The sequence below is a fragment of the Escherichia sp. 93.0816 genome (assembly GCF_013368855.2).
Classification (GTDB): Bacteria; Pseudomonadota; Gammaproteobacteria; order Enterobacterales; family Enterobacteriaceae; genus Escherichia; species Escherichia ruysiae.
In genome coordinates this window covers 57,672-113,400 of sequence record NZ_JABWNC020000001.1, presented here as the reverse complement: position 1 = coordinate 113,400, position 55,729 = coordinate 57,672, and the positions used below count along the sequence as shown (strand labels likewise).

60 protein-coding genes, 2 tRNA genes and 3 pseudogenes (2 of these 65 only partly in view) are annotated in these 55,729 nt (G+C 50.9%); 28 read left to right on the top strand and 37 right to left on the bottom strand.

Annotated features, from left to right (window positions below; genetic code table 11):
* The 3 genes in view from csgE to csgG are tightly spaced (at most 26 nt apart) and all read left to right on the top strand, a layout consistent with a single transcriptional unit that may run on beyond the window.
* Positions 1–200 carry the 3' portion of a curli production assembly/transport protein CsgE gene (gene csgE / locus HEM79_RS00540; protein ID WP_000833234.1) on the top strand. It extends 190 nt beyond the left edge of the window, so only the last 200 of its 390 coding nucleotides appear in the window; its start codon lies off the left edge, out of view; its stop codon occupies positions 198–200.
* Between the two features lie 24 nt (positions 201–224).
* The gene (gene csgF, locus HEM79_RS00535; RefSeq protein ID WP_001264079.1) at positions 225–641 is read left to right on the top strand and encodes a curli production assembly/transport protein CsgF; all 417 of its coding nucleotides are present in this window, start codon (positions 225–227) and stop codon (positions 639–641) included.
* 26 nt (positions 642–667) lie between these two features.
* On the top strand, positions 668–1,501 hold the full coding sequence (csgG, locus tag HEM79_RS00530) for a curli production assembly/transport protein CsgG (RefSeq protein ID WP_001189336.1): 834 nt from the start codon (positions 668–670) through the stop codon (positions 1,499–1,501).
* Between the two features lie 62 nt (positions 1,502–1,563).
* On the opposite strand, the gene HEM79_RS00525 is transcribed toward csgG, so the two are convergent.
* The 4 genes from HEM79_RS00525 to ghrA all read right to left on the bottom strand — a co-directional run bounded on the left by HEM79_RS00525 (position 1,564) and on the right by ghrA (position 4,465).
* Positions 1,564–2,055: a DUF1097 domain-containing protein gene (locus tag HEM79_RS00525; RefSeq protein ID WP_032147879.1), complete on the bottom strand. Its 492-nt coding sequence runs from the start codon at positions 2,053–2,055 to the stop codon at positions 1,564–1,566.
* A gap of 101 nt (positions 2,056–2,156) precedes the next feature.
* Positions 2,157–2,711, bottom strand: coding sequence for a molecular chaperone YcdY (gene ycdY / locus HEM79_RS00520; protein WP_001001896.1), 555 nt, complete (start codon positions 2,709–2,711; stop codon positions 2,157–2,159).
* A 23-nt stretch (positions 2,712–2,734) separates the two neighbouring features.
* Complete coding sequence (locus HEM79_RS00515) at positions 2,735–3,472, bottom strand: phosphatase (RefSeq protein ID WP_000283652.1); 738 nt, start codon at positions 3,470–3,472, stop codon at positions 2,735–2,737.
* Positions 3,473–3,526: 54 nt separating this feature from the next.
* The gene (ghrA, locus tag HEM79_RS00510) at positions 3,527–4,465 is read right to left on the bottom strand and encodes a glyoxylate/hydroxypyruvate reductase GhrA (RefSeq protein WP_176241250.1); all 939 of its coding nucleotides are present in this window, start codon (positions 4,463–4,465) and stop codon (positions 3,527–3,529) included.
* A 233-nt stretch (positions 4,466–4,698) separates the two neighbouring features.
* On the opposite strand from ghrA, the gene HEM79_RS00505 reads away from it, so the two are divergent.
* Positions 4,699–4,786 (top strand) — tRNA-Ser (locus HEM79_RS00505).
* Positions 4,787–5,070: 284 nt separating this feature from the next.
* On the opposite strand, the gene phoH is transcribed toward HEM79_RS00505, so the two are convergent.
* The 6 genes from phoH to HEM79_RS00475 form a co-directional block, all read right to left on the bottom strand.
* Entirely contained in the window at positions 5,071–5,859 is a 789-nt protein-coding gene (phoH, locus tag HEM79_RS00500; protein WP_000533536.1) for a phosphate starvation-inducible protein PhoH, read from the bottom strand.
* Between the two features lie 740 nt (positions 5,860–6,599).
* A complete protein-coding gene (efeB, locus tag HEM79_RS00495; protein ID WP_176241251.1) occupies positions 6,600–7,871 on the bottom strand; it encodes an iron uptake transporter deferrochelatase/peroxidase subunit in 1,272 nt (423 codons plus the stop codon).
* 5 nt (positions 7,872–7,876) lie between these two features.
* Positions 7,877–9,004, bottom strand: coding sequence for an iron uptake system protein EfeO (efeO, locus tag HEM79_RS00490; RefSeq protein ID WP_176241252.1), 1,128 nt, complete (start codon positions 9,002–9,004; stop codon positions 7,877–7,879).
* Positions 9,005–9,061: 57 nt separating this feature from the next.
* Positions 9,062–9,892, bottom strand: a complete 831-nt coding sequence (gene efeU, locus HEM79_RS00485) for an iron uptake transporter permease EfeU (RefSeq protein WP_000497943.1) — start codon at positions 9,890–9,892, stop codon at positions 9,062–9,064.
* Positions 9,893–10,111: 219 nt separating this feature from the next.
* The gene (putP, locus tag HEM79_RS00480) at positions 10,112–11,620 is read right to left on the bottom strand and encodes a sodium/proline symporter PutP (protein ID WP_001018481.1); all 1,509 of its coding nucleotides are present in this window, start codon (positions 11,618–11,620) and stop codon (positions 10,112–10,114) included.
* 157 nt (positions 11,621–11,777) lie between these two features.
* Positions 11,778–11,984 carry a hypothetical protein gene (locus tag HEM79_RS00475; protein WP_183082697.1) on the bottom strand — a complete coding sequence of 69 codons (207 nt, stop codon included), beginning with the start codon at positions 11,982–11,984 and terminating at the stop codon, positions 11,778–11,780.
* A 57-nt stretch (positions 11,985–12,041) separates the two neighbouring features.
* Here HEM79_RS00475 and putA point away from each other — a divergent pair, with 57 nt between their 5' ends.
* Positions 12,042–16,004, top strand: coding sequence for a trifunctional transcriptional regulator/proline dehydrogenase/L-glutamate gamma-semialdehyde dehydrogenase (putA, locus tag HEM79_RS00470; RefSeq protein ID WP_176241253.1), 3,963 nt, complete (start codon positions 12,042–12,044; stop codon positions 16,002–16,004).
* Positions 16,005–16,043: 39 nt separating this feature from the next.
* On the opposite strand, the gene rutR is transcribed toward putA, so the two are convergent.
* Positions 16,044–16,682, bottom strand: a complete 639-nt coding sequence (gene rutR, locus HEM79_RS00465; protein WP_010344430.1) for an HTH-type transcriptional regulator RutR — start codon at positions 16,680–16,682, stop codon at positions 16,044–16,046.
* A 221-nt stretch (positions 16,683–16,903) separates the two neighbouring features.
* A complete protein-coding gene (locus tag HEM79_RS00460) occupies positions 16,904–17,077 on the bottom strand; it encodes a con-10 family general stress protein (protein WP_001273661.1) in 174 nt (57 codons plus the stop codon).
* A 361-nt stretch (positions 17,078–17,438) separates the two neighbouring features.
* On the opposite strand from HEM79_RS00460, the gene wrbA reads away from it, so the two are divergent.
* Both wrbA and HEM79_RS00450 read left to right on the top strand, forming a co-directional pair.
* The gene (gene wrbA, locus HEM79_RS00455) at positions 17,439–18,035 is read left to right on the top strand and encodes an NAD(P)H:quinone oxidoreductase (RefSeq protein WP_001151442.1); all 597 of its coding nucleotides are present in this window, start codon (positions 17,439–17,441) and stop codon (positions 18,033–18,035) included.
* A gap of 20 nt (positions 18,036–18,055) precedes the next feature.
* Positions 18,056–18,283, top strand: coding sequence for a YccJ family protein (locus HEM79_RS00450; RefSeq protein WP_001143120.1), 228 nt, complete (start codon positions 18,056–18,058; stop codon positions 18,281–18,283).
* Positions 18,284–18,320: 37 nt separating this feature from the next.
* On the opposite strand, the gene agp is transcribed toward HEM79_RS00450, so the two are convergent.
* Both agp and HEM79_RS00440 read right to left on the bottom strand, forming a co-directional pair.
* Complete coding sequence (gene agp / locus HEM79_RS00445; RefSeq protein WP_176241254.1) at positions 18,321–19,562, bottom strand: bifunctional glucose-1-phosphatase/inositol phosphatase; 1,242 nt, start codon at positions 19,560–19,562, stop codon at positions 18,321–18,323.
* A 157-nt stretch (positions 19,563–19,719) separates the two neighbouring features.
* Entirely contained in the window at positions 19,720–21,153 is a 1,434-nt protein-coding gene (locus tag HEM79_RS00440; RefSeq protein ID WP_176241255.1) for a gluconate:proton symporter, read from the bottom strand.
* A gap of 272 nt (positions 21,154–21,425) precedes the next feature.
* Here HEM79_RS00440 and HEM79_RS00435 point away from each other — a divergent pair, with 272 nt between their 5' ends.
* The 5 genes from HEM79_RS00435 (at position 21,426) to cbpM (ending at position 25,436) form a co-directional block, all read left to right on the top strand.
* A complete protein-coding gene (locus tag HEM79_RS00435) occupies positions 21,426–22,340 on the top strand; it encodes a LysR family transcriptional regulator (protein ID WP_176241256.1) in 915 nt (304 codons plus the stop codon).
* A gap of 50 nt (positions 22,341–22,390) precedes the next feature.
* The gene (locus tag HEM79_RS00430; RefSeq protein ID WP_176241257.1) at positions 22,391–23,644 is read left to right on the top strand and encodes a D-amino acid dehydrogenase; all 1,254 of its coding nucleotides are present in this window, start codon (positions 22,391–22,393) and stop codon (positions 23,642–23,644) included.
* Positions 23,641–23,997 carry a RidA family protein gene (locus HEM79_RS00425; RefSeq protein WP_024192222.1) on the top strand — a complete coding sequence of 119 codons (357 nt, stop codon included), beginning with the start codon at positions 23,641–23,643 and terminating at the stop codon, positions 23,995–23,997. Before HEM79_RS00430 ends, HEM79_RS00425 begins: the two co-directional genes overlap by 4 nt.
* 213 nt (positions 23,998–24,210) lie before the next feature.
* On the top strand, positions 24,211–25,131 hold the full coding sequence (gene cbpA, locus HEM79_RS00420) for a curved DNA-binding protein (protein WP_176241258.1): 921 nt from the start codon (positions 24,211–24,213) through the stop codon (positions 25,129–25,131).
* The gene (gene cbpM / locus HEM79_RS00415) at positions 25,131–25,436 is read left to right on the top strand and encodes a chaperone modulator CbpM (protein ID WP_105284912.1); all 306 of its coding nucleotides are present in this window, start codon (positions 25,131–25,133) and stop codon (positions 25,434–25,436) included. The genes cbpA and cbpM overlap by 1 nt, the downstream gene beginning before the upstream one ends.
* A 40-nt stretch (positions 25,437–25,476) precedes the next feature.
* On the opposite strand, the pseudogene torD reads toward cbpM, so the two are convergent.
* Positions 25,477–25,899 (bottom strand): annotated as a pseudogene (gene torD / locus HEM79_RS00410) (molecular chaperone TorD); the annotation flags it as partial.
* On the opposite strand from torD, the pseudogene HEM79_RS00405 reads away from it, so the two are divergent.
* A pseudogene (locus HEM79_RS00405) lies at positions 25,895–26,107 on the top strand (ATP-binding protein); the annotation flags it as partial. The pseudogenes torD and HEM79_RS00405 sit on opposite strands and share 5 nt — an antisense overlap.
* 105 nt (positions 26,108–26,212) lie before the next feature.
* A complete protein-coding gene (locus tag HEM79_RS00400) occupies positions 26,213–27,286 on the top strand; it encodes a 4Fe-4S binding protein (protein ID WP_176241259.1) in 1,074 nt (357 codons plus the stop codon).
* 48 nt (positions 27,287–27,334) lie between these two features.
* Here HEM79_RS00400 and HEM79_RS00395 read toward each other — a convergent pair whose 3' ends face one another.
* The 4 genes and pseudogenes from HEM79_RS00395 to cspG form a co-directional block, all read right to left on the bottom strand.
* On the bottom strand, positions 27,335–27,508 hold the full coding sequence (locus HEM79_RS00395) for a GnsA/GnsB family addiction module toxin (protein ID WP_001019202.1): 174 nt from the start codon (positions 27,506–27,508) through the stop codon (positions 27,335–27,337).
* A pseudogene (locus tag HEM79_RS22490) lies at positions 27,498–27,725 on the bottom strand (protein YmcE). Before HEM79_RS22490 ends, HEM79_RS00395 begins: the two are co-directional and overlap by 11 nt.
* Positions 27,700–27,888, bottom strand: a complete 189-nt coding sequence (gene ymcF / locus HEM79_RS00380) for a cold shock small protein YmcF (RefSeq protein WP_071524879.1) — start codon at positions 27,886–27,888, stop codon at positions 27,700–27,702. The pseudogene HEM79_RS22490 and the gene ymcF overlap by 26 nt, the downstream one beginning before the upstream one ends.
* A gap of 10 nt (positions 27,889–27,898) precedes the next feature.
* Positions 27,899–28,111, bottom strand: a complete 213-nt coding sequence (gene cspG / locus HEM79_RS00375; protein WP_000066493.1) for a cold shock protein CspG — start codon at positions 28,109–28,111, stop codon at positions 27,899–27,901.
* Positions 28,112–28,396: 285 nt separating this feature from the next.
* On the opposite strand from cspG, the gene cspH reads away from it, so the two are divergent.
* A complete protein-coding gene (gene cspH, locus HEM79_RS00370; protein WP_000087759.1) occupies positions 28,397–28,609 on the top strand; it encodes a cold shock-like protein CspH in 213 nt (70 codons plus the stop codon).
* Here cspH and HEM79_RS00365 read toward each other — a convergent pair.
* The 10 genes from HEM79_RS00365 to hyaA form a co-directional block, all read right to left on the bottom strand.
* Positions 28,597–29,907, bottom strand: a complete 1,311-nt coding sequence (locus HEM79_RS00365; RefSeq protein ID WP_176241300.1) for an AppA family phytase/histidine-type acid phosphatase — start codon at positions 29,905–29,907, stop codon at positions 28,597–28,599. The genes cspH and HEM79_RS00365 overlap by 13 nt on opposite strands.
* Before the next feature lie 87 nt (positions 29,908–29,994).
* Positions 29,995–30,087, bottom strand: a complete 93-nt coding sequence (gene cbdX, locus HEM79_RS00360) for a cytochrome bd-II oxidase subunit CbdX (protein WP_000270308.1) — start codon at positions 30,085–30,087, stop codon at positions 29,995–29,997.
* Positions 30,088–30,100: 13 nt separating this feature from the next.
* Positions 30,101–31,237, bottom strand: coding sequence for a cytochrome d ubiquinol oxidase subunit II (gene appB / locus HEM79_RS00355; RefSeq protein ID WP_000460782.1), 1,137 nt, complete (start codon positions 31,235–31,237; stop codon positions 30,101–30,103).
* An 11-nt stretch (positions 31,238–31,248) separates the two neighbouring features.
* Positions 31,249–32,793, bottom strand: a complete 1,545-nt coding sequence (appC, locus tag HEM79_RS00350; RefSeq protein WP_021550569.1) for a cytochrome bd-II oxidase subunit 1 — start codon at positions 32,791–32,793, stop codon at positions 31,249–31,251.
* A 134-nt stretch (positions 32,794–32,927) separates the two neighbouring features.
* On the bottom strand, positions 32,928–33,785 hold the full coding sequence (locus HEM79_RS00345; RefSeq protein WP_176241260.1) for a hydrogenase expression/formation protein: 858 nt from the start codon (positions 33,783–33,785) through the stop codon (positions 32,928–32,930).
* Entirely contained in the window at positions 33,782–34,180 is a 399-nt protein-coding gene (hyaE, locus tag HEM79_RS00340; protein WP_176241261.1) for a hydrogenase-1 operon protein HyaE, read from the bottom strand. Before hyaE ends, HEM79_RS00345 begins: the two co-directional genes overlap by 4 nt.
* Positions 34,177–34,764, bottom strand: a complete 588-nt coding sequence (gene hyaD / locus HEM79_RS00335; protein ID WP_176241262.1) for a hydrogenase 1 maturation protease — start codon at positions 34,762–34,764, stop codon at positions 34,177–34,179. Before hyaD ends, hyaE begins: the two co-directional genes overlap by 4 nt.
* Positions 34,761–35,471, bottom strand: a complete 711-nt coding sequence (gene hyaC / locus HEM79_RS00330; RefSeq protein ID WP_001156753.1) for a Ni/Fe-hydrogenase b-type cytochrome subunit — start codon at positions 35,469–35,471, stop codon at positions 34,761–34,763. The genes hyaD and hyaC overlap by 4 nt, the downstream gene beginning before the upstream one ends.
* 18 nt (positions 35,472–35,489) lie before the next feature.
* A complete protein-coding gene (hyaB, locus tag HEM79_RS00325) occupies positions 35,490–37,283 on the bottom strand; it encodes a Ni/Fe-hydrogenase large subunit (RefSeq protein WP_176241263.1) in 1,794 nt (597 codons plus the stop codon).
* Positions 37,280–38,398: a hydrogenase 1 small subunit gene (gene hyaA, locus HEM79_RS00320; protein WP_176241264.1), complete on the bottom strand. Its 1,119-nt coding sequence runs from the start codon at positions 38,396–38,398 to the stop codon at positions 37,280–37,282. Before hyaA ends, hyaB begins: the two co-directional genes overlap by 4 nt.
* Before the next feature lie 405 nt (positions 38,399–38,803).
* Here hyaA and HEM79_RS00315 point away from each other — a divergent pair.
* From HEM79_RS00315 to tusE, 3 genes are all read left to right on the top strand, one after another.
* A tRNA-Ser gene (locus tag HEM79_RS00315) sits at positions 38,804–38,891 on the top strand.
* 207 nt (positions 38,892–39,098) lie between these two features.
* Positions 39,099–39,758 (top strand): FtsH protease modulator YccA, encoded by a 660-nt coding sequence (yccA, locus tag HEM79_RS00310; protein WP_000375136.1) that lies wholly within the window; start codon positions 39,099–39,101, stop codon positions 39,756–39,758.
* 91 nt (positions 39,759–39,849) lie between these two features.
* Entirely contained in the window at positions 39,850–40,179 is a 330-nt protein-coding gene (gene tusE, locus HEM79_RS00305) for a sulfurtransferase TusE (RefSeq protein WP_000904443.1), read from the top strand.
* Here the strand turns inward: tusE and yccX are convergent.
* A complete protein-coding gene (gene yccX, locus HEM79_RS00300; protein WP_000048236.1) occupies positions 40,176–40,454 on the bottom strand; it encodes an acylphosphatase in 279 nt (92 codons plus the stop codon). The two genes, tusE and yccX, sit on opposite strands and share 4 nt — an antisense overlap.
* A gap of 93 nt (positions 40,455–40,547) precedes the next feature.
* On the opposite strand from yccX, the gene rlmI reads away from it, so the two are divergent.
* Both rlmI and hspQ read left to right on the top strand, forming a co-directional pair.
* Entirely contained in the window at positions 40,548–41,738 is a 1,191-nt protein-coding gene (gene rlmI, locus HEM79_RS00295) for a 23S rRNA (cytosine(1962)-C(5))-methyltransferase RlmI (RefSeq protein WP_176241265.1), read from the top strand.
* Between the two features lie 57 nt (positions 41,739–41,795).
* Entirely contained in the window at positions 41,796–42,113 is a 318-nt protein-coding gene (hspQ, locus tag HEM79_RS00290; RefSeq protein WP_001295356.1) for a heat shock protein HspQ, read from the top strand.
* A 44-nt stretch (positions 42,114–42,157) separates the two neighbouring features.
* On the opposite strand, the gene HEM79_RS00285 is transcribed toward hspQ, so the two are convergent.
* Positions 42,158–42,571 carry a CoA-binding protein gene (locus HEM79_RS00285; RefSeq protein WP_010348869.1) on the bottom strand — a complete coding sequence of 138 codons (414 nt, stop codon included), beginning with the start codon at positions 42,569–42,571 and terminating at the stop codon, positions 42,158–42,160.
* 172 nt (positions 42,572–42,743) lie between these two features.
* Here HEM79_RS00285 and HEM79_RS00280 point away from each other — a divergent pair, with 172 nt between their 5' ends.
* Complete coding sequence (locus HEM79_RS00280) at positions 42,744–43,406, top strand: DUF2057 family protein (RefSeq protein WP_000847775.1); 663 nt, start codon at positions 42,744–42,746, stop codon at positions 43,404–43,406.
* A 95-nt stretch (positions 43,407–43,501) separates the two neighbouring features.
* Complete coding sequence (gene mgsA, locus HEM79_RS00275) at positions 43,502–43,960, top strand: methylglyoxal synthase (RefSeq protein WP_000424179.1); 459 nt, start codon at positions 43,502–43,504, stop codon at positions 43,958–43,960.
* Positions 43,961–43,990: 30 nt separating this feature from the next.
* On the opposite strand, the gene helD is transcribed toward mgsA, so the two are convergent.
* Entirely contained in the window at positions 43,991–46,045 is a 2,055-nt protein-coding gene (helD, locus tag HEM79_RS00270) for a DNA helicase IV (RefSeq protein ID WP_176241301.1), read from the bottom strand.
* A gap of 122 nt (positions 46,046–46,167) precedes the next feature.
* Here helD and HEM79_RS00265 point away from each other — a divergent pair, with 122 nt between their 5' ends.
* Together HEM79_RS00265 and yccS are read left to right on the top strand one after the other, a co-directional pair.
* The gene (locus tag HEM79_RS00265; protein WP_001261238.1) at positions 46,168–46,614 is read left to right on the top strand and encodes a YccF domain-containing protein; all 447 of its coding nucleotides are present in this window, start codon (positions 46,168–46,170) and stop codon (positions 46,612–46,614) included.
* A gap of 9 nt (positions 46,615–46,623) precedes the next feature.
* Positions 46,624–48,786, top strand: coding sequence for a YccS family putative transporter (gene yccS / locus HEM79_RS00260; RefSeq protein WP_000875031.1), 2,163 nt, complete (start codon positions 46,624–46,626; stop codon positions 48,784–48,786).
* Here the strand turns inward: yccS and sxy are convergent.
* Positions 48,749–49,378: a CRP-S regulon transcriptional coactivator Sxy gene (sxy, locus tag HEM79_RS00255; RefSeq protein ID WP_000839140.1), complete on the bottom strand. Its 630-nt coding sequence runs from the start codon at positions 49,376–49,378 to the stop codon at positions 48,749–48,751. The genes yccS and sxy overlap by 38 nt on opposite strands.
* A 217-nt stretch (positions 49,379–49,595) precedes the next feature.
* Here sxy and sulA point away from each other — a divergent pair, with 217 nt between their 5' ends.
* Positions 49,596–50,105 (top strand): SOS-induced cell division inhibitor SulA, encoded by a 510-nt coding sequence (gene sulA / locus HEM79_RS00250; RefSeq protein WP_176241266.1) that lies wholly within the window; start codon positions 49,596–49,598, stop codon positions 50,103–50,105.
* Positions 50,106–50,460: 355 nt separating this feature from the next.
* Positions 50,461–51,513: a porin OmpA gene (gene ompA / locus HEM79_RS00245; protein WP_016158018.1), complete on the top strand. Its 1,053-nt coding sequence runs from the start codon at positions 50,461–50,463 to the stop codon at positions 51,511–51,513.
* A gap of 75 nt (positions 51,514–51,588) precedes the next feature.
* On the opposite strand, the gene matP is transcribed toward ompA, so the two are convergent.
* Complete coding sequence (gene matP / locus HEM79_RS00240; protein ID WP_000877169.1) at positions 51,589–52,041, bottom strand: macrodomain Ter protein MatP; 453 nt, start codon at positions 52,039–52,041, stop codon at positions 51,589–51,591.
* A gap of 185 nt (positions 52,042–52,226) precedes the next feature.
* On the opposite strand from matP, the gene HEM79_RS00235 reads away from it, so the two are divergent.
* Together HEM79_RS00235 and fabA are read left to right on the top strand one after the other, a co-directional pair.
* A complete protein-coding gene (locus tag HEM79_RS00235; protein ID WP_000156539.1) occupies positions 52,227–53,987 on the top strand; it encodes an AAA family ATPase in 1,761 nt (586 codons plus the stop codon).
* Between the two features lie 68 nt (positions 53,988–54,055).
* Positions 54,056–54,574, top strand: a complete 519-nt coding sequence (gene fabA / locus HEM79_RS00230) for a bifunctional 3-hydroxydecanoyl-ACP dehydratase/trans-2-decenoyl-ACP isomerase (RefSeq protein ID WP_000227927.1) — start codon at positions 54,056–54,058, stop codon at positions 54,572–54,574.
* A gap of 68 nt (positions 54,575–54,642) precedes the next feature.
* On the opposite strand, the gene rmf is transcribed toward fabA, so the two are convergent.
* The 3 genes from rmf to pqiB form a co-directional block, all read right to left on the bottom strand.
* Positions 54,643–54,810 carry a ribosome modulation factor gene (rmf, locus tag HEM79_RS00225; protein ID WP_000828648.1) on the bottom strand — a complete coding sequence of 56 codons (168 nt, stop codon included), beginning with the start codon at positions 54,808–54,810 and terminating at the stop codon, positions 54,643–54,645.
* Positions 54,811–55,065: 255 nt separating this feature from the next.
* The gene (gene pqiC, locus HEM79_RS00220) at positions 55,066–55,629 is read right to left on the bottom strand and encodes a membrane integrity-associated transporter subunit PqiC (RefSeq protein WP_000759125.1); all 564 of its coding nucleotides are present in this window, start codon (positions 55,627–55,629) and stop codon (positions 55,066–55,068) included.
* On the bottom strand, positions 55,626–55,729 hold the end of the coding sequence (gene pqiB / locus HEM79_RS00215) for an intermembrane transport protein PqiB (protein WP_000445527.1). Its footprint extends 1,537 nt past the window's final position; 104 of the gene's 1,641 nt are visible here — the last part of the coding sequence; its start codon lies off the right edge, out of view; its stop codon occupies positions 55,626–55,628. Before pqiB ends, pqiC begins: the two co-directional genes overlap by 4 nt.

Below are 55,729 nucleotides of genomic sequence, written 5' to 3'. Positions count from 1 at the left end.
GACCCAGTGCACGATGGGGAAGCTGGATCACAATAACGGTGAATCAGGACGTTATTTTCCAGACATTTTTATTCCCATTGAAAAGAGACTTCGAGAAAACTGTTGTCTTTGCACTGATTCAAACTGAAGAAGCACTAAATCGTCGCCAGATAAATCAGGCGTTATTGAGTACGGGCGATTTGGCGCATGATGAATTTTAAATAAAAATTTGTTCGGAGGCTGCAATGCGTGTCAAACATGCAGTAGTTCTACTCATGCTTATTTCACCATTAAGTTGGGCAGGAAATATGACTTTCCAGTTCCGCAATCCAAACTTTGGTGGTAACCCGAATAACGGCGCTTTTTTATTAAATAGTGCCCAGGCGCAGAACTCGTATAAAGATCCGAGCTATGACGATGACTTTGGTATTGAAACGCCATCGGCGTTAGATAACTTTACTCAAGCCATCCAGTCCCAAATTTTAGGTGGGTTGCTGACAAATATTAATACGGGTCAGCCAGGAAGAATGGTGACCAATGAATATATTGTTGATATTGCCAACCGCGATGGTCAATTGCAGTTGAATGTGACGGATCGCAAGACAGGACAAACCTCGACCATCCAGGTTTCGGGTTTACAAAATAACTCAACCGATTTTTAAGCCCCAGCTTCATAAGGAAAATAATCATGCAGCGCTTATTTGTTTTGGTTGCCGTCATGTTGCTGAGCGGATGCTTAACCGCCCCACCTAAAGAAGCCGCCAGACCGACATTAATGCCTCGTGCCCAGAGCTACAAAGATTTGACCCACCTGCCAGCGCCAACGGGTAAGATCTTTGTTTCGGTATACAACATTCAGGACGAAACCGGGCAATTTAAACCCTACCCGGCGAGTAACTTCTCCACTGCTGTTCCGCAAAGCGCCACCGCGATGCTGGTCACGGCATTGAAAGATTCTCGCTGGTTTATACCGCTGGAACGTCAGGGCTTACAAAACCTGCTCAACGAACGCAAGATTATTCGTGCGGCACAGGAAAACGGCACTGTCGCGGTAAACAACCGAATCCCGCTTCAATCGTTGACCGCAGCCAATATCATGGTTGAAGGCTCTATTATTGGTTATGAAAGCAACGTCAAATCGGGCGGTGTTGGGGCGAGATATTTTGGTATTGGTGCAGATACGCAATACCAACTTGATCAGATTGCCGTGAACCTGCGCGTCGTCAATGTGAGTACCGGTGAGATCCTCTCTTCGGTGAACACCAGTAAGACGATCCTTTCCTATGAAGTCCAGGCGGGTGTCTTCCGCTTTATTGACTACCAGCGGTTACTGGAAGGGGAAGTGGGTTATACCTCTAACGAACCGGTTATGCTCTGTCTAATGTCCGCCATCGAAACAGGCGTTATCTTCCTGATTAACGACGGCATCGACCGTGGCTTGTGGGATTTGCAGAATAAATCAGAGCGGCAGAATGACATTCTGGTGAAATACCGTCACTTATCAGTACCACCGGAATCCTGATACATAAAAAAGCCGGAGTTTATTCCGGCCCTTTACGATTCAATCTAAAGCGTGAGTGCTCCTCACGCTTTATTTTTGACTTGTTGCTCACGGTGAGCGGACTTAGCACTGCGCGCCGCCAGCCAAAGACCGCTGTTTTTCATTGCGTAACCAAACACCAGCCCAAGCGCCAGCGAAGGTAGTACCAGCTTCCAGTTCCCTTGCCCGGCAAACGTCGCACATGCGCCAATAAACGTCCCCGGAACAAACGACAACAATACCTGTTTCGCCTGAATGCACATCAGAAAAGCGACAATACCGGTTATGACATAACCGAGAATTTCCAGATGTGGTGCCAGAGCACTGCCGTAAATAATAACCATCGCCCACACCACGCCGCTAAGCAGTGTTGCAGCGGAAATAGCCAGCCCTTTTAGCCCACCTTGCGGACAGGCAAAGTAGGCCGTGCAGCCCAGGAAACCTGCCCAGCTAAGTAAGCCAAGGGAAACAGCCACCCAGCCCCAGATACCGGAGAGAATGCCTGTTGTGATTGCAATAGAGAGAAGTATGTTCATGCCGCGCATAATAGCAGAAAACGCGACTATGAATGAGATCGAGCACACATTTTATGCAACGGCTATATATAGATTGCAGTAATGAGTGACTCAGGTCACATTTATTCCTCTGATTCTTCCTCAAGTTCATCCCACATTGCGCTGATTGCATCGCGGGTCAGCGGTGCCATGGTGCGCCAGAAAGGTGTAGTCGCATGAGCCTCTACTTTTCCGAGAAATGCGCCGCACCAGGGCAACAGATACTCGCTAAACAGTGTTTCCAGAGCTTCGCTTTCATCCTCTGTTGACTGATCTTCCAGCCAGGAAGCGGCCAGCAGCAAAGTACCAATGTGATCGGCTGGCGTATCCGCTAACGGCATCCCGCGTTCAGAAAGGAAAGTACGGACTTCCGCTTCTGTGGCTCCCTCAACCCAGGTGCTGCGATAAGGTGAAACTGCGCATTCATCACCGACGAATAATGCATTGTAATCGGCAGAAACTTGCGCCATATCACAGCTTTTCTGCAAACGCGCCAGCAATTCATCCTGTTCCAGCGGCCAGTTCGCCGCCAGTTTCCCTTCACGAATTAAGGTAAACAGCGGAACCAGTAAAGGATCCTGCGGTTGACGGTAATAGAGCGAACCCAGCACACGACACAGGATAGAAAACTCGTTCATTAATTTATTTCCGTTAATAGCAATTAAAGATCAGCAAATTCCGCAATCGGCGCCATACCGCGAGATTCAAGGAAATTCAGCAAACGGCGTGGCGAAACATTCAATATTCTCTCTTCCGGAAAATCCACTGCGTCGAGGATCTTACGGCATTCTTCAAAATCGCCCATGGTAAAAGCGGTATGAGAATCCGATCCTAACGCGACCCAACCTCCGGCATCGCGCACCGCAGCGGCAACCGCACGGCAGTTATCTTCACTGCCCTTACGCGAATGTAAGAATGAGGAGTTATTGATTTCCAGCGCCACCTGATACTTAGCAGCAGCTTCAGCAACAGCTTTAAAATCAATTGGATATCGTGGATTTCCGGGATGGCTAACCACGTGCACATGCCCACTCGCCATCGCGGCAATCATGGCCTGAGTATTCGTAGCTTCATCATGCGGCGCAAAAACCGGTTCATGAAAACCAGCAATAATCAGATCCAGCGAGTCAAACATTTTGCCGCTGCAGTCAATTTCACCATCAATATTTTTGATATTGGCTTCGATGCCACGCAGGATCCCCACCCCATCGACGACTCGTGGCCAGATACGCATATTAATAAAGTGCCAGTGATGCGGTGCATCTTCCATATCAGGGCCATGATCGGTGATCGCAAAAAGTTTAATGCCTTTCTGTTTGGCCTGGGCAATGTAATCACTTAATGTGCTATATGCATGTGTACTGGCAACGGTATGCATATGAAGGTCGACGGGATACATAACTCTCTCCTGTATTCAATTCCCGCCAAGGATAGCAGGAATCCGTATGGTTTATTAGTAGCCTCGTACACGGTCGACTTGTCCGCTGACCGTCTTCCCTTTTTCGAGTTGTGTAATGGCGTGTGCAATGTACTCCACTGCTTCAACGGATCGGGTAATGGCTGCGACATGTGGTGTTATTGTCACGCGTGGATGTTGCCAGAGCGGGCTTTCCGGCGGTAAAGGTTCACGATTAAAAACATCCAGCATCGCCGCTTTAACTTTACCGCTATCCAGCGCCGCGAGCAGGTCATCTTCCACCACATGAACGCCACGCGCCAGGTTGAGGAGATATGCGCCATCCGGTAATTTTTCTAATAATTGTTGATTAATGATGCCGACGGTTTCAGGCGTATTCGGTAATAAATTAATTAATACACGGCATTGGCTCAAAAATTTGCCTAACTCTTCAGTTCCGGCAAAACTTTGTACGCCGGGCCAGCTTTTATGGCTACGGCTCCAGCAACGCAGTGGAAAACGCCAGGTCTGCAAGCTCTGTGCGACTTTACTGCCCAATACACCGGCCCCCAGGATGCCGATAGTAAAATCTTCCCGTTGATACTCAGGCAGAGGTTGCCAAAGCGAAGTATTTTGCTGCGCTCGATAATCGTCAAAACGTCTGAACCAATGGAGCACCTGACTGACAGCATATTCCTGCATTTGCTCGCCCATACCCGTATCTTCCAGGCGAAAAAGTGGAATAGACGGTTTCAGCATTTCAGGGTATGTCTGTAATTTACTCAAAATCGAATCAACGCCGGCACCTAATGCGAACACGGCCTTAAGATCACGACCTGCCAGCATTTCAACAGGTGGGTGCCAGACCAAAACATAATCCGCAGGATGATTATCACCGGTTTTCCATGCTCTGACTCTGGCCTGAGGAATAGCTTTACCCAGCGCATCAATCCACCAGGCGGTATCGAACACAGGATGATAAAAAATGATATCCATACTGACTCCCGAAAGCGGTTTTGCGGAATTTACCCGCGCTTATCATTATGATCTACAAAGCTCCTCAGCATAACAAATCCACTGCTGGTGGTAAAAAAAGCAAACTTTGCTTATTAAAGTTGCAGATTGATTGAAGTTTGAATAAACGCGCTATTTTTTTAAAAAGTTTGTTGACCTCAGGCCGTGATTTCCCTAAATTAGCGCCCGTTCCAGCAAGACAGGAACGACAATTTGGTGAGGTGTCCGAGTGGCTGAAGGAGCACGCCTGGAAAGTGTGTATACGGCAACGTATCGGGGGTTCGAATCCCCCCCTCACCGCCATCTCTTAAGAAGAGCTCGTACGAAAGTACGGGCTTTTTTTTCGCATATTGCACAACACCGGGGGATGAGAAACCCCGACCGGGGTTCGACAACTGGCGACAGCCAGTTGGACAGTCCGCGAACGCAGTGAGTGGACTGCCCGCAGGGCGAGCGAAGCGAGTCAATCCCCCCCCTCACCGCCATATTTTGAGAAGAGCTCGTATGAAAGTGGACTGCACCTTACTCAGCTGAGTGTCCAACTTTTGGGGTGCACTCCACGACAGAGCTCTGTACCATTAAAAATCTCAACTATAGGCATGTAGTGTACGTTGGCAAAGTGCCGAACGTACGCAATCCTCTTTACCGAATCGGACAATCCCGACCATTTCATCTTCTTCGAAACGTTCCAGCGCGTCACTTAATCCGGAGCGCACACCGCGAGGTAAATCGCACTGTGTAATATCTCCGTTAACAATAACCGTCACGTTCTCCCCGAGGCGGGTTAAAAACATTTTCATTTGCGCGGCAGTCACATTCTGCGCCTCATCAAGGATGACGACTGCATTTTCAAAGGTACGTCCACGCATATAGGCGAACGGCGCGATTTCGACCTTCCCTATCTCCGGTCGCAGGCAGTACTGCATAAAGGAAGCGCCCAACCGCCGGACCAGCACGTCGTAGACCGGACGAAAATAAGGAGCAAACTTTTCTGCGATATCTCCAGGTAAGAAGCCGAGATCTTCATCGGCTTGCAGAACCGGACGGGTGACGATAATCCTGTCTACATCCTTATGTATCAGGGCTTCTGCCGCTTTTGCCGCACTGATCCAGGTTTTACCACACCCGGCTTCGCCCGTGGCGAATATCAGTTGCTTACTCTCAATAGCCTTCAGATAGTGCAATTGCGCTTCATTTCGCGCGAGGATTGGCGAGGTATCACGACTGTCGCGAGCCATGCCAATGGCTTCTACGCCGCTCATCTGCACAAGCGAGGTGACCGATTCTTCTTCACGCTGTTTATGGCTGCGCGAATCCCGTCTCAGCACACGTTTTGCCTCGCGACGAGCTTTGATCACTGCTTTTTGTCTTCCCATGGAGAGCACCTTGAGTTGTTTGTATTCATCACACGCGCCGTTGGCAGCGCGATTATGCGCACGAACATCAGAGGGTTGGCTTCCTTGTAAGCCATAGTTTGCTTTTGGAGATAACACCGAAAACGGCTACGCGCACCGTTAAAGGCGTCGGTAACACGAATAAAGAAAGGAAGTGGGTAAAAATACAGAGTGACGAGGTGACTACCGGAGGAGAAATCTCCGCGAGTGGTGAAACGTTGCTTAACAAAACATTGTCCAGTACAGGACGTTACCATCCGCGATCTCCATAGTGACTGACTATCACTGCCGGGAACTACCGCTGTTACTTAATAAGTACAACAGTTTTTGCCTTTATTGCAACAATAAGTTTACTTATATTTAACCATAAACCACCATTTTGATGACATTAGTTTCTACTGGAAAGATGACAGAGTGATGACAGTGATGGAAAAAGCTGTGTGCTTTCAGCAGGATTCGCGGTGCTGGTAAAATGTGCCTTGTGCTTACCGGATGCGGCGTGAACGCCTTATCCTGCCTACCGATCCGCCACCGATTGTAGGCCTGATAAGATGCGCCAGCATCGCATCAGGCACCAGCGCACGAATGCCGAATGCGGCTAAACGCCTTATCCGCCTACCGATCCGCCACCGATTGTAGGCATGATAAGACGCGCAAGCGTCGCATCAGGCATCAGCGCACGAACGTCGGATGCGGCGTAAACGCCTATCCGCCTAAAAACATTAAACCCGCAATAATGCACTTCCGAGATAATCGTTCGCGTCCTTCACCCCTGGCAATGTAAAGAAATAACCGCCACCGATAGGTTTGACGTATTCCTCCAGCGCCTCGCCATTCAGTCTTTTTTGTACTGTCAGAAAGCCCTTTTCCAGATCGTGTTGGTAGCAAACGAACAGTAGCCCCATATCCAGTTGCCCGGAGTTGGTGACGCCCAGTGAATAACTGTAGCCACGGCGCAACATCAGGCTGGACTCACTCTCTGGCGTGCGTGGATTCGCCAGCCGGATATGGCTATCCAGCGCAATCACCTTCCCTTCAGGATCGCTGGCGTAATCGGGCACATCATGCTCGTGCTGCATTCCCAGCGGAGCACCGGTTTGCTTATCACGACCAAAAATCGTCTGCTGTTCTTTCAGTGGCGTTCTGTCCCAAAACTCCACCCGAAACTGAATCAACCGCACCGCCTGGTAGCTACCACCGATAGCCCAGGCAGGTTCCTGCTGATCTGCCGTGACCCACACCACTTTTTGCATCAACTTCGCATTATGGCTGTCGGGATTAGCAGTGCCGTCTTTAAAGCCCAGCAAATTAATCGGCGTCTCTTTGCCTTTACTACGCGCCGCATGATCGGAAATAAACCCTTCCCGCTTCCAGCGCACGCTGAGCAAATCTGGCGTGTGTTTAATAATATCGCGCAGCGCATGGATCACCGTGTCCTGGGTATTGGCGCAAATCTGTAGCAACACATCTCCATGACATAACGCTGCATCAAGCGAGTCGTTGGGGAAACGCGTCATCTTCTGCAACTTTTTCGGCATCTGTGGCGCAAGACCAAACCGTTCATCAAACAACGAGTGACCAACTGACAACGTGATGGTGAGATTATCAGGCGCAATGTAGCCGCCGAGAATGCCGGAATCGAGTGGCGGCAGGCGCGGATTTGGCGTTTCTGGTGCCGTTCCGCCCTGAGTCAGAAAAGCAAAACGCTGAGTCAACAAGCGAAACAATCGTTCAAGTTCAGCTTTATTGCTGGCAAGCACATCAAACGCCACCAGCATCATTGCGGCCTGCTGTGGCGTCACAATCCCCGCCTGATGTTCGCCATAAAACGGCTGTTTCTCATTGCGCGCATCCGGTGAAAGCGTACCCGGCGCACTTTGCGTTTTTTGTGCATGAGCGACCGGGCAACTCCCCGCCAGCGCCAGCGCGCCAATCCCTTTCAGTAAACGTCGGCGTGACGGTTCATTCACGCCGTTTTCATCTTCATACTGCATAACGCTTAGTCCAGCCCCAGCACACCGCGAAGTTGCGCCAGATCTTCCGCCAGCGCGGTAATCGGGCCTTTTAGCGCATTACGGTCAGCATCGGTCAGCTTGTCGTAAGTTTCAAAACCGTCTTTGGTACGGTATTTCGCCAGAATGGTATCGACCTTTTTGAAGTTGGTATCGACTTTTGCCAGCAGTTCCGGGTTAGCTTTTTGCAATTGTGGACGCAGCAGATCGACAATTTTCTGCGAGCCTTCAACGTTGGCCTGGAAGTCCCACAGATCGGTGTGGCTGTAACGATCTTCTTCACCGCTGATTTTGCTGGCTGCCACTTCCTCAATCAGTCCCGCTGCTCCGCCGACCACTTTTGAAGGTGGGAAAGCCAGTTCACTGATGCGCTTTTGCAAATCAACCACATCGGTATAAAGCTGGTCAGCGTACTGATCCATTCCTTTGGTGGTGTTGTCGCCAAACAAGGCTTTTTCCAGACGGTGGAAACCGGTGAATTTTGGGTCGGCGGCTTTTTGCTCGTAATCATCCTCACGGGCGTCAATGCTGCCATCCAGATCGGAGAACAGTTCAGCGATCGGTTCAATGCGCTCATAGTGCTGGCGCGTCGGCGCATACAGTGCTTTCGCTTTTTCGATATCGCCCGCTTTAATGGCGTCGGTAAAGGCTTTAGTGTCGGTCACCAGCTGCGTAGTTTCCGCCATGACATACGTCTTATATGCGGTAATTGCACCGCCGAGGCTTAACAGTGCATCACTTTGCGCCGCATCCGCCGTCGCCTCGCCTTTGACGATCAACTTCCCTTTCGGGTTAGTCAGCAGACCGCAGGTCATATCGTATTCACCAGGCTGTAAATTCGCCGTCATTTTTTGGCTAAAACCAGGGGCGATATTTTCCCGCTCTTCCACCACCATCACGCCTTTGAGGATCTCCCACTCCAGCGCCTTCTGACTGTGGTTCTGAATGATAAACTGCGTTTTCCCGGCGTTAACCGTAATAGTCATTGGTTCGCACTGCTTATCCGTCACGGTCACTTTGACCTGCGGAACATCAGCGGCATTTGCCATAAAAGCAGAAGAGAACAGCGCAGCCACGCTTAATTGCAGTGCGCTACGGCGGAAGTTAATGGTCATGACGAGACTATCCCTTTAAAGTATGTTGTAACTAAGCAAGAGTTTGCGTCGTATTTGTTACGCGGAGCGAGACGCTGTCGTTCCTGCACGTGGCGGCAGAGCAAACGCCACCAGCGCCGGGATGAGATAAATAAACCAGACGGCGACTTCGCTGACGCTCGGCGCTTCCTGATAACCAAAAATACCTTCCATCAGCGTGCCGAACAGCGAGTGAGTTGAGAGCACCGCGCTCATATCGAAGGCAATTTCCTGAAAGTGGTTCCACAATCCGGCTTCATGAAATGCGCGAATGGCACCTGCTGCCAGCCCTGCGGCGACGAAGAGAATAAACAGGCTGGTCCATTTGAAAAATGCGCCAAGATTGAGGCGAATACCGCCCCAGTAGAGCAGGAAACCAAGCACCACGGCAGTAGCAAGACCGAGCATTGCACCCAGCGGCGGCCAAATCCCGACATCTTGTTGAAATGCCGCCAGCAGGAAAAAGACCGACTCCAGCCCTTCCCGTGCAACGGCAAAAAAGACCATCATCACCAGCGCCCAGCCGTGATGATTCCCGCGCTGCAATGCGCTGTCGACCGCCTGCTCCAGTTGCACTTTGACGTTGCGCGACACCTTGCGCATCCAGAAAACCATCCAGGTGAGGATCACCACGGCGATCACTGCCACGATACCTTCAAACAGCTCCTGCTCTTTTTGCGGAAATTCGCCGGTGGTCTCATTAATGAAGATACCCAAACCCAGGCACAACGCAGCGGCAAGCAACACACCAATCCACATGACACCAATCCATCGGCCTCGCTGGGTACGCTTAAGATAGCTGGCAATCAAACTGACAATCAGCGCGGCTTCAAGTCCTTCGCGCAACATAATGAGAAACGGAACAAACATGCCACCCACCCTTAAACGTTTTTCTGAGTCAATCTATGCAAAGAAAAGTAAATCGCAGTGATAGCGATTATCATTACGGTGAAGAAAAACACAAGCGGAATGTAGTGATAATGATGAGGAAATGTAAAAATATTTTGAGAGAAAACACAGAGGGCAATCACTGATTGCCCTCTGTCTGCTTCCCATTATGACGTGGAATTTTCGGTAAAACGCCTTCCCTTAACCTTCCTGCAACCGTGACGGCGGCGCCGAATGATAGTGCGCATCTGCTTCGGCAAAGCGTTTTTGCATCGCCGCTGACGGCGCTTTACCCAGCAAACTAAACACCACAATCCCAATGCTGCCGAAGATAAAGCCCGGAATAATTTCGTACAGACCCAGCCAGCCGAACTGTTTCCAGACGATAACCGTCAGCGCACCGATGATCATCCCCGCCAGCGCGCCGTTGCGCGTCATGCGTGACCACATCACCGAGAACAGCACCACCGGACCAAACGCCGCGCCAAAGCCTGCCCACGCGTAGCTCACCAGCCCCAGCACGCGGTTTTCCGGGTTCGCTGCCAACGCAATGGCCACCAGCGCCACCACCAGCACCATAACACGCCCTACCCACACCAGTTCTTTCTGGCTGGCATGTTTACGCAGAAATGCTTTGTACAGATCTTCGGTAATCGCACTGGAACATACCAGCAACTGACAGCTTAACGTTGACATCACCGCAGCCAGAATCGCCGACAGCAGGATCCCGGCAATCCACGGGTTAAACAGAATTTGCGCCAGTTCGATAAACACGCGTTCAGCGTTCTGGTTTACCGCACCTGCTACCGCAGGATGATCATTAAAGTAAGCAATCCCAAAGAAGCCGACAGCCACCGCCCCAGCGAGGCAGAGGATCATCCAGGTCATACTGATACGACGCGCATGGACGATGCTGTGGTGAGAATCCGCCGCCATAAAACGCGCCAGAATATGCGGCTGCCCGAAGTAACCCAGCCCCCAGCCCATCAGCGAGATAATGGCGACAAAGTTCAACCCTTTGAGCATATCAACGTTTTCAATGCTCTTTTGTTTGATCACTTCCAGCGAATCGCCAAAACCACCGACGCTGATAATGACAATAACCGGCGTCAGGATCAGGGCAAAAATCATCAGGCTGGCCTGTACGGTATCGGTCCAGCTCACCGCGAGGAAGCCGCCAATAAAGGTATAAAGGATGGTCGCCGCTGCACCTGCCCACAGAGCCGTTTCGTAGCTCATGCCAAAGGTGCTTTCAAACAGACGCGCGCCTGCCACAATGCCCGAAGCGCAATAAATGGTGAAGAACAGCAAAATAACCAGCGCGGAGATAATACGCAAAATACGGCTTTTATCTTCAAAGCGCCCGGTGAAATAATCCGGCAGGGTTAAGGCGTTATTGTTGTATTCGGTATGCACACGCAACCGCCCGGCCACCAGTTTCCAGTTAATCCATGCGCCTAATGTCAGGCCAATAGCGATCCAGCTTTCGGAAATCCCGGAAAGAAACACTGCGCCTGGCAGTCCCATTAACAGCCAGCCGCTCATATCCGACGCACCCGCCGATAACGCCGTCACAAACGGCCCAAGGCTGCGACCACCCAGAATATAGTCGTCAAAGTTTTTAGTTGATCGCCAGGCGATAAACCCAATCAATATCATGCCAAAGATATAGACACAAAATGTCACCAACATCGGTGTGCTAATAGCCATCTAAAGTCTCCAAAAAATTATTATCGGCAATGTCGAAACTTGCCGTTATATCTGCCACCGGAACGGGGTAACAGAGTTTATGTTTACCAGGGCGACCGTATCCTGCCGGAAGCGGTGGTTATTCACAATCGATTTAACACATCATTTACATTAAATTTTAGTGCCCAGCGATACTATTTTTCATCAGGTTGCATTCCCTCACATTTTTTGCGGTTGCACCTTTCAAAAATGTTAACTGCCGCAGAGAAAAAGTCTGCGTTAATTTTTTATTCCCTGTCATATCGATTTCTTTTATTAACATTTCATTCATTTTTAAGCTTGCTACGTAAGTCACATTTAACATGGTTGCACAAAGTTGCAACATAATGGATATTTCACAATAACGTTAAGTTGCACCTTTCAGAACAACAGGAGTAATGGCATGGGAACCACCACCATGGGGGTTAAGCTGGACGACTCGACGCGTGAGCGTATTAAGTCAGCCGCGACACGTATCGATCGCACGCCACACTGGTTAATTAAGCAGGCGATTTTTTCTTATCTTGAACAACTGGAGAACAGCGATACCCTGCCGGAGCTGCCTGCGCTGCTTTCTGGCGCTGCCAATGAGAGCGATGAAGCACCGACTCCGGCAGAGGAACCACACCAGCCATTCCTCGACTTTGCCGAGCAAATTTTGCCGCAGTCAGTTTCCCGTGCTGCCATCACCGCTGCCTATCGCCGCCCGGAAACCGAAGCGGTTTCTATGCTGCTGGAACAAGCTCGTCTGCCGCAGCCGATTGCGGAACAGGCGCACAAACTGGCATATCAACTGGCCGATAAACTGCGTAATCAAAAAAACGCCAGTGGTCGCGCAGGCATGGTTCAGGGATTATTGCAGGAGTTTTCGCTGTCATCGCAGGAAGGCGTGGCGCTGATGTGTCTGGCGGAAGCGTTGTTGCGTATTCCCGACAAAGCCACCCGTGATGCGTTAATTCGCGACAAAATCAGCAATGGTAACTGGCAGTCACACATTGGTCGTAGCCCGTCTTTGTTTGTTAATGCCGCCACCTGGGGGCTGCTGTTTACCGGCAAACTGGTTTCTACCCATAACGAAGCCAGCCTCTCCCGTTCGCTAAATCGCATTATCGGTAAGAGCGGTGAACCGCTGATCCGCAAAGGTGTAGATATGGCGATGCGCCTGATGGGCGAACAGTTTGTCACTGGTGAGACCATCGCGGAAGCGTTAGCTAATGCCCGCAAGCTGGAAGAGAAAGGTTTCCGTTACTCTTACGATATGCTCGGCGAAGCCGCGCTGACCGCCGCAGATGCGCAGGCGTATATGGTGTCCTATCAGCAGGCGATTCACGCCATTGGTAAAGCATCCAACGGTCGTGGCATCTATGAAGGGCCGGGCATTTCAATCAAGCTGTCGGCGCTGCATCCGCGTTACAGCCGCGCCCAGTATGACCGGGTAATGGACGAGCTTTACCCACGTCTGAAATCATTAACCCTGCTGGCGCGTCAGTACGATATTGGTATCAACATTGACGCCGAAGAGGCCGATCGTCTGGAGATCTCCCTCGATTTGCTGGAAAAACTCTGTTTCGAGCCTGAACTGGCAGGCTGGAACGGCATCGGTTTTGTTATTCAGGCTTATCAAAAACGCTGCCCGCTGGTAATTGATTACCTGATTGATCTCGCTACCCGCAGCCGTCGCCGTCTGATGATTCGCCTGGTGAAAGGCGCGTACTGGGACAGCGAAATCAAGCGTGCGCAGATGGACGGCCTTGAAGGTTATCCGGTTTATACCCGCAAGGTGTATACCGACGTTTCTTATCTCGCCTGTGCTAAAAAGCTGCTGGCGGTGCCGAATTTAATTTATCCGCAGTTCGCGACGCACAACGCCCATACGCTGGCGGCGATTTATCAACTGGCAGGGCAGAACTATTATCCTGGTCAGTACGAGTTCCAGTGCCTGCACGGCATGGGCGAGCCACTGTATGAGCAGGTCACCGGGAAAGTTGCCGACGGCAAACTTAACCGCCCGTGTCGTATTTACGCGCCGGTCGGTACGCATGAAACGCTGCTGGCGTATCTGGTGCGTCGCCTGCTGGAAAACGGTGCCAACACATCGTTTGTTAACCGTATTGCCGATACCTCTTTGCCGCTGGATGAACTGGTTGCCGATCCGGTCACTGCTGTAGAAAAATTGGCGCAACAGGAAGGGCAAACAGGATTACCGCATCCGAAAATTCCGCTACCGCGCGATCTTTACGGTCAGGGGCGCGACAACTCGGCGGGGTTAGATCTTGCCAACGAACACCGTCTGGCATCGCTCTCCTCTGCCCTGCTCAACAGCGCACTGCAAAAATGGCAAGCCTTGCCAATGCTGGAACAGCCGGTAGCTGCAGGTGAGATGTCACCCGTTATTAACCCTGCGGAACCGAAAGATATTGTGGGCTATGTGCGTGAAGCCTCGCCGCGTGAAGTGGAACAGGCACTGGAAAATGCGGTTAATAATGCGCCAATCTGGTTTGCCACTCCTCCGGCTGAACGCGCGGCGATTTTGCATCGAGCTGCCGTGCTGATGGAAAGCCAGATGCAGCAACTGATTGGTATTCTGGTGCGTGAAGCCGGGAAAACCTTCAGTAACGCCATCGCCGAAGTGCGCGAAGCTGTCGATTTTCTCCACTACTACGCCGGACAGGTGCGGGACGATTTCGCTAACGAAACTCATCGTCCATTAGGGCCAGTGGTGTGTATTAGCCCGTGGAACTTCCCGCTGGCGATTTTCACCGGGCAGATCGCCGCCGCACTGGCGGCAGGTAACAGCGTACTGGCAAAACCGGCAGAACAAACGCCGCTGATTGCCGCGCAAGGCATCTCTATTTTACTGGAAGCCGGTGTACCGCCGGGCGTGGTGCAGTTGCTACCAGGACAGGGTGAAACCGTGGGCGCACAACTGACGGGTGATGATCGCGTGCGCGGGGTGATGTTTACCGGTTCAACCGAAGTCGCCACGTTACTGCAACGCAATATCGCCAGCCGCCTGGACGCTCAGGGTCGTCCTATTCCGCTTATTGCTGAAACCGGCGGTATGAACGCGATGATTGTCGATTCCTCCGCTCTGACTGAACAAGTAGTCATAGATGTACTGGCCTCGGCGTTCGACAGTGCAGGTCAGCGTTGTTCGGCGCTGCGTATGCTGTGCCTGCAAGATGAAATTGCCGACCACACGCTGAAAATGCTGCGCGGCGCAATGGCTGAGTGCCGGATGGGTAATCCGGGTCGCCTGACCACCGATATCGGGCCGGTAATTGATAGCGAAGCGAAAACCAATATTGAGCGCCATATTCAGACTATGCGCGGCAAAGGCCGTCCGGTGTTCCAGGCGGTGCGGGAAAACAGCGAAGATGCCCGTGAATGGCAAAGCGGCACTTTTGTTGCTCCGACGCTGATCGAACTGGATGACTTTGCCGAATTGCAAAAAGAGGTCTTTGGTCCGGTGCTGCATGTGGTGCGCTACAACCGTAATCAATTGCCGGAGCTGATCGAGCAGATTAACGCTTCCGGTTATGGTCTGACACTTGGTGTCCATACGCGTATTGATGAAACCATTGCCCAGGTCACTGGCTCGGCCCATGTTGGTAACCTGTATGTTAACCGTAATATGGTGGGCGCAGTGGTGGGTGTGCAGCCGTTCGGCGGCGAAGGGTTGTCCGGTACTGGGCCGAAAGCAGGCGGTCCGCTCTATCTCTACCGTCTGCTGGCGAATCGCCCGGAAAGTGCGCTGGCAGTGACGCTCGCGCGTCAGGATGCAGAGTATCCGGTCGATGCGCAGTTGAAAGCCGCATTGACTCAGCCGCTAAATGCACTGCGGGAATGGGCAGCAAATCGTCCAGAATTGCAGACGTTATGTGCGCAATATGGTGAGCTGGCGCAGGCAGGAACACAGCAATTGCTGCCTGGACCGACGGGTGAACGTAATACCTGGACACTGCTGCCGCGTGAGCGCGTGTTGTGTATTGCCGATGATGAACAGGATGCATTAACTCAGCTTGCCGCCGTGTTGGCCGTTGGCAGTCAGGTGCTGTGGACGGATGACGCGCTGCATCGTCAGCTAGTGAAGGCATTGCCATCGGCAGTCAGCGAACGTATTCAACTGGCGAAAGCGGAAAATATTACCGCTCAACCGTTTGATGCGGTGATCTTCCACGGTGATTCGGATCAGCTTCGTGCACTGTGTGAAGCGGTTGCCGCGCGGGATGGCGCAATTGTTTCGGTGCAGGGTTTTGCCCGTGGCGAAAGCAATATCCTGCTGGAACGGCTGTATATCGAACGTTCGCTGAGTGTAAATACCGCTGCCGCTGGCGGTAACGCCAGTTTAATGACGATCGGTTAAAGAGCTTGCCGGAGGATGTTGCAACTTCCTCCGGCATCATTAACGTGGTCGAATCCCTTCAATAATAATCCGCTGCACGTTCTCAACCGTTTGATTGAAAAATACCTCATCGCGCAACGTCGCGCCTGTCACCGCCTCCACCTGAGGGGCGAAATCGGCGTAATGTTGAGTGGAAGCCCAAATCATAAAAATCAGATGCTGCGGGTCAATCGGCGCGAGTTTGCCGCTTTTGACCCAACCGGCAATCAGCGCCGATTTCTCATCAATTAACGCCTTCAAATCGCCCGTCAGTTCATCCATTAACAGCGGCGCGCCTGCCAGCATCTCCATACAGAACAGGCGCGAAGCCTGCGGATAATCGCGTGAGACTTCCAGCTTCAGACGGATGTACTCTTTGATCGCCGCCAGCGGGGCAAAATCTTCACGAAACGCTTTTAACGGTGCCAGCCAGATATCGAGAATTTGCCGCAGCACGGCAATATACAGCGCCTCTTTTGACGGAAAGTAATACAGCAGATTGGTTTTTGACACGCCCGCCAACTCTGCGATCTGTTCCAGCCTTGTGCCGTGAAAACCGAATTGTGAAAAAGTGTCCAGCGCCGCACCAAGAATCGCTTTTTTCTTCGCGCTCACTGCGCGCGAACGTTTACCCGTTGTTTTCACTGCGCCTTGTGTCATGCGCTCACCCCTCTTGTAGACTGGCAACAGGATAGCAAAATCAGCAAGATGCCTCGACCATCAATATTCACGGTACAAATGAATAATGGTGGAATGAGCGAGAAAGGTATTAACACGAGGATATTAAGAAGAGTACCAGAACGAAAAACCGCCGGAATTACCGGCGGCAGTGGCGTAATGACGTGCGTCAGACAAAACGCATTCGTCATGGAGTAGCCCGGCTAGTTGTTGCTTTTGCCGTGACTGCTTTTGCCCCCTTTTTTTCCAGCTTCAGATGCGCGCTGCGGGTCATTTTTGAAATTCCCCCCGCTGTGCTGTCCACCTTTTTTACCTGCTTCTGATGCTCTTTCGCGGTCTTCTGCAAAATTGCCGGAACCGCCTCGATGGTTTGCCATTACTGACCTCCGTCATCATAGTGCCCAGGATTAACGCGGCGTATGGCGGGTGCCATATTTTCGCTACGTGGGACTAAGCTTAGTGAACTGACGCGGGTAAGCCTGCGTTTGGTAATATCCTGCAACAGCTTCTTAGCGAGAATAGATATCATTTCCGGTAATCAGCCATAAGCCGCTCTTATGATTAAAAAAACACTATGGGATAAAAATGTATCATTTTGCGACAAAATTACATGCTTGTGAAAATTGTTATAAATCAAATAAGTGGTTGTGAAATTTGCACTCTGAATAGGACGTCTTATCTTTAAATGAGTGGTAGCGAATCGCTACGGAATAGAGATAACACGAGGAGTGGTTAGAAATGGCTAAAGTTCTGGTGCTTTATTATTCCATGTACGGACATATCGAAACGATGGCACGAGCTGTCGCCGAAGGCGCAAGCAAAGTCGATGGCGCAGAAGTTGTCGTTAAGCGTGTACCGGAAACCATGCAGCCGCAATTATTCGAAAAAGCAGGCGGTAAAACGCAAACTGCGCCCGTTGCAACCCCGCAAGAACTGGCCGATTACGACGCGATTATTTTTGGTACACCAACCCGTTTTGGCAATATGTCAGGCCAGATGCGTACTTTCCTGGATCAGACTGGCGGCCTGTGGGCTTCCGGCGCTCTGTACGGCAAACTGGCAAGCGTCTTTAGTTCGACCGGCACCGGCGGCGGTCAGGAACAGACTATCACTTCAACCTGGACGACCCTTGCACATCACGGCATGGTGATTGTCCCTATTGGCTACGCAGCACAAGAGTTATTTGACGTCTCGCAGGTTCGCGGCGGAACGCCTTATGGCGCGACCACCATTGCAGGCGGTGACGGTTCGCGCCAGCCCAGTCAGGAAGAGTTGTCTATCGCACGTTACCAGGGGGAATATGTTGCTGGTCTGGCAGTCAAACTTAATGGCTAATCTTCAACAGGAGGATACACATGCCAACTCAAGAAGCGAAAGCTCATCACGTGGGTGAATGGGCATCTCTGCGCAATACGTCGCCGGAAATAGCCGAGGCCATTTTTGAAGTCGCCGGATACGATGAGAAAATGGCGGAAAAAATTTGGGAAGAAGGTAGCGATGAAGTGTTAGTCAAAGCCTTTGCCAAAACCGATAAAGATTCGCTTTTTTGGGGCGAACAGACCATCGAACGTAAAAACGTTTAACCAGTGACTCCCCCGCAGCTGGCGGGGGAGTTTTCTGTTATTTCACCGCCTCGTTCAACACGCTATCAAACTTATCCATCGGACAAAAACCATTAGCGTCTATCGGGCAACCGGTTAATTCCAGCGTCACCCGCTGAGCCGGAGCCTGCAACGTTAACGCGTCGGCATTACGCAACTGTTCCGCGCTCTGGTATACATACTCGATTTTCATCAAATCACGATTGGCTTTGCTGTCATGCCAACGCTGGAAAACGATTTTGCCGCCAATTGGCGTGCGTTCGTTCTGGTCATGCAACTGATAGGGTTTAAAATCCAGCGCGGTGAGCAGCGAGGCAATATTAGAGTCATGCCCTACCAACACAGTGATTTTCGGTGCGCTGGCGCGATCGGTGACCAGGGCTTTGTCGATATAACTGACCAGCGGTTTCGCAACATTGCGCGCTACTTCCGGTGAGGTAAACAGGCTGTCCTGGTAGCCGTTTTTCAGCTTCGACAACACCTTCCACTGTTGGTCAGATTTAATTTCCCCCCACGCCACCTGATCCATCGGGAAACCTTCGTAGTATTGCAAAGTGAAAGCATCCACCAGCGAGTTGCCGACTTTCAACGGTCCAGAAACGCCCGGCTCTTGTTGATACTTCGCACTAAAAGTATTTTTGCCATCCACCAGCGAACATTGCTGCTTCTCTTTACAGGCTGGAGAGTCTTTATAGTTAACGATTTTTTCCAGTAGCTGATAGCTGTCCATCAGTTGTAGTTTGCTGAACTCTTTCTCCATTGCCGCCACCGCCTGCTCACTGAATGCGGCGGAATCATCGGTGATTACCGGGTTAAAGGTTGGATCCATGGTGCCCATTTTTTCCTGGTGATGAACAGGAATATCACATCCAGGGAATGCACCAGTAATAAAGAACTGCGCGGTAGCGACGGTACGTTGCAGGCTGTTTGCGTAAGCATAAACGGTGTCCGGCGGCGGGCATTCACCCGACTTTACCATCCCCTGCTCTGCCAGCCACTCACGCATGTAATGCCCCATATACACTTCCAGCACGCCACCTTTAGTGGTGAGCTGCCCGCCAGGAACATCCCATTCCGGCCATTTATTCGGCGTCGACTGCTCAAGCACACTGCCATTATTTGCCAGCGGCGCACGTAAGTTATGGCGACTCATCATCAGCACTTGCTGTAGCTGATAGCCTTCCGGTACAGCCTGTGCCTGAGCATTTGAAGAAAGCAAAGCCATCCCTGCCACGGCTGTGGCGATTAGCGTTTTTTTCATTCCTCACACCTCTTTTGTTATCAATGATTAAAGAGTGTGACAGAAATATGACTTTTTTCCGGGAACAGGTTCGCAAATTAGCAGATAACGAGGCGGGAAACTTGCAGAGCACCAGGCGATAGCGGACAGTCGCTGCGCTATCGCCTGGTTTGTATCATTAAACTAATATCTGAAACAGCACGGCAAAAAGAATGATATTGGCAATGACAATGGTCCAACCGTTATAAAGCATATATTTCAGGTGAGTTGATTGTGCCAGCCCCATTTGACCAAACATATCCGATGAAGGGAAAGGCCCAAACCAGTCCACTTGCGATGAGGCTAACAATACCGCCGTTGTCCCCTGTGGCGGCACTCCCGCAGCCATCAACATCGGACCAAATATTTTGTGCGTAAAGGTCATCTGAGCAACAGCGGCACCTGGCACATGACCAATAATGTTAAAAGCAAAAATACAGAAGCAAAGCCATGCCGGTGATATCCCGGTTAACAGAGGTTGGGTGTATTCGAGCAACCCCTGATACGCCTGCAGGCTATCCATAAGTTCCAGAATCGGGTTATACAGCCAGTAGAGCAGAAACATCCACACCAGTCTGCCACACCCCTTATACAGCGCCTGCAGTATCCCGGCAGGGCTTAATCCTCCCACCAGTCCGGTGATCAAAGCCACCAGTAACATCACGATAATGGCAAAACTAAAACCTGCTTTTATCACTACACCGATAACCGCCATAACAATAATGGTTGCGGCAAATGCCAGCGCGCTGAGCTTGCGACGACGAACGCGGGCGGGTTCCTCTTCTTCCTGAGTTTTCTCAGAGAGATCCACTTCGTAGTGTAATTTTCCTTCCGTCATCTTCTGAATTCGCCCGGCCATGATCCAGCCAGCGAATAACGTCACGGCGCTCATTGGTAATCCAACGTACATCAGGTATTGCGGATAAGTCAGGCCGCCGAGTTGTAAAATCGTCACGGTACTGGGGGTAAATGGCCCGGTAAACAATCCCACTGAGCCTGCCGTCATCATCAGTGCAGCCACCGTGGGAGGCGTCAGCCGTACTGCCGCCGCCACAGGAATAATCACCGCAACAATAATGGCATTGCCGCCTGCCATAGTGCCCAGCGCGCCACAGATGAGAATGGAAGATACAACGATGCCAAATTTGACCCGCGTCTGGCTGGAAAGCCCGATACGATGTACCACAAATTTGACCAGTTCAACGGCGGCTCCGGTACGTGTTGCAACTTCCCCGACACCGGCACCAAGCATAATGATCAGACCTACAGTGGCGATAAACGATCCCGTCGATTTTGCCAGCATGGTGCCCATTTCAGGTAAGCCGGTGGAGGTCATGATCATCGCAATAATAATCGATGAAATAACCGCCAGAACAATATCGACGCCTATCAACGAGAGCGCCGCTAACGCTACCAGCGGTGTAAAACCAAGCAGTCCGAGTTCATTACCTGGACGCCCCTGACACCAGAACGCTGTCAGTAAAAAAACAACCAACAGTAAACCAATAATGACATTCTTTTTGGTGATATTTTGTCTGGTTAGCGAACCACCAGCGAGCATTGAGTCACTCATATAACTCCTTAACCCCATCGAATCGACCATCAATATCAGCCGATGTATTTGGACAGCTCAGAAAATATCCCCCCTCGTTATTATTGTTAGCAAAATGCACTGAGGGTTTGTCCGGGTACTACAGGTATTATTCTGAGTTCGTAATTAACCCCTTTAGGTGGGCAAATAACGCATTGTTACCAGAACAGGCGTTACAGATTAAATTTATGTTAACTTGGTGTTACCATGAAATGACTTTTTATCTATCGTCTATAACTCTGGGTTAACTCTTAATGAAACTGCGCCACCTGGAAATCTTCTATGCCGTGATGACATGCGGGACACTTTCCCGGGCTGCGGAATCGCTGAATATTTCCCAGCCGGCCGCCAGTAAAGCGTTAAAAAACGCTGAACAAAAACTCGGTTTTCAGCTCTTTCAGCGAGTTCGTGGCAAGCTTCTTCCAACCAGCGAAGCGATCACACTTTTTGAAAAAGCGCAGTCGATTTATCACGAACTCGATAACCTGCGACTGCTGGCCGATAACCTGACGCGAGATCCGCGAGCCAAAATAGCCCTGGGATGCCTGCCAAGTCTGGGGTTAAGTCTGGTGCCAGAAATAGTCACCGCGTTTTACCAGCAGAATGCAAATCTGGTAATGACACTGACGACAGAGCACACCGAAACGTTGGTTAAAAAGCTTGATCTGCGCGAGATTGATCTGGCTCTGACGCTACAGCCGATTCAACAGGGGGAGATTATGACGACGCTGATAGCCGAAGTTCCGCTGGTTTATATCGACCGGGACTATCGACAGGGCGCGGTAGAAATAGACAAGATTGACCAACAACGCTGGATTTCTCCCGGCCCCTATTCCCTTTCCGATGCAATAGCCAAACGGCGTGATTTTTTGACGACGCGCCTGAATGTCCAGACGTATTACATGGCGACTGAATTTGTAAAACGAGGAATGGGATGCAGTATTACCGATATTTTCTCTGCCCGTCATAACCTCCCGGCAGAGACAATTCACCCCATCGAACCACCAATAAAAATTGATCTTTGCTTACTACGCCGTGCCGATGTTTCGCTTAGTCCTATTACACAAAAATTTGTCGATTTCCTCTGTCAGCAATTACGTCAGCAACTGCGAGCCATTAACCTTGAGTTATACCCTGAAAATAAAAAGTCAATTGCTCCTCAGGCCTAAATGTTTTGACATATCCCCAACGCATTTATTAGCGGTGGATATCTCAGGTGATGAAAAAACGCATTGTAGTTATTGGCGGCGGGGTAATTGGTCTGGCGACAGCATGGGTTCTGGTAAAACAGGGCCATCAGGTGCAATTGTTAGAACGCAACAGTCAGGCAGGTATCGCCACCAGTTTCGCTAATGGCGGGCAACTCAGCTATCGCTACGTTGCTCCTCTGGCGGATAAAGGCGTACCGATGCAGGGGCTTAAGTGGATGGGGAAAAGTGACTCCCCTCTGAATATGCGTTTGCGCATGTCATTTAGCCAGTGGCGCTGGTTGCTGGCGTTTTTAATGTCCTGTAATAGCCGGACAAATAAACTCAATGGCGACCATATTTTACGCTTATCACTGTTAAGTCGTCAGGTCATGGAAGAGTGGCTGCTGGAGGATAATCTTGATGATTTTCACTGGTGCCGTTCTGGAAAACTGATTATTCATCGCCGCCAGCAAGATTTAGCCAAAGCAGCAAAAGGCATTGATCCGCAATTTCAACAGGCTTTATCACGCGAAGAGTGTGTTCATCTTGAACCAGCACTAAAACATATTGGTCATTCCCTGTGCGGTGGTATTTACTCCCCCGGCGATGAAACGGCGGATTGCTATAAGTTCTGTCAGGCATTACTTGCCAAACTTAATGCCAGTGCGAATTTTTCGCTACAGACCGATTGCGAAGTTTTGCAGTTGAACAAAAAAGGTGAGCGCATTGAGTCTATTACCACCCGCACTGGAACGCTGGTTGCGGATGATTATGTCGTTGCCGCCGGTAATGGCAGCACGCATTTGCTTGCCGGAACCGGGACTCACGTACCGCTCTGCGGTCTGAAAGGTTACAGTCTGACGCTCCCCTTCCCACAAAAAATGGGGATCGCACCACAAATCAGTGTCACCGACTATGGTCATAAAATTGTCTATGCCCGACTCGGTAACCGGTTGCGCATCGCCGCCATGGTCGATATTGGCTATGACGGTACTGAACTGCGCCCTGAACGCATTGGCGCCTTAAAACAGATCGTGGCTGCCAGTTTTCCGCAACTGCAAGGTATTGATGAGGCCGAATTATGGACGGGTATGCGTCCATCCACCCCTGCGGGTCCGCCACTATTAGGACGGACGAAGTATCAAAATCTATGGATGAATCTTGGTCAGGGCAGTCTGGGCTTTACGCTGGCGGCGGGTAGTGCCGTGGTGTTAGGCGCTCTGCTGTCGGGCGAAGATCCTGCAATTTCACTTGATGGACTGACATGGAGCCAATCAGCTTGAATATCAAACGTAATAACCCACAACCGCGTCTTGCTGCCAGTGTGGAATATGGCAATCTTGTTTTTCTCTCCGGTCAGACACCGAAGAGCAATACTCCGTCCATCGCGCAACAAACGCGCGAAGTGCTGGAGAAAATCGACGCATTACTTGCTGAAGCTGGCAGTGATAAATTTCATCTCTTGTCCGCTCAGATATGGTTAAAAGATATCAGCCGCGATTTTGCCGAGTTCAACGACGTATGGGTTAGCTGGATGCCAGAAGGATATAGCCCGGCACGTGCTGCCGTTCAAGCGGAGATGGCCCGCCCGGAGATTCTGGTTGAAGTGATGGTCACTGCGGTAAAAGCGGGATAAGTCCCCATTTTCTGCCCCCTGGCAAGATAGTCATGGGGCATCCCTGAAGGTTAAACGTCCCCTCTTTCACCTGCCAACATTCAGGCTGAAAATATCATTTTTAGTTATGTTGTTGTCTCTGGCCTACGATTTTTTCTGATTTCCCCTACACTTAACATTGATACCTTGTCAGGGGTTTCCCTTTGTCTGTATTGATTTACGCGAGATAACGCTATGGAATTAAAGGATTATTACGCCATCATGGGCGTGAAACCGACGGACGATCTCAAGACAATCAAGACCGCCTATCGTCGACTGGCCCGTAAATACCATCCCGATGTCAGTAAAGAACCCGATGCCGAAGCCCGCTTCAAAGAGGTCGCTGAAGCGTGGGAAGTATTGAGTGATGAGCAACGTCGCGCTGAGTATGATCAGATGTGGCAGCATCGCAACGATCCGCAATTTAACCGCCAGTTCCATCATGGCGACGGTCAGAGTTTTAACGCCGAAGATTTTGACGATATCTTCTCGTCAATTTTCGGTCAACATGCCCGCCAGAGTCGCCAGCGCCCCGCCACACGCGGCCACGATATTGAAATTGAAGTGGCGGTATTCCTTGAAGAAACGCTTACTGAGCACAAACGTACCATCAGTTATAACCTGCCGGTTTATAACGCCTTTGGCATGATCGAACAGGAAATCCCCAAAACGCTGAATGTGAAGATCCCGGCGGGCGTCGGCAATGGTCAACGCATCCGCCTGAAAGGCCAGGGGACGCCGGGCGAAAACGGTGGTCCAAATGGCGACCTGTGGCTGGTGATTCATATTGCGCCGCATCCGTTGTTTGATATTGTCGGTCAGGATCTGGAAATTGTGGTGCCGGTTAGCCCGTGGGAAGCGGCACTGGGTGCAAAAGTCACTGTACCAACACTGAAAGAAAGCATTTTGCTGACTATCCCGCCAGGCAGTCAGGCCGGGCAACGATTACGCGTTAAAGGCAAAGGTCTGGTGAGCAAAAAACAGACCGGCGACCTGTATGCAGTGCTGAAAATCGTCATGCCACCGAAACCGGATGAGAACACTACCGCGCTGTGGCAACAACTGGCAGACGCCCAGTCGTCTTTTGATCCACGTAAAGATTGGGGGAAAGCATGATGGCTAATGTTACGGTGACTTTTACCATTACCGAATTTTGCCTGCATACCGGCATCTCTGAAGAGGAGTTGAATGAAATTGTCGGTTTGGGGGTGGTTGAACCGCGTGAGATCCAGGAAACAACCTGGGTGTTTGATGACCATGCCGCCATTGTGGTGCAACGCGCGGTACGTCTGCGTCAGGAGCTGGCGCTGGACTGGCCGGGGATCGCGGTGGCGCTGACGTTAATGGATGATATTGCGCACCTGAGGCAGGAAAACCGCCTGCTGCGCCAGCGGCTTTCCCGGTTTGTGGCTCATCCGTGAGTTTGTTGCCTGATGCGACGCTTAACGCGTCGTATCAGGCTTACAAATCGGCATTATCTCTATTGGTTATCGCAAGCAACAACTGGCTTAGTGCTGCGTAAAAACCAAAGCTATCATACTGACGGCAACGCGCAGCAAACTCAGGTAACCATTGCCACAGTGCCGTTAGCGTTTTTTGCCGCAAACTGTCGATTCTTCGCGCAGGAACAGTCCCCTCTCCCAGTGAAAAATGCAGATGACTTAACAACTCCAGATAGATCGCCAGATGATCTGACGGTTCGTTGAAATTGCCACTGGTTTCCATCCCCGCCTCAACTAACAAACGTTTAATCTCTTGCTCGTCCTGTTTGTAGGCCGATGCATAAGGCAGCGCCGCTTGTTTGTCAGTCATCAGAAACAGGCCGCAAAAGTCAGCGGCGAGTTCCAGACGGGCGTCGTCACGAACCGTCAATGCAGCGATGCGCAGTCGCACTGATGGCAAGCAATGGCTGGTCGAAGTGGAAGACAGCGGCTGCGGTATTGATCCCGCGAAACTGACTGAAATCTTCCAGCCATTTGTTCAGGTAAGGGGCAAACGCGGCGGCACCGGGCTGGGGCTGACTATCAGTAGCGGTCTGGCCCAGGCGAGGGGCGGCGAGCTGAGCGCCACCAGCACGCCGGGGGCTGGAAGCGTGGTTGAATAAGAAAGACCTGAACGCGATTTGAATCAATATCAGCCAGTTAAGAATATTTAGAATAGTGGCATTTAGTATGCAACTTAACGGACTGGCAAAATCATGACAGAGAAAAAAAGAACCCGCTGGCAGCGGCGGCCAGGCACGACGGGCGGCAAATTACCGTGGAATGACTGGCGCAATGCCACGACCTGGCGTAAAGCGACGCAATTATTACTGTTAGCAATCAATATTTATATTGCCGTCACCTTCTGGTACTGGGTGCGCTATTACGAAACAGCAGGTAATACGGCATTTGTCGCCAGGCCGGGAGGCATCGAAGGCTGGCTACCGATTGCCGGTCTGATGAATCTGAAATACAGCCTTGAGACAGGTCAATTACCTTCCGTCCATGCCGCCGCGATGCTGTTGCTGGTCGCTTTTATCATCATCAGTCTGTTGCTGAAAAAAGCCTTTTGTTCATGGCTATGCCCGGTTGGTACGCTTTCTGAATTAATCGGCGATCTCGGGAAAAAACTGTTTGGTCGGCAATTTGCCCTTCCCCGCTGGCTGGATATTCCTCTGCGCGCAGTGAAATATTTGCTGTTGAGTTTTTTTCTCTATATCGCGTTATTGATGCCCGCTCAGGCGATTCACTATTTTATGCTATCGCCCTACAGCGTGGTGATGGACGTTAAAATGCTCGATTTCTTTCGCCATATGGGAACAGCGACGTTAATCAGCGTGATCGTTTTACTGATTGCCAGCGTGTTTATTCGCCATGCCTGGTGTCGTTATCTCTGCCCGTATGGTGCGCTGATGGGACTGGTTTCATTATTTTCGCCGTTTAAGATTCGTCGCAATGCCGAAAGTTGTATCGACTGCGGCAAATGCGCAAATAATTGTCCGTCACGGATACCTGTCGATAAATTAATCCAGGTTAGAACGGTGGAATGTACCGGCTGTATGACCTGCGTCGAGTCATGTCCGGTCGCTTCAACATTAACTTTTTCGCTGCAAAAACCTGCGGCAAATAAAAAGGCCTTTGCGTTGTCTGGCTGGTTAATGACGCTACTGGTTCTGGGGATTATGTTTGCGGTGATTGGTTATGCGATGTATGCGGGCGTATGGCAAAGCCCGGTGCCAGAAGAATTGTATCGACGCTTAATTCCGCAAGCACCAATGATTGGTCATTAAAATAGCAACAAGCGGAACATCACCTCGTGCGGGGTGATGTTCACAAAATCACATTATTTTGATTTTGACGTCATAACCTTCAAGCCCGGTCATTTTCTCCCGCGCAGTAAAGCGAATTTCAGAGACTTCTTTCCCTGTGTTCTTATTCAACTCGGCGATTTTTTGCGCAATAAACTCGGAGATTTCCGTTTCGGCTTGTTTTTTTAGCTCTTCAATATTCACTGTTAACCTCTTCTGGTCTTAAAAGACAGCAACACGCCAGCAAGGTGTTGGTTCCGATCCCCTGGTCAGGTTAGAAATGTTATAAGCCATCTGCATGAAAGATTCAATAATCAGTAGGTTATCGCTCAATATGCGTACAGGGATAAGTGCAAACAGAAGATATAAAAAAGGCTCCGCGAGGGAGCCTGATATTATTTTGTGAAATCCAGCGGCGCATGGTCAGTGCGTATTTGCAAGGCAACGTTATCAAAGGTGATCATCGTCGATTTACAGAAAATACACTTAGCGCCCAAAGGGTTTCGCTCCGTCACATCGAATGCCGATGTGCGGTACTGTGAACCATGACAACATGGACAGCGGAAATGGAGATGTTGAGTAATAACGGCAACCTTAGAGCGTAACAACGTTCGCTGCCGAGGGACCACGCTGCCCCTGCTCAATAGAAAATTCGACTTTCTGATTTTCATTCAGAGTGCGGAATTCATTGCTCTGGATGGCGGTGAAATGAACGAAAACGTCCTTGCTGCCATCATCAGGAGTGATAAAGCCAAAACCTTTATCTGCGTTAAACCATTTTACTAATCCAGTCATTTTATTAGACATATTTTACTTCCTTCATTTTGGGCCTTTCGGCAAACAGGGCTTTATTACAGAAACTACTTAGTGTTCAGGAGAGAGACTCAAAAGAAGGGGATAATGCCTGATAATGAGAACTGCTTTAGTAAACTACTTTGTATGCTGTCTGTCTTTCAAACCGACGCAGCTATTAACGCATGATAAATATGATTAAGCAAATTTTATTTTAGCCGTCCGGCGGTCTTAAATATCACTGGCTTTATTTTATTAACACCGTATAGTGCAGCGCAGTATTTTTAGTAAGGAATTTGTTTGTCCCGTAAAATGACAGGAATTGTCAAAACCTTTGATCGCAAAAGCGGCAAAGGATTCATCATCCCCTCCGACGGTCGTAAAGAAGTCCAGGTTCATATTTCCGCATTCAGTCCCCGCGACGCAGAAGTGCTCATCCCAGGATTACGCGTAGAATTTTGCCGCATTAATGGCCTGCGTGGACCAACAGCGGCAAATGTTTATTTATCCTGATGTAAACTACATGCCGGAATGCGCGCTTCATTCACTATTTGCGTAAAATCCGCCAGTGAACACATGCCCTGCGCGTTTCTCTCCTCACATTCTGCCAGTGTCAGTTTTACCTCTCCAGGCGGCGTTTTTAGCGATAGCGGCGTTTTATCACGCATCTGCTGCAAGGTCTGGAATACCAGCGAAACCTGAATCCATTGACTGTTATCACTTAGCCGCCGCCAGCGTTCAAATACCAGTTCACCACCCGGCGGGGTGTTATCCGGTTGACCCGGCAGCGTCCAGTTAAGCTTCATTGCGCCACCGAGATTCGCCAGGTTGGTATCGTGCCCGGCAATAAACAACAGTGAAGTCGGTAGCGTAATTCCATAGATCGATTTTTGCGGGTTGTTTGGCGTCAGCGCCGTCAGAACTAAATCCAACAACGGTGTGGCACGGCTACGAGCCACGTCAGGGGTACGTTGCAGCAAATAAAACTGCGCATTATGCAGACTTAATAAGGTGTTCCACTGATGTGAATCAGTGATTCGTCCCCAGCCAGGCTCCGGCATTCCCTGTGCTTGTTGCAGGAGAAAGATCTCCGTCAGCATGGATGCGAGGCTTACCGCACCTGTTAATGAGACGTTATCAGCACTCACCTTGAGTTCAGAGGGTAATGCCTGCGTGAACGAACAGCTTTCGTCTTGTTTCTCTCGTTTGAGGCACAGACTTGATTGCGGAAAATTGAGTACCCGCTCCAGTTCGTGAAATGCCGTTTGCCGATGATCGGTAAAATCAACGAGAGAGCCGCCTGCCCTGCTGAGAATGGCCTCAGTCACGTTCACTTTATCCAATTGGCAAACACCGGTTTTCAGGGGATTAAATAACGGATCGGGACGGGAAGTGTCTGACTGAGTATGTACGGTTATTGCACAATCGGGAGCCAGCCCGGCAGCAAAGGCTTCACCTGTTTTACGAGTGCGCTCGTCGACATCGGCAATAATCTCGACCTGCCCAGCTTTCGGGCAACCATTTTTTGCCAGTAAACCGTCAGCCACCAGGCGTTGGCGTTGGTAATGTCCGAGATAAGAGATCAGCTCACCGCCTCGTGGTGTCAGCCAACCCAGCTTCACCGGCCAGCCAGGCCAGGTGTCTGGAGTAACGTCCTGCATGAGTTGCGTAGATTTGGTGGGTGCTCGCACACCATGACGGCTGACAATCACTACACTTTCCAGCTTCAGTTCCGGCGCCCCCTGAGCAAATGCAGGTAGCGGTGTTAACGGAAGCAAAAGAGAAAAAAAGGGGATCAAAATCGCTTTCATCGCCAGGTTTCCGTTTTTCATGTTTCGCATTATTGCCTGATGCGACGCTGATGCGTCTCATCAGGCCTACGTTCGTTGTGCGTCAAATCAACCTTTCAGACGCTGTTCCAGCCATACCAACACCACGGTGGAGAGTGAACACATCAACAAAATTCCGACGAACCACAATAAATACCACATTGATCATCCCTCCTTAGTACAGCTCACTATCGTGACGGCGAAGAGTTTCAGTTGTCATGCGCCCCCACATTTTGTAGTAGCTCCACACAGTGTAGAGCAACACAATAGGCAAAAATATCAGCACAATTACTAACATAATGCTCAACGTCAGCTGACTGGAGGTGCTGTCCCACAGCGTCAGGCTGGAGATCGGACTGATGCTCGAAGGCATGACAAACGGAAACAGCGTGATACCTGCCGTGAAGATAACGCCAAATTGCATCAATGATGCCAGCAGAAATCCCCAACCGGGGCGACCACGATAAATCGCCATCACCGTCAGTAACGGGCAGAAAAACCCCAGCAGCGGGAAAATCCACAATATCGGCGATTCAACAAAATTATTCATCCAGGCACCGGGCAGTACGGCAACCAGTTTCATTAACGGATTGGACGGGCCGTTAACATCCTGGGCAAGCAATACGAAGCCATCAATACCCACCCACAGCCAGTAGCCCGCCAGCAAAAAGCACAGCATGACCAACAGCGCAGCGCGTTTGGTCGCCAGCTGCGAACGCAGGTGAATAGCACCGACTGTTTTTAGCTGTAACCAGACGCCCCCTTGCAAAATCACCATGCCCAGACTGAGCAAACCACACAGTAATGGGAACGGTGTCAGCAATTGCCAGAAAGAACCGAGGTACTCCACGCGTAATTGCGGCGTGAAGACAAACGGCACGCCAAGTAACAAATTGCCGAACGCGATACCAAAGACGACCGGCGGCACCAGACTACCGATGACCAGACCGGCATCCCACATTTTACGCCAGCGCGCATCGGCGATTTTTCCACGATAATCAAAAGCCAGCGGGCGAAAGAACAGCGAGCACAGCACCAGAATCATCGCCACGTAAAAGCCAGAAAACGCCGCTGCATAGACTCTGGGCCAGGCGGCAAATAATGCCCCGCCCGCAAGAATCAACCAGACCTGGTTGCCTTCCCAGTGCGCACCTACGCTGTTAATCAATACCCGACGTTCATCATCATCACGCGCCACCAGCGGCAGCAGACAGCCAATCCCCATGTCAAATCCATCGGAGATCATAAAGACCACGAGGATGACGCCAATCAGCAGCCACCAGATGAAGCGCAATGTTTCATAATCAAACATGATTCTCTCCTTTACCCCTGTTGCTGCGTCGGTTGTTCACTCTGCATCGCGCTCGGCCCCAGACGGGCATATTTCTGCATCAGGTAGACTTCGGCGATTAAGAACAGGGTATAAAGCCCTACGATCATGATTAGTGAGAAAGCCAGTTGGCCCGTGGTTAATGCGGAGTGCGCAGAGTATGTCGGTAAAATGTCCTGAATCGCCCACGGCTGACGACCAAACTCGGTCATAAACCACCCGGCTTCAATGGCAATCCACGGCAGCGGCAAACTCCAGAGCGCCATTTTCAGTACCCAACGATGCTGGTCGATTTTGCCGCGCAGCGTCTGAACGAGCGCAATCAGCATTACCAGTAACAGCAGCGAACCGCAGCCCACCATGATGCGGAAACTCCAGAACACCGGCGCAACCTGTGGAATAGCGCCACGCATCGCCGCCTGATACTGCGCAGGTGTGACATGATTCATATCCGGCGCATAGCGGGAGAGCAACATGCCGTAACCGAGATCGCTTTCCAGATTACGAAACGCCTGCAGAACATGTGGCTCACGGTTACCCTGAGAGATCTCCTGCATCAGCAGCCAGGCCATACGTCCGCGTTGCAAGCGTGGATAGGTTTCAGCCATCAAATTTTTCAGCCCCGGAACGGGCTTATCTAATGAGTGAGTGGCGAGGATCCCTAACAGTGCGGGAATTTTGATGGCAAAGGCATTACGTTCTTGATCCTGTTCCGGCCAGGCAACCACATGGAACGGTGCAGGTGCGGGTTCGGTTTGCCACTCCCCTTCCATTGCTGCCAGTTTTACCGGCTGAACGCGTGCGACTTCATAAGCAGAACTGTCTCCAAGTTGCAGCGCGCCGATTATCGCCAGTGTGCCAAAGACCGAGCCGATGGCAAACGAACGTAGCGCGACATCACGCTCCCGTCCGCGCAGTAAATACCAGGCACTGATCGCCATAATGAACATTGCCCCGGTCACATAACCCGCCATCACCGTATGGACAAATTTCACCTGGCTGACAGGGTTAAAAACCAGATCGCTGAAACTGGTCATCTCCATACGCAGGGTGTCGATATCGAAATGCGCGCCGGTCGGGAACTGCATCCAGCCGTTGGCATTCAAAATCCACAATGCGGAGATATTGGAACCGAATGCCACCAGCCAGGTAACCAGCAGATGCTGGTATTTATTCAGCCGTTGCCAGCCGAAGAAGAACAGACCGACAAAGGTGGATTCGAGGAAGAAGGCCATTAATGCTTCCATCGCCAGCGGTGCGCCAAAAATGTCGCCCACATAATTGGAATAGAATGACCAGTTAGTACCAAACTGAAACTCCATCGTCAGACCGGTGGCCACGCCGAGAGCGAAGTTGATACCGAAGAGCTTACCCCAGAAACGCGTCATATCGCGGTAGACTGTTTTGCCGGTGACCACGTAAATGGTTTCCATGATAGCCAGCAAAAAAATCAGCCCCAGGGTAAGGGGCACGAATAAAAAGTGGTACAGCGCGGTCAGTGCAAACTGCCAGCGCGATAAGTCAATAACATCCCACATGCGAACTCCTGTAGGCGAAGAGAGGGAAATAACCCTTTAATAGTAGATCTCCCTTTTTATCCTTACAGTTTGTAGGTAGTTGTATTCGCTGATTGCGATATTCATAAGACTGAAAGCGACATTTGCCGCCGTTTTCACTGTTGCTCGTTTTCCACCAGCCACTGGCACACCTCGCCCAACCGCTGCGCAGAATCCGCCAAATCTTCCGGCGCTGCCAGCACAACTTCCGGTATAGGGCAGATTTCATAACTCTCAAGCAGCGGGCCTTTTAGGGTGTCCGTGCAGCGTAAATGCCAGACATGGCGTAACCCGGTGGCGTTGATATAGCTCTCGCCATAGCCAATGGTGCGAATCTGAATATTCCCCTCCCCGCAAAGGCGCGAGAGAAAAAGTCGGTCAGCCTCGCTGATGGGCAATTGCGTCAGGTTAATACTGTGCGGCTGCGTGTCAGGGTTACGCACATGCGCCAGCAATTCATGAGCCAACGGCAGTCCGTTCATCAGGCCATCAACAGGCGGCGGTAACAGCGAATCTGTCGGCAAGACGTTTTGCGTTGCCGCCTGCCACAACGGCAGCGGCGCGCAGCCCACCTCCAGTTTGTCCTCCAGCAACTGTTCGCCGCGACGTCTGCGCACTCGCCATAATCCGCAGAAGATCGCCTCCTGAATTTCACTTTCACTGCCATCAACATGTTGGATGCGAACTGACACTTCCCCTTCCCCGAGAAGCGTATTGATAAAGTGGCGATCGTAAGCGTTGAGATTGAACAGATCGACTGCCAGCACCTCGCCCAAAGGGGGGATACGTTGACTTAGCTGTTGTTGCAGTTCGTTTAACAGCACAATCACCTGCGGGCTATGTGCACACTGTTCCAGTGCCGCCATGCTCGATTCATCATTCACCAGGCAGGTGATCGGCAGCGGATTCATACTGAAACTGTCGTCGTCAGGTTGCGTTCCTGGCCCCAGTAAATGGAAAAAAGTGTCACTCATGAGGCACGCTCCTGTTGCGGTTCGACAAGCCCATGCATCAGGTTTATCAGCTCCGCCCACGGGTGAATACCATTCAGCACGCCGCGATAGCTACCGCCGGTAAACACCAGTGTGGCGGGAAAGCGAAAAACACCAAAACGATCGCCGATGGCCTCGCTTTGCTCAAGGTCAGCAATCGCCACCTGCCATGTAAAGTCTGGAAACTCGTGCAGTAATTCGCCAATCATTACCGGATTATCGCTGACCTCCGGCGTGCGTTTCGGATCGCTGCTTAACAGCACTACGCCGTCTGGTGCCTGCGATAGCCAGTCATCAAGGCTGGATTCTGTGACAGGTGTCCAGCCGCGCGCCAACATACGCTGCCACAACGCATTAAAAGGAGAGCCATTGATCATCCCTGCTCCTCCAGCGTCATCCGGTACTGGCGTAAGCGAACGCCTTCATAATTTTCCATCGACAGACAGTCATAGTTGAGACAGCGTGATTCCTCTGCCAGATGTGGCACTATTCCCCACTCAGCCAGTTGCGCCAGCGCCAACTGTTCTGCTGCTGGCAGTTGTTCACGCGCCAGCTCGCTCAGGCTACCGCCGTAGTCGTCGAGCATTGCCGGTTGCAGCCCGACCAGGGCGATTTGTGCAGGCAAATGACCTCGAATATCCGCCAGCGCCAGCACTTCGGAAAAACTGTTCTGGTGCAGACTCATTTTCTTCGCGCTGAGGTATGCCGGAATGCGCTCTCCGGCATACGTCCGTAGCGTTCCTGGCTCCAGCCCATAATCAATGGCATCGAGGATCAACAAGTGACTGGCGCTTTCAACGTAGCCCAACAAATTCAGCCCCTGAGTGCCGCCATCGACAATCTCCACGTTTTCGGGCCAGTGATAATGGGCATATAGCCGTTCCGCCACCCGCACGCCGAAACCTTCATCGGCCCACAGCAGGTTGCCCAGCCCCATCACCACCACGCGCTTCTCGCTCATGAACGCTCCTTGTTGCTTTTGACTTTAAAAAACTTGTGGCTGCGGTAGCCGTTCACCATCGTGGAGATCACCGTGTCGTCGGACATAATGTCTTCACGCAGCGCCATATAGACATGACCGATCACAAAAGCGCCAATTAGCCACATCCCCAGCCGATGCCAGCTGTGAATGTCCAGCGAGTTGCCGCCCGTCCAGTAGAAAAACTCCACCACATAACGGAACGGCGCGAAAATGGCATACTGGCTGTGTTCGCTGAACAGCGCAAAACCGGTGACGATCATAAAGACCGACATCAAGAAATAGCCGAACATCGCCGCCTGGGCGATGGGGTTATGACCGATGTCGGCACTCGGGCGTTTTGCCAGAAACAGATACCAGCGGATTTCATACCACACGCCCAGCCACCAGCTTTTACGCCATACCGGCACAATGAAAAGCTCGCGTGAATAGCGATTACCCACGAACGCCCAGTAAATCCGCATCAGCAATATCACGGTAAAAATCATTCCGGCGCTGAAGTGAATTAACCTGATGTAGCCCATATAGAACAGATACGTCGCCTCGCCGCTGACCGAAGGCAACGGCTTACCGATAAAGTAACCGGTGACCATCAACACCGCCATGCATAACACCGTCAGCCAGTGCCAGATACGGACTGGCGCTTCAAAGACATAGTGGCTGACAACGTTGTCGCTTTTCTCTTGCATGATGATTCTCCTTCGCTGTTAACGCACCTGCACGGAGATAAGCTCGCTACCGTCGTCGCCCAGCACGTGTGTTGAACAGGCGAGGCACGGGTCAAAGCTGTGCAGAGTACGCAGGATCTCCAGCGGTTGCTCGGGGATCGCCATTTTGGTGTTCATCAGCGCCGCTTCATATGCGCCAATCTGCCCTTTGGGATCGCGCGGGCTGGCGTTCCAGGTGGTCGGCACCACGCACTGGTAGAGATCAATCTTGCCATCGCGAATGGCGGCCCAGTGACCTAACGCCCCGCGCGGCGCTTCGGTAAAGCCGACGCCACGGCACTCTTTCGGCCAGGTCGCAGGCTCCCATTTTTCAGTGGAAGCAGTGGCAAGATTGCCGTTTTTCAGGTTGGTCATCAGCTTGTCGAAGAAGTACTGCAACTTACCTGCGGCCCACTGCGCTTCGTGCGCGCGGCACAGAATGCGGCCTAACGTTGACTGGATGCCAGAAAGCGGCAGGTTCAGCGCCGACATCATGCGATCGACCGACTCAACGGTCGCAGCATCGCCTTTGTGGTAGGCGATTAACGTGCGCGCCAGCGGCCCCACTTCCATCGCATGACCGCGCCAGCGTGGCGCTTTGATCCACGAGTAACGTTCCTGTTCATTCAGCTGCTGAATGTTGGTGTCGCTACCTTTAACATCGCCCGGGTTGTACCACGGGTCGGTAATACCATCAAAAGGATGACGCCCAACCCGATCGTTGGGATAACGATACCAGGCGTGATCGACAAACTCCTGCACCTGCTGCGGATCAACCAAATCCACTGGCAGCACATTTTTGAAGTCACCGTTGATCACCGCACCGCCAGGCATCAGCAGACTTTTCTCGCCAAAGTCGTTGGCAATATCCGGGAATGCGCCGTAGCTAAGGACACATTTATCAGAAAGACCTGTGCCGATTTCGCTCCACGGTTTGTTGAACTGACCGATGGCTAAGGCGTCGGGGATCATCACGTTATTAATGAAGTCCGCCGTGCGGGTAATGATCGACTGCACCAGGTTCAGGCGTTCCATATTGACCGCTCCAACCGCGCCGCTTTCGTCAATGTTAATGGCGCACGGCATCCCGCCGACAATCCAGTTCGGATGTGGGTTTTTACCACCAAAAACGGCGTGAATTTTGACGATCTCCCGCTGGAAATCGAGGGCTTCCAGATAATGAGCAAAGCCCATCAGGTTGGCTTCCGGCGGCAGTTTGTACTGCGGGTGCCCCCAGTAGCCGTTGCGGAAAATCCCCAACTGCCCGCCTTCAACAAATTTCTTCAGGCGGTTTTGTACGTCGAAGAAATAGCCAGGAGACGATTTCGGCCACGAGGAGAGGCTTTGCGCCAGTTCTGACGTTTTCCGTGGGTCGGCTTTCAGCGCATCTAACACATCGATCCAGTCCATCCCGGCGAGCTGATAGAAGTGCACCAGATGGTCGTGGCACCAGAGGGTCGCCAGCATAATATTACGGATGATATTGGCGTTGTCCGGCACTTTAATGCCGATGGCATCCTCAATTGCATAGACTGAAGCCAGAGCGTGTACGCCAGTGCAGACGCCGCAGATACGTTCAACGAACGCCCATGCATCACGCGGATCGCGGCCTTGCAGGATGATCTCCAGCCCGCGAAACATAGTGCCGCAGGAAACAGCATTGGTGATCACATTCTGATCGTTAATATTCACTTCGCAGCGCATATGACCTTCGATGCGCGTAATCGGATCGACCACCAGGCGACGTCCGGCATTATTGATGGTATATCCCTGAGTTTCGTACTGAGTGCTCATGCCTGTTTATCCTCGTTGCCCGGCTGTTGTTCGGCTTCTGCAAGTTGCTGGTTATGACGTCTGCGCTGGTCAACGGCGCTGGCGACTGCATGTACACCAACAGCCGCAGCCACGACACCAAGCGCGGTTAAGCCCACGGTATCGGCGGTAGAGTGCGTTCCCATCTGCGGAATATCGACCACGCGGCTATAGAACGAACCGCGATCCCAGAAACCATTTTCAGAACAGCCCAGGCAGCCGTGACCAGACTGAATCGGGAAGGAGACGCCATCATTCCAGCGGGTAGAGGAACAGGCGTTATAAGTGGTTGGCCCTTTGCACCCCATTTTGTACAGGCAGTAACCTTTGCGCGCGGCGTCATCATCCCAACTCTGCACGAACTCTCCGGCATCGAAGTGGGCGCGGCGATAGCATTTATCGTGAATACGCTGACCATAGAACATCAGCGGACGCCCCATTCTGTCGACATCCGGCAGGCGATCGAACGTCACCATATAAGTAATGATGGCGCTCATGACATCCGGGATCGGCGGGCAGCCAGGCACTTTGATAATAGGTTTGTCGGTAATAACTTTGTCGATGGATGTTGCCTGCGTCGGGTTAGGTCGCGCGGCTTGCACACAGCCCCAGGACGCACAGGTGCCCCAGGCAATAATTGCACTGGCTCCGGCGGCGGCACGTTTGAGTTTCTCAATAAACGGTCGACCGCTACTGATACAGAACATCCCCTGCTCGCCCAGCGGCGGGTTACCTTCTACTGCGAGGATATATTTGCCATTGTATTGCGTGATGATGTCTTCAAAGACTTCCTCTGCCTGAGTGCCTGCGGCAGCCATCAGAGTATCGTCGTAGTCAAGAGAAATAAGGGAAAGAATGACATCCTTCGCCAGCGGATGAGCTGAACGGATAAAAGATTCGGTACAGCAGGTGCATTCCAGACCATGGATCCACACCACTGGAATGCGGGGTTTATTCTCCAGTGCCCAGGCAATCTTTGGTGCCATCCCCGCGCCTAATCCCAGCGAGGTGGCAGCCAGACTGCAATATTTAAGAAAACTTCGCCGGGTAACCCCCTGACGTCGCATAGCCTGGTAAAAGGTTTCCTCGTTATTCATATCGCACGTCTCTTCTCCTTGCGACACCGACTGGAGTGCCGGGCGCTTTTGGTCGGCAAGCGACGTCCCTGGAGCAAGGCAAACCATCGCTTCACGAGAGAGACAGAAAACGAAAGCTCATCCTTCTGCACTGGCGCACGTCGCCAGAAAGTATTGTTAATAAAGCGTAGTGAAAATTTTGCACAAAACAATACAGAGTGTGTGGATTTATCTTTTAGCGATAAAAATGAACCTTATTTTCCTAAAGGTTTGCCGCAGGAAGGTTATGAAGCGATTTTTATGGCGATGGAATGTGCAAATTGCTGTTATTTCACGCAATCAACACGATTTTGTCTGTTTTTCAGGCAAACAAACACATTGGGGGTTTACACGACGCATCGGGATGTTTATAGTTCGCGTCATTCCGGAAGTGTGGCCGAGCGGTTGAAGGCACCGGTCTTGAAAACCGGCGACCCGAAAGGGTTCCAGAGTTCGAATCTCTGCGCTTCCGCCAAATAAGATAAGGGGTTAGCTAAATGCTAACCCCTTTTTCTTTTACCTGTCAAAATCGCCATGCCGTTATGTCATCCCCAATGGCTTACTCTGTCTTTGCTAAACCTGTTCCAGATCAAATGCGTAAAGATGGGTAAAACCTCTGGGTAGCTTTCGGCAATATCATTATGCTGCTTTATTAATTACACCTGTCATAGAGAGTGACTCCATGGATCGTATAGTTAGTTCTTCACATGACCGTACATCGCTACTTAGCACCCATAAGGTGCTGCGTAATACCTATTTCCTGCTGAGCCTGACGCTGGCCTTTTCGGCGATTACCGCGACGGCCAGTACAGTTCTGATGCTGCCATCTCCGGGTCTGATTCTGACGCTGGTGGGGATGTATGGTTTAATGTTCCTGACCTATAAAACGGCGAATAAGCCGACCGGGATTATCTCCGCGTTCGCCTTTACCGGTTTTCTGGGTTATATCCTCGGACCAATTCTGAACACTTACCTGTCTGCCGGAATGGGCGACGTAATCGCTATGGCGCTGGGCGGCACGGCATTAGTGTTCTTCTGCTGCTCTGCGTATGTGCTGACTACCCGCAAAGACATGTCTTTCCTCGGCGGTATGCTGATGGCAGGTATTGTGGTGGTATTGATTGGAATGGTAGCGAATATCTTCCTGCAGCTGCCTGCCCTGCATCTGGCAATCAGTGCGGTATTCATTCTGATCTCCTCTGGCGCGATTCTGTTTGAAACCAGCAACATCATTCATGGCGGTGAAACGAACTACATTCGTGCCACGGTTAGCCTGTATGTGTCGCTGTACAACATCTTCGTTAGCCTGTTGAGCATTCTGGGCTTCGCCAGCCGCGATTAATCTCGCCCACTATCTCTTTCTGAGCCTCGCTTTATGCGGGGCTTTGTTTTTTGTTACACTGCCGCCAGTCTGATTAAGGTAGTAAAAAATTATGCTGATCTTCGAAGGTAAAGAGATAGAAACGGATACCGAAGGCTATCTCAAAGAAAGCAGCCAGTGGAGTGAACCGCTGGCGGTGGTGATTGCAGAGAACGAAGGAATTACGCTGTCGCCAGAACACTGGGAAGTCGTGCGTTTTGTGCGTGATTTCTATCTGGAATTCAATACTTCTCCAGCGATTCGTATGCTGGTAAAAGCGATGGCGAATAAGTTTGGCGAAGAAAAAGGTAACAGCCGCTATTTATACCGACTGTTCCCGAAAGGCCCGGCAAAGCAAGCCACCAAAATTGCTGGCCTGCCAAAACCGGTAAAATGTATTTAACGGATACGAAAATCAGTTAATTCCCCCGAGGGATGATGCGGCTCGCTAAGTACCCGTTCCACACGCGCAGAACGCGGGCCGCCACTCTTTAACCACTGCATTAATTTTTCCACCTGTCCTTCTTCACCACACGCGACCACTTCCACGCTGCCATCGTCAAGGTTTTTGGCATAGCCGGTTAATCCCAGTTTTTTCGCTTCATACTGCGTGGTATAGCGAAAGCCTACCCCCTGAACTCGCCCATAGACCCAGGCAATTATGCATACTTTCGACATCACCGCTCTCCTTATCCTTATAGCTGCGTTGCAAATCTATGGAAAACTCCGGACAATGGCGCCCATTTCTTTGCATCGACAGAATAGTAAATTATGAGTGTACGTTTAGTGTTAGCCAAAGGGCGCGAAAAATCATTACTTCGTCGCCATCCGTGGGTCTTTTCCGGGGCCGTTGCCCGCATGGAAGGTAAAGCCAGCCTCGGTGAAACCATCGATATTGTTGATCATCAGGGAAAATGGTTAGCACGCGGCGCTTATTCGCCGGCTTCGCAAATCCGCGCTCGCGTCTGGACTTTCGATCCCTCGGAATCCATCGACATTGCCTTTTTCACCCGACGCTTACAACAGGCGCAAAAGTGGCGCGACTGGCTGGCGCAAAAAGATGGCCTCGATAGCTATCGTTTAATTGCCGGTGAGTCTGATGGCCTGCCGGGTATAACTATCGATCGTTTCGGTAATTTTCTGGTGCTGCAACTGCTGAGTGCTGGCGCAGAATGTCAGCGGGCGGCATTGATCAGCGCCCTGCAAACGCTATATCCGGAATGTGCGATTTACGATCGCAGCGACGTCGCGGTACGTAAAAAAGAAGGGATGGAGCTGACCCAGGGGCCAGTCACTGGCGAACTGCCACCTGCCCTGCTGCCGATTGAAGAACACGGCATGAAACTGCTGGTGGACATTCAACACGGACACAAAACGGGCTACTACCTGGATCAACGCGACAGCCGTCTGGCAACCCGCCGCTACGTTGAAAATAAACGCGTACTGAACTGTTTCTCCTATACCGGTGGTTTCGCGGTATCGGCATTAATGGGCGGTTGCAGCCAGGTTGTCAGCGTCGATACCTCCCAGGAAGCACTGGATATTGCACGGCAAAACGTTGAGCTGAACAAACTGGATCTGAGCAAGGCAGAGTTCGTGCGTGATGACGTCTTTAAATTGCTGCGTACTTATCGCGATCGTGGGGAGAAATTTGACGTTATCGTAATGGACCCGCCGAAGTTTGTTGAGAACAAAAGCCAGTTGATGGGCGCATGTCGTGGCTATAAAGACATCAACATGCTGGCGATTCAGTTGCTGAATGAGGGCGGTGTTCTACTGACGTTCTCCTGTTCAGGCCTGATGACCAGCGATTTATTTCAGAAAATCATCGCGGATGCCGCAATTGATGCCGGTCGTGATATACAATTTATAGAGCAGTTCCGTCAGGCAGCCGATCATCCGGTGATCGCTACCTACCCGGAAGGGCTATATCTGAAAGGGTTTGCCTGTCGCGTCATGTAACTTGAAATGTGGAATTTTACCCTTATATCAAAGGTGAAGATTTCCCGGGAGGTGACTATGATTGCCAGCAAATTCGGTATCGGCCAGCAGGTCCGCCATTCCCTGTTAGGTTATCTCGGAGTGGTCGTGGATATCGACCCGGTTTATTCGCTCTCTGAACCGTCGCCTGATGAGCTGGCGGTGAACGATGAGCTTCGCGCCGCTCCGTGGTATCACGTGGTGATGGAGGATGACAACGGCCTACCGGTTCATACCTACCTGGCTGAAGCCCAGCTAAGTAGCGAATTGCAGGATGAACATCCTGAACAGCCATCCATGGATGAGCTGGCGCAGACCATCCGCAAACAACTCCAGGCGCCGCGTCTGCGTAACTAATCCCCATACAAATACCCGGAAGGCAAAAACCTTCCGGGTATTTTTTATTTAGCCAGCCCCAGGCGAGGGATCTCAATTGCCGGACAGCGATCCATAACGACCTGTAAACCGGCGTCGCGCGCCAGTACCGCCGCTTGCTCATTAATCACCCCCAGCTGCATCCATAAGGTTTTTGCCCCAATGGCGATAGCTTCCTGCGCCACGCCCCACGCGGCTTCTGAATTACGAAAAACATCGACCATATCGACTTTTTCCGGAACCTCTGCCAGCGTGCCGTAGCCCTGCTGACCCAGCAGCGTTTTACCGGCGACTTTAGGTGAGACCGGAATGACGTGATAGCCCTGATCAAGCAAGTATTTCATCACGCGATAACTTGGACGGTCGGGTTTATCACTTGCCCCTACCAGCGCAATGGTATGAGTGGACGTTAAAATGGCTGCAATATCGGTCTCTTTCATCATTTCCTCCAGACTATTTATCAAAGTGTACGACAATCCCAACATACCAACCATGCAGCTAATACGAATGAATGAGAGCAAAAGCGGAAAACATGTCTATATGTTAGTAAGTATGATTAAAGAAAAATTTTGATACATTATTATTCAGGCGGTCATTAGACAGGAGCTATCTATGAAAACCGGCATTTTGACCACCTTGATTGCATTATGTTTGCCGGTATCTGTTTTTGCCACCACGCTACGGCTGTCCAGCGATATTGATCTTCTGGTACTCGACGGCAAGAAGGTTTCCAGCTCTCTGCTGCGCGGTGCGGACAGCATTGAACTGGATAATGGACCACATCAGTTAGTGTTTCGCGTCGAGAAAACTATCCATCTTTCCAGTAGTGAAGAACGGCTTTATATCTCCCCGCCGCTGGTGGTGAGTTTTAATACCCAGCTCATTAGCCAGGTGAATTTTCGCCTGCCACGCCTGGAGAATGAACGGGAAGCCAACCATTTCGACACAACGCCGCGTCTTGAATTGTTAGATGGCGATGCGACGCCGATTCCGGTAAAGCTGGATATTCTGGCTATTACTTCAACCGCAAAAACGATTGATTATGAAGTCGAGGTCGAGCGTTATAACAAATCCGCGAAACGCGCTTCTCTACCGCAATTTGCCACCATGATGGCAGATGACAGTACACTGCTTTCTGGTGTTTCCGAACTGGATGCTATTCCGCCACAGTCCCAGGTGCTCACTGAACAACGGCTGAAGTATTGGTTTAAACTGGCAGATCCGCAAACGCGCAATAACTTCCTGCAATGGGCGGAAAAACAACCATCTTCCTGAGATTTTTGTGCCTGTGCGCAGGCTTTTTCGGTCTTTATCTTGCAGCGATAAGTGCTTACAGTAATCTGTAGGAAAGTTAACTATGGATGTAAATTATGGAACTGACGACTCGCACTTTACCTGCGCGGAAACATATTGCGCTGGTGGCACACGATCACTGCAAACAAATGCTCATGAGCTGGGTGGAACGGCATCAACCATTACTGGAACAGCACGAACTTTATGCAACGGGCACCACGGGTAACTTAATTTCCCGCGCTACCGGTATGAATGTTAACGCCATGTTGAGCGGCCCAATGGGCGGTGACCAGCAGGTGGGCGCATTGATTTCGGAAGGGAAAATTGATGTGCTGATTTTCTTCTGGGATCCACTAAATGCCGTGCCGCACGATCCTGACGTGAAAGCGTTGCTGCGTCTGGCGACGGTGTGGAACATTCCGGTCGCCACCAACGTGGCAACGGCTGATTTCATTATCCAGTCGCCGCATTTCAACGACGCGGTAGATATCCTGATCCCCGATTATCAGCGTTATCTCGCGGATCGCCTGAAATAATATTGCACAGGTGGCAAACGCCACCTGTTCTTACGGTTTTCTCACCACCGGCACATCCAGATTTTTCAGTATTTCCACAAAGGGAGAAGGATTGTTTTTGTTGAACAGCGCCCATACCCGATGTCGTGCACGGGTCAACGCAACGTACATTAACCGTCGTTCTTCGGCGTCCGGGAAATCCTCAGCCGGCGGCAGTAGCGCCTCTTCCATAATCGACTCACGTGCCACGGCCGGGAAGCCATCACTCCCCTCCTGCAAGCCAACAATAATCACGTAATCCGCCTGTTGCCCTTTGCTGGCATGAATAGTCATAAAATCGATTTGCAACTTCGGCCAGCGCGTTGCCGCTTTTTCCAGGCTGGCGGGCTTCATGTGGTGGTAACGCGCCAGAACCAGGATGCGCTCTTCCGGTTTAGCGTAACCAGAGAGCTTATCCAGCAACGCATCAAGCTGGCTCTCATCCAATAACGTGACGGCCTTTTTATCGCCAGCGATTAAACTGTTTAGCGGCTTTTTCAACTGACTCGGGTTCTGCTGAATAAACCGATTAGCCACCTCACCGATACGGCTGTTAAAACGGTAAGTCGTGTCTAAATCACAGCGATCGCCGTCACCAAAGTTTTCATGGAAAGCCGTGGTGAGCGACATTTGTGCGCCACTGAAGCGGTAAATCGCCTGCCAGTCATCGCCAACGGCAAACAACGTCGTCTGACTGTTTTGCTTGCGCAATGCCGCTAACAACGCTGCGCGCTGCGGCGAGATATCCTGAAACTCATCAACCAGAATATGTTTCCACGAGCTGATAAAGCGACCTTTCTCAAGGAGAGCAATCGCCTGATGAATAAGGCCAGAAAAATCGACGGCGTTTTCTGCTTTCAGCGCACCTTTCCAGGCTTTCAGCAACGGAGCCATTAACTTGATTCGTTTGCTGAACAGATCACGGATTTCTTCGGGCGTGCTGGCAATCATTTCTGCCTGTGCACCACCGTGCATCCGCATCAGACTTACCCAGCGATCGAGGCGGGAGGCAAGACGACGCTGTAATTTTTCATCATCCCAGAAGTTACCTTCTGGCACTGACCACTGCATTTCTTCCGTCAGCCATTGCCGCCAACCCTTCGCCTGCGCTTTCTTCTCGCTGCATTGCTTGCGCCACTCAGCAATAAAGAGTTCATGCCGGGCAGCGGTGTCATTTTCCAGTTTGCTGACTGTGGGTACTTTTTTGCTACATTGCTGAATAATATGCAGCGCCAGTGAATGAAACGTGCGTGCGGTAATGTCTTCGGTATGTAGCCGTTCGCGAATACGCTCGTCCATCTCTTCAGCGGCTTTGCGACCAAACGCCAGCAATAAAATTTGCTCAGGGGACGCTTCACCTCGCGCCAGCAACCAGCCTGCACGCGCTACCAGCACCGACGTTTTACCGCTTCCTGCGCCTGCCAGCACTAACAGGGAATGTTCGCCATTAACGACTGCCCGAGCCTGTGCCGGATTAAGTGGTGAAGATTCAACCTGACGGAAAAAATCCGCATACTCGTTAAGCATGGCTTCGGTATACGCCTGATTATGCTGCAACCGAGCGCCTTCAATATCTTTCAACCAGGCCTGACATTTGCGCCACGCCTCACGGCAGTTATCGAATTCTTCCAGTCGATTGACCGGCAACGGCAACGCCGACAAAGCCTGGCGGATTTGTTGCTGCACGCCAGAAGTTTGCTCCCGCGTCAGCCATTTATTATCGTTGGTGCGCGCGGCAATAAGATCCAATTGCTGCTGTAATACACCAGCCGCAATTTCGCTCATCTCTTCGCTCCAGCGCCGCCAGTGAGCATCAAGATGACGGTGAAAACGCTGCGTCTCACCCCATTCGGTGCCGTGCAGACGCACGACTTTTTCATCAGACAGTACAAATTCCAGCTCACCCCATACCAGACCGCGTTTACAGTTAATCGCCAGTAATTGATTGAAAGGAATGAGATATTCGTGACGATCGCCGGAGACTTTTATCCCGGCATTGAGGATCACCGCCCGATCATAAGGGTGCTGTGCCAGACGTTTGCCAAGAGTTGTCGCTTTCAGTTCCATGACTCTGTAGATCCACACGATGTTATTTCTTATCAGTGTAACCGTCAGAGAAAACGTGCTCCAGCCCAAAAAAACGTTACAATTGCCGCCCATTACTGAAAACCACAGTAAAGCGAGGTTTTATGCGTACCGTTTTGAACATTCTGAACTTTGTGCTTGGCGGATTTGCCACCACTCTGGGCTGGCTGTTGGCGACCCTGGTCAGTATTGTGCTGATTTTTACCTTACCGCTGACACGATCCTGCTGGGAGATCACCAAACTGTCTCTGGTGCCTTATGGCAATGAGGCCATTCATGTCGATGAACTGAATCCGGCAGGTAAAAATGTGCTGCTGAATACTGGCGGTACGGTACTGAATATTTTCTGGCTGATTTTCTTTGGCTGGTGGTTATGCCTGATGCACATTGCGACAGGTATCGCACAATGCATTTCCATCATTGGCATTCCGGTTGGCATTGCAAACTTTAAAATTGCCGCTATTGCACTGTGGCCGGTCGGTCGCCGCGTGGTTTCTGTGGAAACAGCTCGTGCTGCACGTGAAGCCAATGCGCGACGTCGTTTTGAATAATCTAACATTATGGCTTTTATGCTAAGTCCTTTGCTCAAACGCTATACCTGGAACAGCGCCTGGCTGTATTACGCGCGTATTTTTATTGCGCTTTGTGGTACTACTGCATTTCCGTGGTGGTTGGGTGATGTAAAACTGACGATTCCGCTGACCCTGGGGATGGTGGCAGCGGCGCTGACCGATCTCGACGACCGACTGGCTGGGCGTCTGCGTAACCTTATCATTACGCTATTCTGCTTTTTTATCGCCTCGGCCTCAGTAGAATTGCTGTTTCCCTGGCCCTGGCTGTTTGCCATTGGCTTAACGCTCTCCACCAGCGGTTTCATTTTGCTCGGCGGCCTGGGTCAACGCTATGCAACAATCGCTTTTGGCGCGTTGCTGATCGCTATCTACACCATGTTGGGAACGTCTCTGTATGAGCACTGGTATCAGCAGCCGATGTATCTGCTTGCCGGTGCCGTCTGGTACAACGTCCTGACGCTTATCGGTCACCTACTGTTCCCTGTCCGCCCATTGCAGGACAATCTGGCGCGTTGCTATGAACAACTGGCGCGTTATCTGGAACTGAAATCACGCATGTTCGATCCCGATATAGAGGATGAAAGCCAGGCACCGCTGTACGATTTGGCTCTCGCCAACGGGCAACTGATGGCGACACTGAATCAGACGAAACTCTCGTTGCTGACTCGTTTACGCGGCGATCGTGGTCAGCGGGGAACACGTCGCACATTGCATTACTACTTTGTGGCGCAGGATATCCACGAGCGTGCCAGCTCTTCCCATATTCAGTATCAAACGTTGCGGGAACATTTTCGCCACAGTGACGTGCTGTTCCGTTTCCAGCGACTGATGTCAATGCAGGGACAGGCCTGCCAGCAACTGTCACGCTGTATTTTGCTGCGTCAGCCTTATCAACACGATCCACATTTTGATCGCGCTTTTACGCATATTGATGCTGCGCTGGAGCGAATGCGCGATAACGGCGCCCCCGCCGATTTACTCAAAACACTGGGATTTTTGCTGAACAATTTACGTGCCATTGATGCCCAACTGGCAACAATTGAATCAGAACAGGCTCAGGCGCTGCCCCATAATAATGACGAAAATGAACTCGCAGATGACAGCCCGCACGGGTTGAGCGATATCTGGCTGCGTCTTAGCCGTCACTTCACGCCGGAATCCGCCCTCTTCCGTCATGCGGTAAGAATGTCACTTGTCTTGTGCTTCGGCTACGCCATCATTCAGATAACCGGGATGCATCACGGGTATTGGATCTTGCTGACAAGTTTGTTTGTCTGCCAGCCAAACTATAACGCCACGCGCCACCGCCTGAAGTTAAGGATTATTGGTACGCTGGTGGGTATTGCGATTGGCATTCCTGTGCTGTGGTTTGTGCCGTCACTGGAAGGGCAACTGGTGCTGCTGGTCATTACCGGTGTTCTCTTTTTTGCCTTCCGTAACGTGCAATACGCTCATGCAACGATGTTCATTACGCTTCTGGTGCTACTGTGCTTTAACTTGCTGGGTGAAGGTTTTGAAGTGGCATTGCCTCGCGTAATCGATACGCTAATCGGATGTGCCATTGCATGGGCAGCGGTAAGTTACATCTGGCCAGACTGGCGGTTTCGTAATCTGCCCCGAATGCTTGAGCGCGCAACCGATGCTAACTGCCGTTATCTCGATGCTATTCTCGAACAATACCACCAGGGGCGCGATAACCGTCTGGCATATCGTATTGCTCGTCGCGATGCACACAATCGTGATGCAGAGCTGGCGTCGGTGGTGTCGAATATGTCCAGCGAACCGAATGTCACACCGCAAATTCGCGAGGACGCGTTCCGGTTACTGTGCCTTAACCATACGTTTACCAGTTACATTTCTGCCCTCGGTGCACACCGTGAGCAGTTAACTAACCCTGAAATTCTGGCGTTTCTTGATGACGCAGTTTGCTATGTGGATGACGCGCTACATCATCAACCAGCCGATGAAGAACGCGTCAATCAGGCATTAGCTGACCTGAAACAACAGATGCAGCAACTTGAACCACGGGCAGACAGCAAAGAACCTCTGGTTGTACAGCAAGTCGGATTATTGATTGCATTACTACCAGAAATTGGTCGTCTGCAGCGCAGAATTACTCAAGTTCCGCAGGAAACTCCTGTTTCGGCGTAATTGAATCTGCCCATTCTGCAAGCTCCTGGCGGCGTGCCACCGGGAGCGCAGCTTCATGAATACCGAGAATTGCGCCTTCAAGCATAAATAAGATTTTTTCTGTCACCAGACTGTTCTGTTGCCGCAGTCGCAACCAACACATTTTCGCCCCAAGAATACGTAACGCCCGTACATCCTTAATCCCCACTTCCCCAAGAATAGCCTCAAGATGGTAAGACATATTGGGTAAATCTTTCAGCCGTTGCCGGATATTGCGCGTACTTTTCTCTTTAAGCGCAGCGTCCAGAGAATATTTCGACAGGCGCACCAGCTTTTGTTGATTTCGCCATAGGCTTTCATCGACCCGGTAGTAATTGAGGGTAACAAACCGCCCACACTTTTTATATGTCAGCCATACTGGCGGATGTTTTACACAGTATTGTGCACTTTGTTCACAAGCCCGAAGATACAACTCGCCATCAGAAACCATTGCAAATACCGTGTCATCAACGGTCAGACTGTAACTACCAAACAATGATCGGTATTCAATGGTGCCCAGCGTAGCCAGGTATTCTTGTGACTTATAGATCCGCTTATAAGAGAGGCTTTTCATAAAATTCCTTTTAAAATCATAATATAAAAGAATGATTCACATTAACGGATCCGTTAAATACGAAAATAGGCAACTTATTATCAAGGGGCAAGATTAATTTAAGTTTTCAGGTCACCAACGACAAAATTTGCGAGGCTCTTTCCGAAATTAGGGTTGATCTTTGTCGCCACCGGATGTACTGTATATTCATACAGTAACTCACAGGGCTGGATTGATTATGTACACTTCAGGCTATGCACATCGTTCTTCGTTGTTCTCATCCGCAGCAAGCAAAATTGCGCGTGTCTCCACGGAAAACACAACAGCCGGGCTAATTAGTGAAGTTGTCTATCGCGAAGATCAGCCCATGATGACGCAACTGCTGCTTTTGCCATTGTTGCAGCAACTCGGCCAGCAATCACGTTGGCAACTATGGTTAACACCAAAACAAAAACTGAGTCGTGAATGGGTTCAGGCTGCTGGACTACCTTTAACGAAAGTGATGCAGATAAACCAGCTTTCCCCTTGCCATACAGTGGAATCAATGGTTCGCGCTTTACGCACGGGAAATTACAGCGTGGTGATCGGTTGGTTAACAGATGATCTGACAGAAGAAGAACATACAGAGCTTGTGGATGCCGCTAATGAAGGTAACGCAATGGGGTTTATTATGCGTCCAGTGAGCACATCCTCTCACGCCACGAGACAACTTTCCGGGGTAAAGATTCACTCTAATTTGTATCATTAAGTAAATTTAGGATTAATCCTGGAACTTTTTTTATCGCCCGCCTGACGATTTCACTCATGGCTAACTTTCCCTGCGGAGGCTTGTCTGAAGCGGTTTCCGCGATTTTATGCTGTAAAGTGTCGTTAACAAAAAAGGTTAAACGCGCCTTATACAAATCTTTTTTTTCATATGCCTGACGGAGTTCACACTTGTAAGTTTTCAACTACGTTGTAGACTTTACATCGCCAGGGGTGCTCGGCATAAGCCGAAGATATCGGTAGAGTTAATATTGAGCAGATCCCCGGTGAAGGATTTAACCGTGTTATCTCGTTGGAGATATTCATGGCGTATTTTGGATGATAACGAGGCGCAAAAAATGAAAAAGACAGCTATCGCGATTGCAGTGGCACTGGCTGGTTTCGCTACCGTAGCGCAGGCCGCTCCGAAAGATAACACCTGGTACACTGGTGCTAAACTGGGCTGGTCCCAGTACCATGACACTGGTTTCATTCCTAACAATGGTCCGACCCACGAAAACCAACTGGGTGCAGGTGCTTTTGGTGGTTACCAGGTTAACCCGTATGTTGGCTTTGAAATGGGTTACGACTGGTTAGGTCGTATGCCGTACAAAGGCGACAACATCAATGGCGCATACAAAGCTCAGGGCGTTCAGCTGACCGCTAAACTGGGTTACCCAATCACTGACGATCTGGACATCTACACTCGTCTGGGTGGTATGGTATGGCGTGCAGACACCAAGGCTAACGTACCTGGTGGCGCATCCTTTAAAGACCACGACACCGGCGTTTCTCCGGTATTCGCAGGTGGTGTTGAGTACGCGATCACTCCTGAAATCGCTACCCGCCTGGAATACCAGTGGACCAACAACATCGGTGACGCACACACCATCGGTACTCGTCCGGACAACGGTCTGCTGAGCCTGGGTGTTTCCTACCGTTTCGGTCAGGGCGAAGCAGCTCCGGTAGTTGCTCCGGCTCCGGCTCCGGCTCCGGAAGTACAGACCAAGCACTTCACTCTGAAGTCTGACGTTCTGTTCAACTTCAACAAAGCAACCCTGAAACCGGAAGGTCAGGCTGCTCTGGATCAGCTGTACAGCCAGCTGAGCAACCTGGATCCGAAAGACGGTTCCGTAGTTGTTCTGGGTTACACTGACCGCATCGGTTCTGATGCTTACAACCAGGGTCTGTCCGAGCGTCGTGCTCAGTCCGTCGTTGATTACCTGATCTCTAAAGGTATCCCGTCTGACAAGATCTCCGCACGTGGTATGGGCGAATCCAACCCGGTTACCGGCAACACCTGTGACAACGTGAAACAACGCGCTGCACTGATTGACTGCCTGGCTCCGGATCGTCGCGTAGAGATCGAAGTTAAAGGCATCAAAGACGTTGTAACTCAGCCGCAGGCTTAAGTTCTCGTCTGGTAAAAAACCCCGCTTCATGCGGGGTTTTTTTTCGCCTTCAGTAAAGTAAATAACTCAGGCAAGTTATTCCTTACCCAGTAAGGCCTGCAAATCCTGCTTCAAAGAAGACATTTTATTTGCATATTTCTCTTTGTTTTCCGCATCTTCAATCAGCTGGACAATCGTTTCGGAAAGTGTTTTACCGCGCCGCTGTGCAAGACCTGCCAGCCGTTGCCAGACAATAAATTCCAGATCGATTGATTTCTTACGCGTGTACTGATGTTCCGCATTAAAATGGCGTTTCCGTCTGGCCCGAATTGTCTGCTTCATGCGATTGACCAGCTCTGGATTCATATGCTTGTCAATCCAGCCATTTACCAGCACGGGTTCATTTTCCAGCGATAGCAACACGTCAACGGCTTCCTGGGCGGCACTGGCTTCTACGTAACGGGTAATTAACTCCCCTTCACGGTGTTTCTTCACCAGATACTTCCATTTCCAACCGCTTTCCAGATTTTCAAGTTGTTGATATTTCATAGCGATCTCAATGTTACCGTGTAACTCTTTACAGAATATCAGTTTTTTAACTGTGTGATGAAAAGAATCTCCATCCTGTGAGCTTTCGCGCGCACGACAGGTCTTTTGTCATCGCTTTCCACGTGTGCTGAAGTGCCGGTTACGGTATAATCGCATCTTTGACAACAGACTAAAAAACATCAACTTTGACCATTACGAAACTTGCATGGCGTGACTTAGTGCCTGATACCGAAAGCTATCAGGAAGTATTTGCACAGCCACATTTGATTGACGAAAACGATCCTTTATTCAGTGATACTCAACCGCGACTGCAATTTGCGCTGGAACAGCTACTGCATACGCGAGCATCCTCCTCTTTTATGCTGGCAAAGGCCCCGAATGAGTCTGAGTATCTGAATCTTATTGCCGATGCCGCACGTGCGCTACAAAGCGATGCAGGCCAACTGGTGGGCGGTCATTATGAGATTTCCGGCCACACCATTCGCTTACGTAACGCAGTTAGCGCAGATGATAATTTTGCGACTTTAACGCAGGTTGTCGCTGCCGACTGGGTAGAAGCAGAACAACTCTTTGGCTGCCTGCGCCAGTTTAATGGCGACATTACCTTGCAGCCAGGCCTGGTGCATCAGGCAAATGGCGGTATTCTCATCATCTCTTTGCGTACTCTGCTGGCGCAACCTCTGCTGTGGATGCGGCTGAAAAATATCGTTAACCGCGAATATTTTGACTGGGTAGCGTTTGATGAGTCGCGTCCTCTCCCTGTCTCCGTTCCTTCAATGCCACTGAAGCTGAAAGTCGTGCTGGTCGGCGAACGCGAATCATTGGCCGATTTCCAGGAGATGGAGCCAGAACTCTCTGAGCAGGCTATTTATAGTGAATTTGAAGATACCCTTCAGATTATCGACGCCGAGTCAGTAAGCCAGTGGTGTCGCTGGGTGACGTTCACCGCCAGACATAACCACTTGCCTGCGCCGGGAACTGATGCCTGGCCGGTACTTATCCGCGAAGCTGTCCGCTACACCGGTGAACAAGAAACGCTGCCGCTTAGCCCGCAGTGGATCCTCCGCCAGTGTAAAGAAGTCGCTTCCTTGTGCGATGGCGATACCTTCTCCGGCGAGCAGCTAAACTTAATGCTACAGCAGCGTGAATGGCGCGAAGGTTTCCTCGCCGAACGGATGCAGGATGAGATCCTTCAGGAGCAGATCCTGATTGAAACCGAAGGCGAACGCATCGGGCAAATTAACGCCCTTTCGGTCATCGAATTTCCGGGCCATCCGCGCGCTTTTGGCGAACCTTCTCGCATTAGCTGCGTTGTGCATATAGGTGATGGCGAATTTACCGATATCGAACGCAAAGCCGAGCTTGGCGGCAACATACACGCTAAAGGGATGATGATCATGCAGGCGTTCCTGATGTCGGAGCTTCAGCTTGAGCAACAGATCCCTTTCTCAGCATCGCTGACTTTTGAGCAGTCATACAGTGAAGTGGACGGAGATAGCGCCTCGATGGCTGAACTCTGCGCCCTGATAAGCGCCCTTGCTGATGTGCCGGTGAATCAGAGTATCGCTATTACGGGTTCAGTCGATCAGTTCGGTCGCGCCCAGCCGGTCGGTGGTTTGAATGAGAAAATCGAAGGCTTCTTTGCGATTTGCCAGCAACGTGAGTTAACGGGGAAACAAGGTGTCATTATCCCTACCTCTAACGTTCGCCATTTAAGTCTTCACAGTGAACTTGTGAAAGCGGTAGAGGAAGGCAAATTCACCATCTGGGCAGTAGACGATGTGACTGACGCACTGCCGTTATTATTAAATCTTGTGTGGGATGGCGAAGGCCAGACAACGCTGATGCAAACTATCCAGGAACGTATTGCGCAAGCATCGCAACAGGAAGGACGTCACCGTTTTCCATGGCCATTACGTTGGCTGAACTGGTTTATTCCGAACTGATCGGACTTGTTCAGCGTACACGTGTTAGCTATCCTGCGTGCTTCACTAAAATAAGGCTTACAGAGAACATGGTAGATAAACGCGAATCCTATACAAAAGAAGACCTTCTTGCCTCTGGTCGCGGAGAACTGTTTGGCGCTAAAGGCCCGCAATTGCCAGCACCAAACATGCTGATGATGGATCGAGTGGTCAAAATGACCGAGACCGGCGGTAACTTCGACAAAGGCTATGTCGAAGCAGAACTGGATATCAATCCAGACCTATGGTTCTTCGGCTGCCACTTCATCGGCGATCCGGTAATGCCGGGATGTCTGGGTCTGGATGCGATGTGGCAGCTGGTAGGGTTCTACCTTGGCTGGCTGGGCGGCGAAGGTAAAGGCCGCGCACTGGGTGTAGGCGAAGTGAAGTTCACTGGTCAGGTTCTACCTACCGCGAAAAAAGTGACCTACCGTATTCACTTTAAACGCATTGTTAACCGTCGCTTGATCATGGGTCTGGCAGACGGCGAAGTGCTGGTAGATGGTCGTCTAATCTATACCGCCAGCGATCTGAAAGTCGGTCTGTTCCAGGATACTTCTGCATTCTGATTTAAATCAGGCTACATATTAAAGGCGAAACCTCCGCATTGCGGAGGTTTCTTTTTAAAGAGACAGAATCAGGCCATTACTACCCTGTCCGCCATGGCTTCTCGCCAGCCTCCCAGCCATTGTGACCTTTGATTCAGCGTCTGATAGGGACACATTTCTTTTGAGCGTCCGGCGATGCCGGCCTGATAACCACGTTGATGTGCCCGTTCCAGGCGATCTCGTTTTTGTCTCTTCATGCCTCGTTTCCCTCATACTGGTTTCTGGTGGAAAAGAAAACAGTGATTACTAAATGTGCAATCACAGTTAAGCAATACCGCGAATCATAACTGCCGTCAATGCGCAAAATTCACGCCACTGTCATATTTGTGAGCCACACAGGCATGTTGGTTGTACAAAAAATGTGAAGCGGGACAAGTTTTTCTCGATGGATTAAACAAAAAAACCGCCTCAGGCTACATGCCGGAGACGGTTATATTTACAAATATTTATAATTAAGGTAGACGCTTTATCTCTTGCGCAATAGCAGCGGCTTCCTGACTCCAGACACTGGCCAGCACTTTGACCATTTCATCGTAGCCGTCCTGATTTTGCACCCCTTCCAGACGGAACGGTCGTTTGATCAATTGTCCCTGGTGATTCAACAACCACTCGCCGCTGACAATGACCTTGCCATCATAGCGACCGTTAAACTCCGTTACGGTTACGTTGAGCGTGTCCTGGGCGCTTCCCAGAGGCTGGGAGGCAACCACCCAACCGGGGAGTTGCGTACTCAGATTAGCAACCAGGGTGTTGCGCAACTGTTGATCCAGCGGGCTGGCCCACAGGTTGTTATTGGCAATCACATACTTCACATCGCTGGTCTGATAAACCACCCCATTCCCCGCCAGATAGTCTGGAACAACGACTTGCTCTACCCATAACAGGCGATTGCCCTGGCTGGCGGTACTTTGCGTACCGCTCTGCACAACAGGTAACTGGTAATAGTTTTTATTGATCTCGCCGGAGCTGCATCCGGCCAGCCACAGTGCCGCAATCGTCACTAGCCACTTTTTCATTGTTTCGCCCTCTTCGGCTCTGGATCTTTTTTGTCCTTCGCTTCAAATACCAGCGCGTTACTCTTCTCGTTAAGCGTTTTCAGCACCGGTTGCAGTTCAC

Excerpts from the sequence above, each read along its gene's own strand:
- HEM79_RS00345 (WP_176241260.1), bottom strand. The coding sequence starts at position 33,785 with ATGAGTGACACTTTTTTCCATTTACTGGGGCCAGGAACGCAACCTGAC.
- fabA (WP_000227927.1), top strand. The coding sequence starts at position 54,056 with ATGGTAGATAAACGCGAATCCTATACAAAAGAAGACCTTCTTGCCTCT.
- helD (WP_176241301.1), bottom strand. The coding sequence starts at position 46,045 with ATGGAACTGAAAGCGACAACTCTTGGCAAACGTCTGGCACAGCACCCT.
- rutR (WP_010344430.1), bottom strand. The coding sequence starts at position 16,682 with ATGACACAAGGCGCAGTGAAAACAACGGGTAAACGTTCGCGCGCAGTG.
- cbpM (WP_105284912.1), top strand. The coding sequence starts at position 25,131 with ATGGCTAATGTTACGGTGACTTTTACCATTACCGAATTTTGCCTGCAT.
- hyaB (WP_176241263.1), bottom strand. The coding sequence starts at position 37,283 with ATGAGCACTCAGTACGAAACTCAGGGATATACCATCAATAATGCCGGA.
- csgG (WP_001189336.1), top strand. The coding sequence starts at position 668 with ATGCAGCGCTTATTTGTTTTGGTTGCCGTCATGTTGCTGAGCGGATGC.
- cbpA (WP_176241258.1), top strand. The coding sequence starts at position 24,211 with ATGGAATTAAAGGATTATTACGCCATCATGGGCGTGAAACCGACGGAC.
- pqiC (WP_000759125.1), bottom strand. The coding sequence starts at position 55,629 with ATGAAAAAGTGGCTAGTGACGATTGCGGCACTGTGGCTGGCCGGATGC.
- ycdY (WP_001001896.1), bottom strand. The coding sequence starts at position 2,711 with ATGAACGAGTTTTCTATCCTGTGTCGTGTGCTGGGTTCGCTCTATTAC.
- rmf (WP_000828648.1), bottom strand. The coding sequence starts at position 54,810 with ATGAAGAGACAAAAACGAGATCGCCTGGAACGGGCACATCAACGTGGT.
- sulA (WP_176241266.1), top strand. The coding sequence starts at position 49,596 with ATGTACACTTCAGGCTATGCACATCGTTCTTCGTTGTTCTCATCCGCA.
- mgsA (WP_000424179.1), top strand. The coding sequence starts at position 43,502 with ATGGAACTGACGACTCGCACTTTACCTGCGCGGAAACATATTGCGCTG.
- matP (WP_000877169.1), bottom strand. The coding sequence starts at position 52,041 with ATGAAATATCAACAACTTGAAAATCTGGAAAGCGGTTGGAAATGGAAG.
- sxy (WP_000839140.1), bottom strand. The coding sequence starts at position 49,378 with ATGAAAAGCCTCTCTTATAAGCGGATCTATAAGTCACAAGAATACCTG.
- HEM79_RS00435 (WP_176241256.1), top strand. The coding sequence starts at position 21,426 with ATGAAACTGCGCCACCTGGAAATCTTCTATGCCGTGATGACATGCGGG.
- rlmI (WP_176241265.1), top strand. The coding sequence starts at position 40,548 with ATGAGTGTACGTTTAGTGTTAGCCAAAGGGCGCGAAAAATCATTACTT.
- appC (WP_021550569.1), bottom strand. The coding sequence starts at position 32,793 with ATGTGGGATGTTATTGACTTATCGCGCTGGCAGTTTGCACTGACCGCG.
- HEM79_RS00430 (WP_176241257.1), top strand. The coding sequence starts at position 22,391 with ATGAAAAAACGCATTGTAGTTATTGGCGGCGGGGTAATTGGTCTGGCG.
- HEM79_RS00285 (WP_010348869.1), bottom strand. The coding sequence starts at position 42,571 with ATGAAAGAGACCGATATTGCAGCCATTTTAACGTCCACTCATACCATT.
- ompA (WP_016158018.1), top strand. The coding sequence starts at position 50,461 with ATGAAAAAGACAGCTATCGCGATTGCAGTGGCACTGGCTGGTTTCGCT.
- HEM79_RS00460 (WP_001273661.1), bottom strand. The coding sequence starts at position 17,077 with ATGGCAAACCATCGAGGCGGTTCCGGCAATTTTGCAGAAGACCGCGAA.
- HEM79_RS00525 (WP_032147879.1), bottom strand. The coding sequence starts at position 2,055 with ATGAACATACTTCTCTCTATTGCAATCACAACAGGCATTCTCTCCGGT.
- HEM79_RS00475 (WP_183082697.1), bottom strand. The coding sequence starts at position 11,984 with ATGTTGCAACTTTGTGCAACCATGTTAAATGTGACTTACGTAGCAAGC.
- HEM79_RS00400 (WP_176241259.1), top strand. The coding sequence starts at position 26,213 with ATGACAGAGAAAAAAAGAACCCGCTGGCAGCGGCGGCCAGGCACGACG.
- putP (WP_001018481.1), bottom strand. The coding sequence starts at position 11,620 with ATGGCTATTAGCACACCGATGTTGGTGACATTTTGTGTCTATATCTTT.
- yccS (WP_000875031.1), top strand. The coding sequence starts at position 46,624 with ATGGCTTTTATGCTAAGTCCTTTGCTCAAACGCTATACCTGGAACAGC.
- HEM79_RS00365 (WP_176241300.1), bottom strand. The coding sequence starts at position 29,907 with ATGAAAGCGATTTTGATCCCCTTTTTTTCTCTTTTGCTTCCGTTAACA.
- hyaC (WP_001156753.1), bottom strand. The coding sequence starts at position 35,471 with ATGCAAGAGAAAAGCGACAACGTTGTCAGCCACTATGTCTTTGAAGCG.
- HEM79_RS00265 (WP_001261238.1), top strand. The coding sequence starts at position 46,168 with ATGCGTACCGTTTTGAACATTCTGAACTTTGTGCTTGGCGGATTTGCC.
- efeU (WP_000497943.1), bottom strand. The coding sequence starts at position 9,892 with ATGTTTGTTCCGTTTCTCATTATGTTGCGCGAAGGACTTGAAGCCGCG.
- phoH (WP_000533536.1), bottom strand. The coding sequence starts at position 5,859 with ATGGGAAGACAAAAAGCAGTGATCAAAGCTCGTCGCGAGGCAAAACGT.
- yccX (WP_000048236.1), bottom strand. The coding sequence starts at position 40,454 with ATGTCGAAAGTATGCATAATTGCCTGGGTCTATGGGCGAGTTCAGGGG.
- ghrA (WP_176241250.1), bottom strand. The coding sequence starts at position 4,465 with ATGGATATCATTTTTTATCATCCTGTGTTCGATACCGCCTGGTGGATT.
- agp (WP_176241254.1), bottom strand. The coding sequence starts at position 19,562 with ATGAAAAAAACGCTAATCGCCACAGCCGTGGCAGGGATGGCTTTGCTT.
- hyaA (WP_176241264.1), bottom strand. The coding sequence starts at position 38,398 with ATGAATAACGAGGAAACCTTTTACCAGGCTATGCGACGTCAGGGGGTT.
- appB (WP_000460782.1), bottom strand. The coding sequence starts at position 31,237 with ATGTTTGATTATGAAACATTGCGCTTCATCTGGTGGCTGCTGATTGGC.
- tusE (WP_000904443.1), top strand. The coding sequence starts at position 39,850 with ATGCTGATCTTCGAAGGTAAAGAGATAGAAACGGATACCGAAGGCTAT.
- HEM79_RS00450 (WP_001143120.1), top strand. The coding sequence starts at position 18,056 with ATGCCAACTCAAGAAGCGAAAGCTCATCACGTGGGTGAATGGGCATCT.
- csgF (WP_001264079.1), top strand. The coding sequence starts at position 225 with ATGCGTGTCAAACATGCAGTAGTTCTACTCATGCTTATTTCACCATTA.
- hyaE (WP_176241261.1), bottom strand. The coding sequence starts at position 34,180 with ATGATCAATGGCTCTCCTTTTAATGCGTTGTGGCAGCGTATGTTGGCG.
- cbdX (WP_000270308.1), bottom strand. The coding sequence starts at position 30,087 with ATGTGGTATTTATTGTGGTTCGTCGGAATTTTGTTGATGTGTTCACTC.
- efeO (WP_176241252.1), bottom strand. The coding sequence starts at position 9,004 with ATGACCATTAACTTCCGCCGTAGCGCACTGCAATTAAGCGTGGCTGCG.
- wrbA (WP_001151442.1), top strand. The coding sequence starts at position 17,439 with ATGGCTAAAGTTCTGGTGCTTTATTATTCCATGTACGGACATATCGAA.
- cspG (WP_000066493.1), bottom strand. The coding sequence starts at position 28,111 with ATGTCTAATAAAATGACTGGATTAGTAAAATGGTTTAACGCAGATAAA.
- HEM79_RS00440 (WP_176241255.1), bottom strand. The coding sequence starts at position 21,153 with ATGAGTGACTCAATGCTCGCTGGTGGTTCGCTAACCAGACAAAATATC.
- HEM79_RS00280 (WP_000847775.1), top strand. The coding sequence starts at position 42,744 with ATGAAAACCGGCATTTTGACCACCTTGATTGCATTATGTTTGCCGGTA.
- putA (WP_176241253.1), top strand. The coding sequence starts at position 12,042 with ATGGGAACCACCACCATGGGGGTTAAGCTGGACGACTCGACGCGTGAG.
- yccA (WP_000375136.1), top strand. The coding sequence starts at position 39,099 with ATGGATCGTATAGTTAGTTCTTCACATGACCGTACATCGCTACTTAGC.
- HEM79_RS00515 (WP_000283652.1), bottom strand. The coding sequence starts at position 3,472 with ATGTATCCCGTCGACCTTCATATGCATACCGTTGCCAGTACACATGCA.
- hyaD (WP_176241262.1), bottom strand. The coding sequence starts at position 34,764 with ATGAGCGAGAAGCGCGTGGTGGTGATGGGGCTGGGCAACCTGCTGTGG.
- hspQ (WP_001295356.1), top strand. The coding sequence starts at position 41,796 with ATGATTGCCAGCAAATTCGGTATCGGCCAGCAGGTCCGCCATTCCCTG.
- efeB (WP_176241251.1), bottom strand. The coding sequence starts at position 7,871 with ATGCAGTATGAAGATGAAAACGGCGTGAATGAACCGTCACGCCGACGT.